Source organism: Alphaproteobacteria bacterium (assembly GCA_018063245.1).
Classification (GTDB): Bacteria; Pseudomonadota; Alphaproteobacteria; order JAGPBS01; family JAGPBS01; genus JAGPBS01.
Window position 1 is genome coordinate 1 of sequence record JAGPBS010000010.1, and the last position, 45550, is coordinate 45550.

General features: G+C 40.6%; 34 protein-coding genes. 5 read left to right on the forward strand and 29 right to left on the reverse strand.

Annotated elements, in window-relative coordinates; translation table 11 throughout:
* Nucleotides 1-105 precede the first annotated feature (105 nt).
* The 5 genes from KBF71_02195 to KBF71_02215 form a co-directional block, all read right to left on the reverse strand.
* Nucleotides 106-2751, reverse strand: coding sequence for a hypothetical protein (locus KBF71_02195; protein MBP9877128.1), 2646 nt, complete (start codon nucleotides 2749-2751; stop codon nucleotides 106-108).
* A 339-nt stretch (nucleotides 2752-3090) separates the two neighbouring features.
* Nucleotides 3091-4266 carry a ribonuclease D gene (locus KBF71_02200; protein MBP9877129.1) on the reverse strand — a complete coding sequence of 392 codons (1176 nt, stop codon included), beginning with the start codon at nucleotides 4264-4266 and terminating at the stop codon, nucleotides 3091-3093.
* Nucleotides 4259-6769 (reverse strand): hypothetical protein, encoded by a 2511-nt coding sequence (locus tag KBF71_02205; protein MBP9877130.1) that lies wholly within the window; start codon nucleotides 6767-6769, stop codon nucleotides 4259-4261. Before KBF71_02205 ends, KBF71_02200 begins: the two co-directional genes overlap by 8 nt.
* A 96-nt stretch (nucleotides 6770-6865) precedes the next feature.
* A complete protein-coding gene (locus KBF71_02210; protein ID MBP9877131.1) occupies nucleotides 6866-7099 on the reverse strand; it encodes a hypothetical protein in 234 nt (77 codons plus the stop codon).
* A gap of 11 nt (nucleotides 7100-7110) precedes the next feature.
* On the reverse strand, nucleotides 7111-7779 hold the full coding sequence (locus KBF71_02215; protein MBP9877132.1) for a hypothetical protein: 669 nt from the start codon (nucleotides 7777-7779) through the stop codon (nucleotides 7111-7113).
* A 169-nt stretch (nucleotides 7780-7948) separates the two neighbouring features.
* Here KBF71_02215 and aspS point away from each other — a divergent pair, with 169 nt between their 5' ends.
* Both aspS and ligA read left to right on the forward strand, forming a co-directional pair.
* Nucleotides 7949-9775, forward strand: coding sequence for an aspartate--tRNA ligase (aspS, locus tag KBF71_02220; protein MBP9877133.1), 1827 nt, complete (start codon nucleotides 7949-7951; stop codon nucleotides 9773-9775).
* A gap of 20 nt (nucleotides 9776-9795) precedes the next feature.
* Complete coding sequence (gene ligA / locus KBF71_02225; GenBank protein ID MBP9877134.1) at nucleotides 9796-11913, forward strand: NAD-dependent DNA ligase LigA; 2118 nt, start codon at nucleotides 9796-9798, stop codon at nucleotides 11911-11913.
* A 213-nt stretch (nucleotides 11914-12126) separates the two neighbouring features.
* Here ligA and KBF71_02230 read toward each other — a convergent pair whose 3' ends face one another.
* From KBF71_02230 to KBF71_02265, 8 genes are all read right to left on the reverse strand, one after another.
* On the reverse strand, nucleotides 12127-13692 hold the full coding sequence (locus KBF71_02230) for a hypothetical protein (GenBank protein MBP9877135.1): 1566 nt from the start codon (nucleotides 13690-13692) through the stop codon (nucleotides 12127-12129).
* An 87-nt stretch (nucleotides 13693-13779) separates the two neighbouring features.
* Entirely contained in the window at nucleotides 13780-14364 is a 585-nt protein-coding gene (locus KBF71_02235; GenBank protein MBP9877136.1) for a nicotinate-nicotinamide nucleotide adenylyltransferase, read from the reverse strand.
* Nucleotides 14364-15590 (reverse strand): glutamate 5-kinase, encoded by a 1227-nt coding sequence (proB, locus tag KBF71_02240; protein ID MBP9877137.1) that lies wholly within the window; start codon nucleotides 15588-15590, stop codon nucleotides 14364-14366. Before proB ends, KBF71_02235 begins: the two co-directional genes overlap by 1 nt.
* Nucleotides 15591-15850: 260 nt before the next feature.
* The gene (locus tag KBF71_02245) at nucleotides 15851-17098 is read right to left on the reverse strand and encodes a porin (GenBank protein ID MBP9877138.1); all 1248 of its coding nucleotides are present in this window, start codon (nucleotides 17096-17098) and stop codon (nucleotides 15851-15853) included.
* A 452-nt stretch (nucleotides 17099-17550) separates the two neighbouring features.
* A complete protein-coding gene (locus KBF71_02250; GenBank protein MBP9877139.1) occupies nucleotides 17551-18309 on the reverse strand; it encodes an ABC transporter ATP-binding protein in 759 nt (252 codons plus the stop codon).
* 4 nt (nucleotides 18310-18313) lie between these two features.
* The gene (locus KBF71_02255) at nucleotides 18314-19123 is read right to left on the reverse strand and encodes an ABC transporter permease (GenBank protein MBP9877140.1); all 810 of its coding nucleotides are present in this window, start codon (nucleotides 19121-19123) and stop codon (nucleotides 18314-18316) included.
* 23 nt (nucleotides 19124-19146) lie between these two features.
* A complete protein-coding gene (locus tag KBF71_02260; GenBank protein ID MBP9877141.1) occupies nucleotides 19147-20097 on the reverse strand; it encodes a rhodanese-related sulfurtransferase in 951 nt (316 codons plus the stop codon).
* A 25-nt stretch (nucleotides 20098-20122) separates the two neighbouring features.
* Nucleotides 20123-22372: an EAL domain-containing protein gene (locus KBF71_02265; protein MBP9877142.1), complete on the reverse strand. Its 2250-nt coding sequence runs from the start codon at nucleotides 22370-22372 to the stop codon at nucleotides 20123-20125.
* A 162-nt stretch (nucleotides 22373-22534) separates the two neighbouring features.
* Between KBF71_02265 and KBF71_02270 the strand changes: the two genes are divergently transcribed.
* Nucleotides 22535-23065, forward strand: coding sequence for a hypothetical protein (locus tag KBF71_02270; protein ID MBP9877143.1), 531 nt, complete (start codon nucleotides 22535-22537; stop codon nucleotides 23063-23065).
* A 46-nt stretch (nucleotides 23066-23111) separates the two neighbouring features.
* The gene (locus KBF71_02275) at nucleotides 23112-23951 is read left to right on the forward strand and encodes a mechanosensitive ion channel (GenBank protein MBP9877144.1); all 840 of its coding nucleotides are present in this window, start codon (nucleotides 23112-23114) and stop codon (nucleotides 23949-23951) included.
* Nucleotides 23952-24101: 150 nt separating this feature from the next.
* Here the strand turns inward: KBF71_02275 and mltG are convergent, their stop codons facing one another.
* The 16 genes from mltG to pepN all read right to left on the reverse strand — a co-directional run bounded on the left by mltG (nucleotide 24102) and on the right by pepN (nucleotide 44616).
* Nucleotides 24102-25112, reverse strand: a complete 1011-nt coding sequence (gene mltG / locus KBF71_02280; GenBank protein MBP9877145.1) for an endolytic transglycosylase MltG — start codon at nucleotides 25110-25112, stop codon at nucleotides 24102-24104.
* 411 nt (nucleotides 25113-25523) lie between these two features.
* Entirely contained in the window at nucleotides 25524-25739 is a 216-nt protein-coding gene (rpmE, locus tag KBF71_02285; protein ID MBP9877146.1) for a 50S ribosomal protein L31, read from the reverse strand.
* Between the two features lie 313 nt (nucleotides 25740-26052).
* The gene (locus KBF71_02290; protein ID MBP9877147.1) at nucleotides 26053-27180 is read right to left on the reverse strand and encodes a cell division protein FtsW; all 1128 of its coding nucleotides are present in this window, start codon (nucleotides 27178-27180) and stop codon (nucleotides 26053-26055) included.
* On the reverse strand, nucleotides 27173-28591 hold the full coding sequence (locus KBF71_02295; GenBank protein MBP9877148.1) for a UDP-N-acetylmuramoyl-L-alanine--D-glutamate ligase: 1419 nt from the start codon (nucleotides 28589-28591) through the stop codon (nucleotides 27173-27175). Before KBF71_02295 ends, KBF71_02290 begins: the two co-directional genes overlap by 8 nt.
* An 11-nt stretch (nucleotides 28592-28602) precedes the next feature.
* Complete coding sequence (locus tag KBF71_02300) at nucleotides 28603-29688, reverse strand: phospho-N-acetylmuramoyl-pentapeptide-transferase (protein ID MBP9877149.1); 1086 nt, start codon at nucleotides 29686-29688, stop codon at nucleotides 28603-28605.
* Complete coding sequence (locus KBF71_02305) at nucleotides 29678-31132, reverse strand: UDP-N-acetylmuramoyl-tripeptide--D-alanyl-D-alanine ligase (protein ID MBP9877150.1); 1455 nt, start codon at nucleotides 31130-31132, stop codon at nucleotides 29678-29680. The genes KBF71_02300 and KBF71_02305 overlap by 11 nt, the downstream gene beginning before the upstream one ends.
* A complete protein-coding gene (locus KBF71_02310; GenBank protein MBP9877151.1) occupies nucleotides 31129-32622 on the reverse strand; it encodes a UDP-N-acetylmuramoyl-L-alanyl-D-glutamate--2,6-diaminopimelate ligase in 1494 nt (497 codons plus the stop codon). Before KBF71_02310 ends, KBF71_02305 begins: the two co-directional genes overlap by 4 nt.
* A 56-nt stretch (nucleotides 32623-32678) precedes the next feature.
* Complete coding sequence (locus KBF71_02315; GenBank protein ID MBP9877152.1) at nucleotides 32679-34418, reverse strand: penicillin-binding protein 2; 1740 nt, start codon at nucleotides 34416-34418, stop codon at nucleotides 32679-32681.
* Nucleotides 34415-34744: a hypothetical protein gene (locus tag KBF71_02320; GenBank protein MBP9877153.1), complete on the reverse strand. Its 330-nt coding sequence runs from the start codon at nucleotides 34742-34744 to the stop codon at nucleotides 34415-34417. The genes KBF71_02315 and KBF71_02320 overlap by 4 nt, the downstream gene beginning before the upstream one ends.
* Nucleotides 34744-35769 (reverse strand): 16S rRNA (cytosine(1402)-N(4))-methyltransferase RsmH, encoded by a 1026-nt coding sequence (gene rsmH / locus KBF71_02325; GenBank protein ID MBP9877154.1) that lies wholly within the window; start codon nucleotides 35767-35769, stop codon nucleotides 34744-34746. The genes KBF71_02320 and rsmH overlap by 1 nt, the downstream gene beginning before the upstream one ends.
* Nucleotides 35766-36251: a division/cell wall cluster transcriptional repressor MraZ gene (locus KBF71_02330; GenBank protein MBP9877155.1), complete on the reverse strand. Its 486-nt coding sequence runs from the start codon at nucleotides 36249-36251 to the stop codon at nucleotides 35766-35768. Before KBF71_02330 ends, rsmH begins: the two co-directional genes overlap by 4 nt.
* Before the next feature lie 658 nt (nucleotides 36252-36909).
* The gene (locus KBF71_02335) at nucleotides 36910-37278 is read right to left on the reverse strand and encodes a global cell cycle regulator GcrA-like protein (protein ID MBP9877156.1); all 369 of its coding nucleotides are present in this window, start codon (nucleotides 37276-37278) and stop codon (nucleotides 36910-36912) included.
* Nucleotides 37279-37501: 223 nt separating this feature from the next.
* A complete protein-coding gene (locus KBF71_02340; GenBank protein ID MBP9877157.1) occupies nucleotides 37502-38935 on the reverse strand; it encodes an AAA family ATPase in 1434 nt (477 codons plus the stop codon).
* 286 nt (nucleotides 38936-39221) lie between these two features.
* Nucleotides 39222-40472: a 5-aminolevulinate synthase gene (gene hemA / locus KBF71_02345; GenBank protein MBP9877158.1), complete on the reverse strand. Its 1251-nt coding sequence runs from the start codon at nucleotides 40470-40472 to the stop codon at nucleotides 39222-39224.
* Nucleotides 40473-40540: 68 nt separating this feature from the next.
* Nucleotides 40541-41941 carry an aminotransferase class III-fold pyridoxal phosphate-dependent enzyme gene (locus tag KBF71_02350; protein ID MBP9877159.1) on the reverse strand — a complete coding sequence of 467 codons (1401 nt, stop codon included), beginning with the start codon at nucleotides 41939-41941 and terminating at the stop codon, nucleotides 40541-40543.
* A gap of 77 nt (nucleotides 41942-42018) precedes the next feature.
* Nucleotides 42019-44616: an aminopeptidase N gene (gene pepN / locus KBF71_02355; protein ID MBP9877160.1), complete on the reverse strand. Its 2598-nt coding sequence runs from the start codon at nucleotides 44614-44616 to the stop codon at nucleotides 42019-42021.
* Nucleotides 44617-44747: 131 nt separating this feature from the next.
* Between pepN and KBF71_02360 the strand changes: the two genes are divergently transcribed.
* Nucleotides 44748-45416 (forward strand): hypothetical protein, encoded by a 669-nt coding sequence (locus KBF71_02360; GenBank protein ID MBP9877161.1) that lies wholly within the window; start codon nucleotides 44748-44750, stop codon nucleotides 45414-45416.
* Nucleotides 45417-45550: the final 134 nt, after the last annotated feature.

The following is a 45550-nucleotide window of genomic DNA, read 5'->3' on the forward strand; positions in this document are numbered from 1 at the left end:
TTCCTGGGAGGCTATCCTTAATTGCTTCCCATTGGTCATCCCTTAAATCATACAACTTTCAACTCCTTTTCTTATTATTAGAAGTTCAGTATATCATAAAAAAAATTAAATGTCGACACTACCTAAATAATAAGAAGCCAGAAAACATAAGGCATATCGTCCACGCATTTCTACAGGAGACTCAAGATAGAGTTGAACCAGAGCCTCTCTGTCTTCCACACGATGCCCTGTCAAAACGAAAGCATCTTCAAGACACAATTTGGCCCGCTCAATATTTTGAGATTTTGATGTACGCGCATAAAAGAAGCCAAGCCTCAAATGCAGCTCATGATTCCCTTCTGCAAGCTCTATGGCAACATTATGCACATCTTCAAAACTCATCCCCTTTTCATCAAGCATTTGAATGATCGTTAATAGATCACCAAAATCTCGCTGTCCATTTTGAATATGAGGGACCAAATAGCTTATTAAGTTCGCAATAATTAAGTTCAACGATTTTTGAAAAGCAGAACATCTCTCTATACCAGGGCAATCATTTATAAGAGAGATAAAGTTAGATAAAGCTGCTAAATCACCTTCATGAGCTAATCTTCTATCAGGCAAAGAAACATTTTCAATTATCTCTTCGATATTCCCTCCTGGAGCATCAACATATCCTCGTTCCTCATAATAATGGTAATATTGAATAAATGCCTTGCGATCACCTGTCAGAGCGACGTCATATAAATTTTCGACTGCATAGAGAGCTTTCTTTATGTATTCAGGCTCGAGATTCTTCAGAGTAATGGGGGATAATTTTTCTTTGATCAAATACACTTGTACAAGCGCATAGGGCTCTCCCGCTTCTAGAGAGACAAGACTCGATGATAAAAGATCATTAATCAGTTTATAAAAATAACCCGAAAGCATTGCATCCTCTTCTATACTGCAAAGAGCAACCAGCATAACGTCGTTGAGCATCCTTAGATCACCTGCTTTCGCTCTTGCAACAGATTCCTCAATCAGACGAAAGGCAACTTTTTCATAAGAGCCTTTAAAGGTCAAGAGACGGCGAATAGATGGAACAAATAAATAGGCACTCACAGCAAACCTGAAATAACTCAAGGCCTTTTCGAAATTTTGCTCATCCTGCAAAGCAATGCAGCCAAGCGTAAAATGTACACCCCGTTCACCAGGGTTACATGTTTCTGCAAGAGCTTCGAGCTTTACGATTGCTGCAAGGCGCGCAGCTTCATCGAATGGCGAATTTTTATCTGATCTTAGAAAGTTCGGCGCAAAATCGTGAATTCTTTCACTTACAATTCCCCCCATTGCCTCAAAATACAATCCAAATGCCTTTTCGAGATTTCTTTCAACGACTCTGCCTTCTGCATAAATTTCAGCTAATGTAAAAGTTGCAGACTCATTAGATCCTGCAAAATTAACAGCCACTCTTGCAAACAAATAAGCATCTCTTTCAAACTGATCAGCTCTTTTTTTATCTTGCTCGTCAAGGACTTCTTTTTGATAAATCTCTTTTGCCTTGTGATGTTGATTATAAGCCTCTCTCGCTGCGAACTTGCAACCCTCGTCAGATAGAAGCTCAGGCGCCCAATTCCCAGAACAAATATCTTTCAACATCTCAAAACGAGCGATTGTAAAATCATCACCAAGCCAATTTTGAAATTTGCAAAGCATTTGATCATCCAATGAATCCAAGTTATAAAACAAATGAACAAGAGCCTCCAGCTCACCGCCATCAATCGCCGTACACAAATAAGCACGTTTAATTTCTTCAGTCTCTGAATCACCTGCAGCCTCAAAATAGGATTCAGCTGTATAAAGACAGGCTTTGGGATTTCCAGCATCCGCAAGTTTTTTCAATTTTTTCAAATCACCAATCAAGTGCAAATAATCTGGATTGTGATCCAGTGTTTCCACATCAGAAAAGCGAGGGTTATGGAATTGATTGTTTAATACTTGAAAGAAAGATTGGCGCTGTGGTGTCGTTTCTAGCTCTGCAATCTGTGCAATAACCTGCTTTGCTTGTTCATTCCCTCTTTTGGCAAGATCCATTATTTTTGTCAATAAGAGATCAAGAAAAAAGTCAGTTTCATTTTTTTCATCTTGAACCTCAGCGCTCTCTCTTAAATCAACAGCCCATAGTTCCTGAAAATACTGAAAAGCACGATCCAAATTTTGAGGAACAGCTCCACCCAATAAATAAAGAAGCGCAAGATGAAACTTTACATCCGAAAATCCTTTGTTTGCATAATCAGCTAGAATCGCCTCAACCTCATGAAGATAATTTCTTTCCTCTGGCGTTCTCGCATTTTTGAACATGCTTTCAACAACAGTGATTAAAATTGAATCAATGAGAGGATATTGATTCATATCCCATGTGTGATACTGCATTGCTATTTTGAAGAAATAGATTGCCTTTGGGAAATCTCGCTGCGGGCCCTTAACATAATACTCAACAAGTATATCCGATGCCCCTAAATCACCCTTAAAAGCCTTTAAAGCAAGGTGAACAAGAGCTCCCTTCAGCTCAGTTTCATCATCACTTTCCTCTAAAATTGTGAGCAGCAAATCATAATCTGTTTCTAGTGCCAATTCAGTTTCACGCTGATAAAGATAGATAATATCCTCTTGAATCTCAATACCAACAGATTCACACACCTTACGGATAAGGTGCACCTCTGGTGATTCAGCTTCTAAAGGAACTGGATTGACTTGATCGGTTGAATTGATTTGTGAAATATGCGACATGATAACCTCAATAATAGAATGGTATAAAAATAAAATTTACAATGAATGAAATATATAATAAAATTATTCATTTGTCAAGCAGAACCGCTGCTATTCCAAATTATTTGTACCATTCAGAAAACATACATAACTCCGTCATCAACTATGATTTTGATTCAAAGAATCGTCATTCAGAGTCGCCTCCTTAAGAGGCGACGTGGAATCTCAGCAATACTAAACACAAGACAATTCCTATTGATGCATCCCAGAGACTCCACGGGCTCTCCTTCGAGAGCCCTCTGAGTGACCGAACTATTTATCTTACAATCGCAAGAAGCGAAAAACCAGAGACTTAGCCCCTTAAACCCCTGCTTTTTTAATCTCAAGGGCAGCCTCTCCAAAAAGAGGACGGCGCCAGCCAGAGAGAAAAGCAATCTGCTCCTCTTTATCAGAGACGATAAATTTCTTCATATCATTCATTGTTGCAATCAATTGCTCATTTAAATTCAGTTGCTGCGCAACGTCTGAGCGCTTCTGCTTTAAAAGATCGATGAGCTTTTTGACATCATGATGCGACAGGTCTGAGCTTTTTGACTCATCAGCTTCCTCTGGCAACACAATATCAGCCTCAGCAATCAGCTCAACAATTGCAAGCCCTTCAAGCAAATCGCGCTTCATAATCGCTTCTAAATCTGAAACTGTCTTTGGCCTTTGGAGCAAAATTTTGACCATCTCATCATTTGAAATCAAATGGCCTCTTGGCACATTCTTTTGCGCTGCTGTTTTCTCACGCCAAATCAAAAGACAATAAATCAATGATTTTGGCACATCGACAAGCTTCTTCTGACTTGTTTTCATAAATTGTGTAAAGAGATAATGGGGATCTTTTTGGAAATTTTGCGCTGAGAGCAACAGTTGTGAGTCCTCATGAGCCTTATCCAAATGGCCGCAATCCTTAAGCTTCTGGATGAGCATGCCATAAAGATCGATCAAGTAAATTACATCGAGCGCTGCATAAACAAGCTGTTCTTTCGGCAAAGGCCTTACTTGCCAATTGGCATCCTGATATGTTTTATCAAGTACTTTCTCACACAAAAGAGCCACCAAATTCGCGTAAGAAATCTCGTACTGATCTGTGATATCGCAAAATCTGACAGCAATTTGCGTATCAAAAATTGGCTTTGGCAAGCATTTAAAAAAAGTGAGAAAAGCTTCAAGATCTTGGCTAGGCGCATGAAAAATCTTTAAGATATCATCTCGCTCTAAAATAGGAACCAGCCCCGAAAGATCAATTCTCTTTGCCAAAGGATCTATCAGAAAAACCTCATAATTAGGGAAAGCAACTTGAATCAAACAGAGATGAGGATAATAACTATGGCGCCTTTCAAATTCAGTATCAATTGCAAGATAGGTAGGCTTTTCATCAATGATCTTCTCAATGAAAGCATCAAATTGATCCTGATCTACAATCAACGAGATTACTGATCTTTCATCAAAGTCACATTCAAAAACTGCTGTCCTGTCGTCCTTACTCACCCATTTCACCTTCTGCCACCTCTGGAGGTTCATCCTCTCTCAATCTAAGGTCTGTTTCCATTTTATGGAAGCATTTTTCGTAATCAATGAGTTGATCCTTGAGAACATAGTCAAAGACTTTGGTCATCAATTGCACAAAAATACTATAGATATGAAGATTACAGTCAGAAATCCACATACGCCCTCTTGTGCGAGAAAGAATCGATAATCGCATCGAGGCAAAAAGAATTTGTAAATACTGCTCCCTTGTCATCAGCCCATGAGCCATCAAAACGGTTACTTTCAGCAACGAGCCATTCTTTATCAAATAATTCACGAGATCAGAGCTTGACCTTTCATCAAAGACAGACGTAAAAGCTCTAAGGGCATGACCAATAATATCTCTATAAAGATCAGCTGACTCTGGCTTTTGCAGAACCAAAGACAATTCTGCCTGTCGCTGCAAATGATCCATCCCAAAAAGAACAATATATGTAGGCCATTGCTTAATACCATATTTTAAAGAAGCCTCACAAAGAACTTTTCTAGAGTGGCTGAGAGCATTTACAGGGTTTAAAAATTCTTGGAATGTCTTCATCTCTTGCTTAAATGCAGGAGTTGATGCCCACAGCTCAAAGTTTGCAAACAACTGAGCAAGCTCAGCAAATCTTTTATCATCATAAATTGTTTCTATACTAAAAGAACTACTCTTGACACACCACATAAAATCAAAAAAGTTTCCCCTCAGTAGCATAGGCTTAAGGTGTAAAAGTTCTTCATTGAAAAGAAGAGAACAACCTTCATCAATTCTTTTAATGATGAGAGAGAACAGCTCGCCTAAAGATTCTATATTCGAAAAGTTGTCTTTCTCTTCAATAAGAAGCATGCCAGCGCAACATAAAGAGTGGAAATAGGTGCGATAATGCATAGATGTTTGATATAAATCATAAAGTTCAGCATCAACTACCCTTAATCGCTCAGAAACCGATTGAACGACAGCTACACACATCTCTTTATAGGCCACCAAAAGATTTTTCCCTGTCCACTCTTCTCTTTTAACCGAAGCAAAAAAAGGCCTTAGCTCTTCATCGAACTCTTCTCCTCGATCAAAACGACCATAAGCATCAAAACATGCTTGTGCATCTTCAAATTTATACTTATGAAGTATCCTTGAAAAAAGATTATCAAAAATATCATCATAGGCGTTCCTGTACTCTTCTAACAACCGCTGCTCTTTTAACAGGCGGCAAAAATCTAAATAAACATTCCCCAACTGCTGAAGATTCTTAGAGGATCTTTGTGAAGGCAAATCCTCTAACTGAAAAAAGAAAGGATACTTCTTAAAAAAATCTTCATCTGCATCGCTGAAATCAAGTAACTTTTCCCTCAAAGCCGTCAAAAGACCACTTGTACAATAGGATAAAAGGAAAGGCCTTCCCTGAACTATACAATAGCCCTGCCTTAAAATTTGAAAAGTAAGATACCCTTCTTTGATCATCGTGATAAAAAGCTGTAATTGTTTGATCAAAACCTCAGCATCTCGATGCTTAACATCTACCGAAACAGACTGATTAAAAGCTTTCAATGAAAAGTCAGGCAGGTTTAACAACTCAACCATAGATTGCTCGAGACGATTTTTCTGCTCATCGGTCACTTGACCTATTGGACCAAAATGAACATAACCATTAAACACAACATTTGTAGGAGCCATAAGACCAGACTCAAAGAGATGAAAAAATTTAACAGCTTCCAAAATACCATCAGCTAAATGGACAGATGTTAATCTTCCGTCCGGCATCCAATTCCAAACTTTATTCAGCAACTGTAATGTGTATGAAAAATTTATATTAAAACCAGATTCTAGCAAATAAAACAGGGATGGCAGTTCATCTATACCTAATGGCAGTTGCTTCAGAGCAATCACCATCGCTCGAATCAAGACCTCAAAAACTTGGTCCTCTCTTACCTTTTCCGATTTAAACCGCATGCTACCCCACAAGACTTCAAGCGCAAGATTAATCTGATATGGCCCGAATCTGTCATTTTCAAAATCTCTTTCATTCAAAAGTCTTTCATAAAGGCTATCCGGAAAATCTTTCCCATGTCTTTCTTCAAACAATAGAAAATCATCAAGACTGTTCATCCTCCCTTCTTCATAGCAAGCTATGAGACGATCATAAAAAGCTTTCACTTCTTGAGAAACCATAAGTGCTGGATTTCCTGATTCAATAGCTACTTTTCGTACAAATTGGCGATTATTTTCTGAGTGAACACGATAATAAGAAATAACACTCTTGTCTGCTGACGCCTGCGTATAAACGCGTACAATGCGATTAAACAAAAAAGCTGATGCATAAGGCAAAGCGTTCTGCCATAAAGACTGCGCACGAGCTGAATCTGTTATCACAGCGTGAAAGGTTTTCGAAGTTAGAACTAAAGAGTGAATATCTTCAGCCGATAAATTGCCATCAACAATAATTTGATTCGCAAAATGAGGCAATATAGAATTTTCAAAATGAGTCATTGGCTATTTCCACCTATTTATTAAATATAATAAAAATACAATCTAATAAATAGCAGATCAAGCCTTGGAAAGCAATTATTTTCTTTAGGTTAGACCCTATCGTAATTTTTTTTTGACTTCTTTTATTTCTTCAGCAAACGGTTTGAATTCAGTTGAAATCAGCTTTTTAAGCGTCTTTTTTTCGGGTTCAGTCAAATCGGAAACAAATCCATCTGCATTGGTATGTTGAAGCCGACTCACTTCTTCCATGGCTAGCTTCACCTTCTGAATCAACACATCCAATTCTTGATAAGATTTAAGCTTTTCAACATCTAACCCGTCATAAACCATTCTTTATCCCCCTATGCTGATTTCATACTATTTGTTTGATCGATTCTTTTCATCAGATGATGCAATCGTTGCTCAACTTCAAACACTTGCTGGGCTGTTTTTTTCACTTTAAAGTATTCAAGGTGAACGCGGTAATCGTTAAAACTATGCTGCTCTTTCATTTGCTTGTAATCGAATTCGGCCTTTCTTTCGAGTTCCATCGTGGCAACCAATTCACGCAAACACTCAAGCACCTGATACCACTGATGCTCTGTAATTCTAAGCTCTGGATAAGTTTCTGAGACAGTTTGCATCTCAAGATATATGGCCTGCTTTACCTTCTCATCATCTGTTTCAATAAAGTCAACCAAAGAGAGAATATCAAAATAGGGCGTGTTTTCTGAATGAACCTGACGCGCAACAAAAGAATCTTCACATCGCAATTTCAAATGCTCTAGCTCAAGCAAGGCATGACCTAATTTTTCATATAGACCGCGAATAACGACTTGATCCCATTGCTGAATCTTCTCTTCTCTAGCAGCTGGTGACATTTTTATTAGAATCTCCTTGAGATCTCCAGTTTTTTTCTGCAATTCAGTCACAAGGGAACGCGCGCAAATGAGGGTTTGAGTAAAATCTAAATCTCGATGATCTGCCGCCAAAAAAAGATTTTTCCCAATTGTTGGTCTATCAATAGCCATTGATTCCTCCTTTTCATTTTTAATTCATAAATTTATTATATATCATATTTGAATCATATTTGATTAAAAATGATATTCGTCGATTTTTTTATTTGTGATTGAAAAATTTTCTAAAATGGGGCAGATTATCTTATATTTAGAATATTGCTATGAATGAAAAGGAATGAAAATGCATCAATATAGAACACATTTTTGTGATGAATTAGGCCTTGCGCACGAAAATCAAACGATTCGCCTCTCTGGCTGGATCAACCGCAAGCGCGATCACGGTAATGTCCTTTTTATCGATATTAGAGATCATCGCGGCATGACACAGTGCGTTATTGAACAAAGCAACCCACACTTTTCTCTTTGCGAGAAAACAAGGATTGAAAGCGTGATCACCATTACAGGTAAGGTTGTTAAACGTGCACCAGAGACCATTAATGACAAGCTCTCAACTGGCCACATCGAAGTCATTATCGATGATTTCATTGTTCAAGGCGCTGCTGATATTGTGCCCATTCAGGTTGGCGTTGATGAAGAAGTTGGTGAAGAAACACGCCTGCGCTATCGTTTCCTTGACCTTCGTCGTAAACAAATGCAAGAAAATATGCGTCTGCGCAGCTCTGTCATTAGCTCACTGCGCCAAAGAATGATTGCACAAGGCTTTATGGAATTCCAAACACCAATTCTCACGGCTAGCAGCCCTGAAGGCGCACGCGACTTCTTGGTGCCAAGCCGTCTCCATCCAGGTAAATTCTATGCATTGCCACAGGCACCCCAGCAATTCAAACAAATGCTGATGGTCTCTGGCTTTGACCGCTATTTCCAAATTGCACCTTGTTTCCGAGATGAAGACGCAAGAGCTGACAGATCTCCTGGTGAATTCTATCAGCTAGACTTTGAAATGGCCTTTGTCACACAAGAAGATGTTTTTGCAGCAATCGAACCTGTTCTTGCTGGTGTTTTTGAAGAGTTTGCTGGTTTTCGCAGAGAGGTCCCTGCTCTTGTGACCAAAGCGCCTTTCCCACGCATTTCGTACGATGATTCAATGCTGAAATATGGTAACGATAAACCTGACCTCAGAAACCCACTCATCATTCAAGACATTACAGATCTTTTTGCCCGCGATGATGTGGAATTCAAAGCTTTTAAATCTGTGATTGAGAAAAAAGGCGTAGTCCGCGGTATTCCTGCTCCAAAAGCAGGACTTGAGCCACGCAGCTATTTTGATAAGCTCAATGATTGGGCACGTGAACTTGGTGCTCCTGGTCTTGGTTACATTACATTTGCAGAAGAAAATGGCGCTCTTGTCGGTAAAGGACCGATTGCTAAATTCTTACCTGCACCAGTCATTCAGATTCTTTCTGAGCGTTTTGCCCTTAAAGCTGATGATGCGCTCTTCTTTGTGTGCGATATGCCAAAACAAGCCTGTGAGCTTGCTGGCAAAGCGAGAACCAAAATTGGCGAATCCTTGAATCTGATCGCTCAAAATGAGTTCCGTTTCTGCTGGATTGTGGACTTCCCGATGTATGAACGCGATGATGAAACAGGCAAAATTGACTTTAGCCACAACCCATTCTCAATGCCACAAGGCGGTCTTGAAGCTCTTGAAACACAAGATCCACTCACCATCAAAGCCTATCAGTATGATATTGTTTGTAACGGTGTTGAGCTCTCATCAGGTGCTATCCGAAACCACAAGCCTGAAATAATGATCAAAGCCTTTGAAATTGCTGGCTATAGTCAAGATGTCCTTGAAGAGAAATTTGGCGGCATGCTCTCTGCTTTCCGTTATGGAGCACCACCTCATGGTGGATCAGCGCCAGGGATCGACCGTATTGTGATGCTTCTTGCTGATCAACCAAACATCCGCGAAGTGATTCTATTCCCATTCAACCAGCAGGCTGAAGACTTACTCATGTGCGCGCCTTCTGCTGTTGATGATGACAGACTCAAAGAATTGTCAATTCGCAAGCATCTGCCGATTAAGCTCGAAAAACAAATGGCGTGATACAAAGAGGATCAATTGAGATGACTGTTTCTCTGCCCAAAGCATCTCCATTTCGGCATCTTAATGTGAGCGAGCTCTCTGCCTATCAAGCTAAAATTGAAGCCGAGTCTCTCTCTGATGAAATTTCATATCATGATGAGCAATATCACGGCCTTGATCAGCCTGTTATCACAGATGCTAACTACGATAAGTTACGTCAACGCCTTGATACAATTCTCCATACTTTTCCTGATCTTGCTGAAGCTGGCATAAAAGCTGCTCATTCTGTTGGTGCAGCGCCGCTTGAGTCATTTGAAAAATATACTCATTCTGTTGCGATGCTTTCGCTCGCCAATGCCTTTTCGGATGAAGATGTTGAAGGCTTTTTAAGCCGCATCCGCCGTTTTTTGAACCTGCCTGATGATGCCCCCGTTGAAATCATGGCTGAGCCAAAGATTGATGGCCTTTCCATGAATCTTCTCTATGAAAAAGGCCATATTCAAGTTGGCGCAACACGCGGTGATGGCGAGGCTGGGGAGAACATCACGCCAAATATCAAAACCATCAAAGACATTCCTCATGATTTATCTGGCAAATCCGTCCCTGACCGCATTGAAATCAGGGGCGAAATCTATATGAATAAAGATGATTTTCTGTCCTTAAATGAACAGCGCAAAGCCTCAGGAGAGCCATCCTTTGCCAATCCCCGTAATGCCTCTGCAGGCTCAGTGAGACAGCTAGACTCAAGCATCACGGCCAAAAGACCTCTGAAATTCTTCGCCTATGCTTGGGGTGATGTGAATCCACCTTTCACAGGAACACTTGAGAATGCACGCGCCCAAATAGAGGCCATGGGCTTTGTCTTAAATAGCCCTGTCAAACTTTGCCGCTCTATAGCAGACATTAAGGCCTATTACAATTACATTCAAGAAAACCGCTCAAAGCTCTCCTATGACATCGATGGCATTGTTCTGAAGGTAAATGATTTAGCGCTGCAATCACGTCTTGGCTTTATCACGCGCTCTCCGCGCTGGGCAATTGCTTGGAAATTACCAGCAGAACAAGCGCAAACACATATTCGCGATATCACCATTCAAGTCGGCCGCACAGGAGCTCTCACCCCTGTTGCTGAATTAGAACCTGTCAATGTGGGCGGCGTTATTGTCTCAAGGGCTACACTCCATAATGAAGATGAAATTGCCCGGAAAGATATCCGCAAGGGAGATCTCGTCATCATTCAACGCGCTGGCGATGTGATTCCCCAAATCGTGAGCGTTCTTAACAAAGAAAATCCAGAGCGCCAGGCACCTTATCACTTTCCAGATCATTGTCCTGTTTGCGGCTCTTACGCCCATCGCCCTGTTGGTGAAGCTGTGCGCAGATGCACAGGCGGTCTTACTTGTGATGCACAAATCGTTGAGAGACTCAAGCACTTCGTCTCGCGCGATGCCTTTGACATTGAAGGCCTTGGCGCACGCACCATTGTTGAACTTCATGCTGAAGGCTATTTAAAAGACCCATCCGATATTTTTGCGCTACCGCAGCGAATTGCCTCTGGCGAGATAGAGCTACGCAACCGGGAAGGTTGGGGCGTTCGCTCTGAACAAAAACTCATTGAATCTATCGAGGCTCGGAGCAAGGTCAAGCTCGACCGCTTCATTTATGCACTTGGCATTCGTCAAATCGGCAAAACAACAGCTGAAATGCTCGCTGAGACTTATTTAAGTTTTGAACACTTCAAACAAGAGATGATCACAGCTCAAGATAAAACCTCTTCTTCTTTCCAAAAATTAGACGATATGGATGGGATTGGACCTTCAATGGCAGATGAGTTAATCGATTTCTTTAAAGAGTCTCATAACCTTTCCTTGATCGAAAAACTATGCTCTTATGTAACGATATTAGATGTTGAAATCAAAGCCAAAGAACAAACGGCCTATAGTGGTAAAACGATTGTTTTCACAGGCACACTCGAGAAAATGAGCCGCTCTGAGGCAAAAGAAAAGGCAAAAGAGCTTGGCTTTAAAGTTGGCTCATCCGTCTCAGCCAATACAGATATTGTTGTCTGCGGATCTGATGCAGGGAGCAAGGCAAAGAAAGCCCAAGAGCTGGGCATTCAAATCATTAGCGAGGCCGATTGGCTTAAGATGGTGGAGTGATAGACAAAAAGAGGCTATAAATTGATTATTGTAGCAAGAAATTTGAACAATCGTCATTCAGAGTCATCCCCTTAAGGGATGACGTGGAATCTTAGCAATCCAAAAATTTAACACAGTGGTTATTGTAATATCACAGAGACTCCACGGGCTCTCTCAAGAGAGCCCTCTGAGTGACGGCCCACATTAAGTCAATACTTAAACCATCAACTTTCTCTACGCTTTAGGCTTCTTAAACCGTGCGAGCGCAGCTTGCTTCATCTTCTGGTGCTCAGCTTGAGCTTTTGCTTGATCAACAACAGTTTCTTTATTGTCTTTAGCTTCAGGCATCTTCGATGTCTGATTCCTTTTTGCAAGCGCTGCTTTAATCGCATCCATTGGATCACCCCGATCAACAGGCTGTTGCTTAGCAACAGGGGCAACCTTGGCTCTTTCAGCTTTCTTTTCTTGCTTTACATCAAAATCATCATGTAACTTTTTAATGCCTTGGTCTTTAAACGGACCCATAAAGTTATACATCGCCTCTATAATGTCCCCGATTTCATCGCCTATCTCTTCAGTCAAGGGCTTTGCAGGGATACCTTCATAGAATTGCTTAAAGATTACATCAAAGAAGGCCTCAGCAAAAGCATCTTTCTCTATCGACATCTTGCCTTTCATCTCGTTCTCAGACATATTCCCTTGTGGCGGTGGAAGTAATTTGAGCTTTTCACCCATAACTTTTGAGACCACTTTAAAATCAGCACGAACACCTTTTGCTTTCAGTAATTCCGAAAGCTTTTCATCCATCGCCTTTTTAAAAGCCTCATTAAATTTGCTGATATCCATTGATCCATAACGCTTTTCATCTTCTTTTAAAATCACTTTTGGTTCAGGAGGCTTTACAGGCTCAGCTGCTTTTTCCACTTTATTCTTAGCACCCGGCATCGCTGGAGGTGGTGGTGCTTTTGGTGGTGCTGCCCCTGGCATTGGAGGCGGTGGAGGTGCATTGCCCATACCTGGCATTGGTGGTGGTGGTGGCGCATTTCCCATACCTGGCATCGGCGGTGGCGGAGGTGCAGAAGCTGACACAACAGGTTCTCCTTCTTGAGAGACCACAGCTTCTTTGGGCGCCTCAACAGGTTGGTCATTTAAAGCCTTCAATTCATCGAATGCTTTTTGAGCAGCTAAAAGCCGTTGCTTTAATGACTCTAACTCTGCACTTTTTTCATTAGATTCTTGACGCAAAGCCTCAAACTCTTCAGTTGAAGGACCTTCCTTTTTAAAATCTTCGAGTCTCGCAAACTCATCAAATACACCCTTAAATACGCCCTTATCTTCATTCAAAAAAGACATCAGCGTTTTTAAATCACTCTGTGATGGATTTTTTTCAATTTCCATAAACAAACTGCGAAAGAAATTAATAATAGATTTCAAAGCTCTGATCACGCCAATCGGCTGATCTTTCATTGTCTTATTCACTTTGTCTTCCAATATATCAATTTTACCCAAAGCTTCTTCTGCGAAAAGCTTCATCTCAGTTGGGGTGAATTCCTGACTCTTTTCTAATTTGTCAAACAATTCATCTCGCAAGTCTGAAATTTCTTTTAAAACCTGACCTAGCTCTTTTGTTTTTGTAAAGACCTTCACTTCGTGATCTTCAAGATCAGTTTCCTTAACTGAATCGGCATCCTGCATTCTTAATGTCACCTCATCTTCAATGACACTCACATTTTTTGTTGTTTTGACGTCATCAGTGCTAATAACGGATTCACGACCTGTTATCTTTTCAATTGGTGCCATGACTTTTCTCCTTCTTAAAATTCTTGATAATTAAATAATAGCATATTTAATTAAAAATTGAAATAAAAAAATATTAATATCAATTAATTACGAAAATCGGCGGAGTTGCGTTGACGAATCGGGCAAAAAAAGTTGATCTGTGAATCCCCAAAATTTTGGACCCAAATGAGGCAAGAACCGAAATTGAAATTCCTCAACTTGATAGGGTCTAAACTGCTCAGCTGCAGCGCAGGAAACTGCTCTTTTGGTATATGAGGGTCTTCCAAAAACAAAGAAAGGGATGAGCTTCATCAGATCTTTCCAGCGATACCACTTTGGCAACTGGATGAAATTATCCGCTCCCATCAGCCAAATAAAATGATCATGCGGATAAAGAGACCTGATATGACTCACAAGATCATAAGTATAAGGACTTGGACTCATAGCACTTTTTGGACAAAGCTTGATTTTACCCTTAGAGGCAAGAATCATTCTATCGATATGCTGATCTTTTTCAGCCCTTGTCATAAAAGATGATGTTTCTTTCAGTGGATTGATATCTGTTGGAATCCACCAAATTTCATCGAGATCCAAAATCCGAAGAGCCTTTAATGACAATTGTAGATGACCTTGATGTGGTGGGTTGAAAGATCCACCTAATAGGCCAATTTTTTTTGTCCCCGTTATTATCATTATACTGCAGCACCTGGGCTGTGAACGGTTGGAATATTTTGGACTGTGAATGAAATCAGATCATCCATATGAATAATTTCATCACGCCCACCAAAACCAAGCTGATTCAAAAGAGAAACACCATCAGCCCCTCTAATTCGCACAGCATCTTTCCAACAATAGGCTGAGAGACCGCGGCCAATCTCGTCTCCAAATTGATTCATGATACTCACAAGTTCTCCACGCTGAAATATGCCATTGATTGAGACAACATGCTTCGGCAAAAGTCCTTGGCCCTTTTCAATCATCTTCTGTCCTGCACTTGAAACCACAAGACTTCCAGACGACAGTAAATGGGCAGCAATCCAGTTCTGCCGGGCCTGCGTCGGAGAGATAGCAGCTTTAAAAATCGTTTTTAATTTCTTGTCACCAAATACAAGGGCGCCTAATGAGCCTGCATCTAAGGCTTTTGACAAGATAACAGAACAACCAGACTGCGTTGCGTGCGTTGCAGCCTCTATCTTGCTTGTAACACCTGTTTGCTTCCCCTTATAGGCCGATTTAAATTGCGATAGAACAGCCGTTGCATTGCCACCAATCTCAGGAATAATCATTGCATTCTCGTTTTCCTTTGGATCTTGATTATAAAGACCATCAATCTTTGAGGATAAAAGAAACAAGTGATCAGCGGACACAACCTGAGCAATCCGTGCAGAGAGCCTGTCATTATCTCCAGAGCGGATTTCAGTTGTTGCCACTGTATCATTTTCATTCACAATGGGAATCACACCATTACGCAATAAAGCCATGAATGTTGCTCGCGCATTTAAGTTTCGTCTGCGCACTTCGGTATCTTCAACCGTTAACAGAATTTGGGCGACTTTCATCTGATAAGATTCAAAAACATCGCGGAAAATAGAAATAAGCTCAACCTGGCCAATGGCTGCTGCTGCTTGCTTATCATCTAAATTTGTATCAACAGAGGCTCCCATAAGTGTATTTTTACCAAGGCGAATCGCGCCAGAGCAAACCAAAATAACCTCAACACCTTGTTGGCGCAAGGACAATACGTCTTTCGCAAGAGACTCTAACCATGACTTTTTGATGTGATTGCTTTTTCTTTCGAGAAAAAGGTTCGAGCCAATTTTAATAACAATGCGCTTTAAAGGATATGAGAGACTGTGTTTGATTTGCACTACGGCGTCAGTTTCAGAATCTGCTTTTGAATCGCATTGTTTTTTTGGCATCTATATTTTTCCTCTTACTCATCCCGGACGATCATCTTTTAAGAATGTGTTCAGTATAGCAAATTATCAGTCATCTGAAAAGTGAATTCGATTTTGGCTTCAGAGCCGCTTCATAAAAAGTTGAATGAGGTTCATAACTAAAGTTATATTCAAAATGTTGCCACGCTCCTCGCCATCGGTGTGTATATTCCTCATACACGCAAAAAAAACAAAAACGGCTAGGTTACCCTAGCCGTTTTCATTATAAGTCTTAACTCAGATTAAAAGTCAAGTTGTGTACCAATGATACCAACATAACCTTTGTCTTTGTTATTACCACCAGTTAGATTCAGAGTAGGCTCTGTATTACCTGTTGGAATATTATTTCGATTGAACTTACGCTCAAACATAACAAGATCAGCAGCTACTTTGATACCTGGTGCTAGGTAGTATTGACCACCAATACCATATGATGTGTATTTACCATCTTTAGAGCTTCCGCCTAAATCTTCAAACAAAGCGTTTGCAGATACAGCCCATGGTCCATTTTCATAAGCAAGACCAACGTTCCATGCATTACGATCAGCTTTTCTAAGATTTGCAGCTTTGTTTTGTGCTGATTTACCGTTATCAACGTAACCACCACCAAGTGTCCAACCCATCCATTCTAGTTGACCACCAACATGCCATGCTCTGATGTCACGACGTTCACCAGCTAAAGCTGCGCTAGCATTTTTGTCTTCACCCCAAACATAAGCACCGCTTAGTCTAACTTCAACATCATCAAATCTTGTGAGGTAGTTTGCACCGAGTTCGATAATATCTTTGAAGTTCCCTTTGAGGTAGTTTTCTTGTTTGTTGATATTACCAGCAAGACCATTCACAACTGAAGCATCATTTGGAGATACATAGTCTCTTGCACCAGCTGTTACAGCAGTTGCATGAGTTTTTGTTCTGATAACGCCTTCACCTTTGTTAAATTCAGGTGCATATGAAAGACCAGCTTGGAAACCATACATACGTGGCATGTAAACTGTGATTTTTGTGCTTTCTGCTGAATCCATAGCTTTTGGACCAACTGATGAACGACTGTTTACATTTAACCAATCTTCGTAGTCACCGTCAACTGCTTGACCGAAACCGATTCTTTTTGTGTAGTAAGCTGTTTTGTCAGCTGCACCGTCTCTATCACCGAGCTCTAGACGACCACATCTGTTTTCCATCCAAATGAATACAACATCTGAATTAAAAATGCCATCTTTACCATCATCTGTTGATGCATTCATGTAAACTTCTGCACCATATTCTAGACCATTTTGTGCAACACCTTTTGCTTTGAAAGCAATTTGTGATTCTGTTTGGAAGTCACGGTTATTTGTTTCAGCAAATTTATCGTTGAAGAAACCAGCTTGGAAGCGAACATAACCACCGATATCTAATTTAGGTTTTGCTTCAGCAACTGTAGCGATCAATGCTGATGCAAAGAGAGCTGTTGTTCCGAGCAAAATTTTTTTATTTAACTTTTTCATTTTGTCTCCTGTTTATTTTTGACGTCTTTTTTTGTTTTTCCATTTTTGGTATACAAAATTGCCAAATCTTTGTTTGACAGGATCAGTTTACAGAGGGTTTTAAGCATTCAACAATAGAAGTTTGATTTTTTATATGACTTTTTTTTCATTTGTTGTAATTTTATCACAGCCTATTTTTAAAAATGGCATCATATTAATCTTGCTTACTCTCCATCATCAACTACGATTTTTAATTTAGATAGTCGTCATTCAGAGCCACCTCATTAGGAGGTGGCGTGGAATCTCAATAAATCAACAGTTAACGCAATGCTTATTGAAAACTGCAGAGACTCCACGCCCTCCAAAAGGAGGGCTCTGAGTGATGGTACTAATTTATCTTACATTGAGTGAAGAGCACTTGGCTCTGGATGACCTCCTTGGCTTGCTAATCACCACCCTTTAACCCAAAAACATTAAATCGCCTCATAGGCTTCAGAGTAATAATAGCGATAAATTGCATCCACACTATCTATTGCAATGAGCTTTCCCCTTTTCAACAAAATGGCCTTATTACAAAATTCATGGATCAGTTGGTCAGCATGAGTGCTCATCACTAAAATTTTTGACTCATGCATAAAATCAGCCATGCGTTGCTTCGATTTATCCATAAATTTTTTATCACCCGCGCCAAAAACTTCATCAATCAACAAGATGTCAGGCGCTCTATCTGTTGCAACAGAAAAGCCAAGGCGCATCTTCATCCCCTCAGAATACGTCCTGACGGGCATATTTAAGTAATCACCCAGTTCTGTAAATTCTGCAATTGCATCCATCCTGCGACGCGTCTCTTGAATATTCTTTGTTCTAAACAAACTCATCTGAAAAAGATTCTCATAGCCGGTCATATCAACGCCCAAACCAACCGTCGTACTAAATAAGGTAGCCAAAGATCCCTTGCTTAAAAGACGACCCCTTGTTGGTTTATAAATGCCAGCTAAAACTTTCAGCAAAGTGCTCTTCCCTGCACCATTATGGCCAATGAGAGCAACGCGATCCCCCTCTTCAAATTTAAAAGACACATCATCCAATGCATTCACAATAAAACAAGATCCTGATTCTTGGCTAATGCGCCCCCCCGCAACCATGTGTAAGAATTTCTTTTTTAAACTCTGGGTCTGATGGTTATGAATTGGATAGTCAAGAAAGAGATTTTCGGCAATAATATGTGTCATTTATTTACACCCAATAAACCAGACGATGTCTATATTTCTTTAATAAATAAATAGAAACAACAGCTGTTACAATTAATAAAACAATAGAAACGGCATAATTCGTTACGGTTGGAACTTTACCTAACAAAGGAGCACGAATTAATTCAATAAAGTGAAAGAATGGGTTGAATTCAACCAGGATTGCTCTTTTCCCAACGATCGCTGAAGGTTGCCACAGAATAGGCGTCATCAGAAAAATCAGCATCGTCACTGAATTCACCATAGGGTGTAGATCGTGAAACCGAGAGGCTAGCATACCCAATATAACCACACAAAAATACCCAATAAGAATGAGCAACAGGAAGTTTGGAATAAAGAGAAATGTTTGAGGCAAGATCGGGACTTGAAAAACAATCATGACAAACATAATAATCACAAAATTATGCGCATAAACAATCAAATTTTTAATGAGAAATGACGAGACATAATAAAATATTGGTAACTTCACATTTCTCATCACCATTGCTTGCTCAAAGAAAAATAATGGCGCCTCTAAAATCAGAGAAGAAATCAAGCCCCAGGTAATGTATCCAACCGTAACATAAGGGAAAAAAGAATTCAGATCGGCACCAAAAACACTACCCCATATTAATCCAAGAATTAATATGGTTATACCCGCACTAATTGTGAGCCAAAAAGGACCTAACGTTGTTCGTCTATATCGTCCTTTAATATGAGCATAAGCACTATAAGCAGCGATCGGTAATAATTTAACGGCGTCAATAAACTCTTCCTTAAAAACGCCATCTTCGCTATTATTTTGATTATTTTCCATTCTCTTACTAACCCTAACCTCAACTATACCGTTTTCACTTGGTGATTTTTCACCTTTGAGCGCACCTGAGCCTTAGGACCTAAATGTTCAGCCTGTCTTTTATGAGCCAATTCAATTTGCTTTTGTCTTTCTTCAGCACTCATTTTCTTGTCAACCGTTGTCTTATTGTGACATTTCGGACAGCATACACCTTGTACATAATGTTCTGAAGTCATTTCCTCTTGTGTCAATGGATGGCGACACCCAAAACACATTTCATAATCACCAAGCTCTAGCCCATGCTTCACTGAAACACGGCCATCAAAGACAAAACAATCGCCTTCCCACAAGCTTTTCTCAGAATCTACGCATTCCAAATATTTCAGAATACCACCATTCAAGTGATAGACCTCCTCAAAACCATGCTGCAGCATATATGAGCTTGCTTTTTCACACCGAATACCGCCTGTGCAAAACATGGCAATCTTCTTATGCTTTTTTGGATCAAGATTCTTTTGAACATAGTCAGGGAACTCACGAAAAGTTGTGGTTTTTGGATCAACTGCTCCTTTAAAGGTCCCAATTTCAACTTCATAATCATTACGCGTATCCAGAATGAAAACATCATCCTGTTGAATCAAATCATTCCAATCTTCTGGATCAACATAAGTGCCAACTACTTTATCTGGCCGAACAGATGAATCTCCAATCGTGACAATTTCTTTCTTTAAACGAATTTTCATCCGATGAAAAGGCATTGTTTCTGCGTAAGACACTTTATAAGGTATCTCTCCGATACCACCTAACACTCCTAACGCCTCAAGAACAAAGCGTAGGTCCTTTGCATCGCCCGCGATTGTCCCATTCACACCTTCATCTGCAACAAGCACTGTCCCTGTAACAGCCAAATGCTGAACAGCTTCATCCATACGCGATTTTAAAGCAACCTTATCCTGAATTGCAGCAAATTTATAAAATGCAAAAACATCGACCATTTTTAATTCCATATCATCAAAAAGATTATCGTTTTGTATTTAACGATAAAAGTTTTGAAAAATCAAGTGCTGGCATCGCCTTATGATAAAAAAATCCTTGCCCATACAAGCAACCGGCATCAAGCATGAACTTTTCTTGCTCTGCAGTCTCAATGCCCTCAGCAATAATGGTCATATCAAGCTCATGGCCTAACTTAACCAGCCCCTTTACAAGCTGAGCTGTACTATGCTGATCTGACAAATGATGAATAAATTGCTTGTCAATCTTAATTGTATCAATGGGCAATTGATGCAAGAAGGATAAAGATGAATACCCCGTGCCAAAATCATCAAGACAAAGCTTAACGCCAATATCCCTCAACTGACCCAAAATCTCTTGAGCCCTATCTATATCTCTCAGCAAAATACCTTCCGTCAACTCAATGCTCAGCAATTCGGGTTTTATGCCATATTCTTCAATTGTTTCGCGAATAATCGTAATAAAATTCTGATCAACCAACCACCTCATCGACACATTTAACGAAACATTTAACTCGTAACCAGCCTTTTGCCATTCAACCATGTTATGACATGTGTCTTTCAATATTTTTTCACTGAGCTGAACAATCAATCCACTCTGCTCACAAATGGATAAAAACTCTTCAGGCAAGGCAATCGAGTCGTCTTTTTTGTGCCAACGTGACAGAACCTCTGCCCCAACAACTCTTTTTGTTTTCAAATCCAAAATTGGCTGAAAATAAGTCAAGATTCCTTCATTTTTAACAGCAAACTTAATCTCACTCTCAATCTTCTCATAAACTTCAGATAAAAAAGGCCTTCTAGGTTCTGCAAAAACATAAGATGTTCCCGCTATATCAGATGCACGATACATTGCCTCTTCAGCAATTTCTACCAATTCAATCGGTGTTTTTCCTTGATCTGGATAGATGGAAACGCCAATACTTGCTGCAACATGGTAGCTTTTAGCCATCACATCAACCGGAATCTCTAAAACATCCACAAGCCGGTTTGCGATGATTCTGGCATCGTTCTTATGAGAAAGTCCTGTCAACGCCAACACAAATTCATCTTCATGAAAGTGACCAAGAATATCACCCTTCCGATCCAACTCTTGAAACCGATCAGCAACAGCTTTAATAATATTATTCTGAATCAACTTGCCATAATGACCGTAGTTTCTTTTAAAATAATCAAGATGGATAAAGAGAACAGCTGCCTTTTTACGAGACCTTGCTGTTGTGTTCAAGGCGGTCTTCAAAAGACTCAAAAAGAAATTCCGGTTTGGCAGACCTGTGATTTTATCAACAGGGCGTATTTTTTCGAGCTCAATATCTTTCTGGATCCGCTCAATTTCACGCTCTAAAATAGCATGCAACATCTTTAAAAGAGATAACCTGGCATTATCCCACTTCCCATGCATCTTTGAAGTCGCCAGACAAAGAACTGAAGACAACTCATCCTGATGAGCAAGGGGCAGAAAAAGACAAGAAGTTACATTCGCTTTATCTAGTTCATTCTTATCTTGGCTTTCAGCCTTTAAATCCTTACGACTATCCGAAATAATCACGTCATTAATATGTAAAAGGCGATTGAAAAAATATGGAGTTGCCTCCATTGACAAGGTCATGACCTCAGTAAGAGGCTCTTTATCATCTGAATCCACCCAAACATACTGCGGGATTAATTTTTCTGTTTCACGTTCAAACTGATAGAGAACAATATGCTCGACATCCACAAATGTTCCCAACAACGTCAGTGCCGTTCTCATTTGCTGATCCAAAAGCTCAGCTGTCTGGTGATGCGTGATAAAATTATTGATAAAGAGCTGAATCAATTCTTGCAGAGGATCAATCTTCTGCTCTGGTGTTGGATGTTGAATGGTTAAAACTGGCAACTCCTTGTTTGAGAATTGGCAGAACAAATCCATTGAGGTCTGAAAGCTATAAAAAGAAAGGCGACGAATCTCATCACTTTTTGATAAAAGAGCCTCATCGAGCTCTTGCTTCGTTAGGACAACAAAGTGACAATGATCCTCAGTTGTAATGGTGTAGGTATTCGGCTCATCAAAAAAACAAGACTCCCATCCAAAGAGGCTAAGTGGTTTTGAATATTCAATTTTACGCCCTGTTGAATCAACAATCGAGACAACACCTTTTTTCAGCAAATAAATACGATGTGATACCTTACCAGATTCGAGAATTACGGTGCCTTTTAAATATTGCGCAGGCGTCCCTTTAGCAAATATTTTATGATCTCCAAGACGGATAATACTCATACGTTAATCCTATTTATTTTTTATTTATGATATTTTACTCAATATTCACATAGAAACACCAGAGAAAAATGCAGAATTATTTTATCAGATTGACAGTTTCATAGCGCTCAATCTAATCTAATAATGAATAAAGCGATTAAATCACATAAAGGACAATTTTTCATGAAAAAAATCTTTTTGAATTTCAAAGCGAATAAAACATCCCCTTTCTTTTGGATTAAAGTTGTTGCGCTGATTGACTTTCTTGCTGCTTTGAGTATTGTGACATCTGTTCTCGTGAACGTTTATATGAATCATCAAACGAACGTCTTTCTTAATCAGTACTTAAGTGAAATTCTCATCACCCTCGGGCTGCCCCTCCTCTATTTCGTCCTTTTCCATTTTCTGCCTGAAAAACGGATCAATCTTCAAATTGTCAAATACTTCTGCCTTATCCAAATCCCCGCTTTTAATCTTGGATTTGTGGGTTATAAGCTTGGCCTGATGCTGCCTCTTTTTGTCACTTACGAAAAGCAAATCATTGATGCCGTCAAAACAAATTTAGCATTTAACGTTTCATGGAATGTCGGGCTTGACTCCTGGATCGCCTACGATGCCTCAATCCCTTTCACAGTCGACGGATTAGGCATCAATCTTTTTGCACTTGCAATTTTCCTCTTAACAACCTATAAATTAAAGAAAACAAGACGATAGAATATTCTTCAATCAACAGGCCTTAAAATTGCCTTAGGAGCAAGTCATGAATTTAGCTGAAATTAAGGATAACGTTGTTCCTCCTTATGTCTCAGACTTTTTATATAATGAAGGCTTTGATTACGCCAACCGCATTTTCTATGCAATTCTGATCCTTGTTATTGGTTATTATTGCGTGCGCTTTGTCAATATGTTCACCCAAAAGGTCTTAAAGAAAGCAAAAATTGAAAGCAGTATCCGGTCTTTTTTAACCAACATTATCAAAGCTCTTTGCTACACTTTTATTGTCATTGCTGCTTTAAGCAAGATAGGAATCGATACAACGTCCATGGCTGCTGCCATCGCCGCTGCTGGTCTTGCTATCGGTCTCTCCTTACAAAATTCACTTTCTAACTTTGCCGCTGGTGTTATGATTGTAATCTTTAAATTCTTCCGGGTTGATGACTTTATTCAAGTCGCAGATATAGAAGGAACAGTTGAAGAAATCAGTATTCTCACCACAACCCTCATCGCAAAGGATAATCGAGAAATTATCATCCCTAACAGCCAAATGATTTCGGGCCATCTTATCAACTATAGCAAAAAGCCAACCCGTCGTGTGGATATTGAAATCGCTGTTAGCTACGAAGAAAACATCAAAACGGTTCAAAATATTTTGCTGGATATCTTAGCGCAAGATCCTCGCATCTTAGCCGATCCTAAACCAGATGTTGTCGTTGGACGTCTTGATGAAAATGCAGTTCATTTTTACGTCAGACCTTGGGTTCTCAATGCTGATTATTGGCCTGTCAAATTTGACCTGCTTGCCAATATCAAAACGGCAATGGATCGGGAATCTATCCTCACGCCATGGCTTACCTACGAGCGCGGCACAAAACATCCTTAAAAGGTAATAGCCCGATGATATCCGATATAGAATATAAGCGACTTCTTGACATTGAAACAGCTTTATTAATCCTACAAGCCAGAACCACAAAAGAAAAAGGATTTATTGGAGAAGATAAAAGCGTAGCATTACTAAAAGATATGCTCAATACTAAGGAGCCAGAGGAGTACTCGCCGCCTCTTGAGCCTGAGTCTTTTTAATCACACGCCACTTTGCAACATTTTTGAGATGCTCATCATAGGTCACAGCAAAGACATGACCGCCCTCACCGTTTGCAACGAAATAGAGATAAGCACTCTTTTCTGGATTCAACACAGCCTCAATTGATTTTTTACCCGGGCTACAAATCGGCTTTGGCGGCAAGCCCGCATGTACATAAGTGTTGTAAGGAGACAGATCTTTCAAATCTATCAAAGTCAAATCTCTACCCAGATCAAACTTACCTTCCGTTAGACCATAAACAACGGTTGGATCAGCCTGCAAAGGCATTTTAATCGCCAGTCGATTTAAATAAAGACCCGCAACCAATGGCCGTTCAATCGGTAAAGCTGTTTCCTTTTCAACAATCGAGGCAAGTGTTAAAACTTCCTCCTTTGTCGTTAACATCATACTCTGATCACGCATGGCCCAGGCCTTATCAAAAAATGTTACCATCTCCTTCTTCATACGCAATACCATATCAGATCTTGTATCACCATAGGTGTAATTGTAAGTCTCAGGCATCAGCTCACCCTCATCAGGTAAAGGTGTCGGCAAAACGCCTGAAAGCCTTTCCGCAGCCTCAACAAGATTGAAAATTTCGCGCATTGTAAGCCCTTCTGGAATAGTCAATTGATGCACAATAGACTCGCCCTTCACCAAAATATCAACCACCTCTTGATAGCTTGCTTTTAATGGAAAAAGATATTCACCTGCCCGTAATGATTTATGTTTTTGAGACAGCGCAACATAGGCTTTGAATAAAAAAGCATCCCGAATAACACCAGCAGATTCGAGCTGATCTGCCATTTCATGGATCGATTCACCCTTTTCAATCAGAGTGATCCGATCTTCTGGCAATGGACCCGAACGCATAAAGTCATAAAAAGAACCCAAAGCAATGAAAGAAATGAGTAAAATAAGACTCAAAAAGAGGATTATCCATTTATTGGCTGATGTCATGTAAAGTATTTTCCCCCGGGTTGATCGTTCTTATTTTAAGTGAGTCAGGAAAATAACTCAAGATTAGATTCAAACGACTCAGAATAACACATTAGAAGGATATGATGGAAGAACGACATAAATGCGTTTCTAACCCTCACCATTGTCAGGTATGAAAGAGTCAAAAATCTTGATGAAAGTTCTTCGTCATTGCGAGCCGGTCGGAGACCGGCGTGGCAATCTTATGGATTTGAAAGAGAAGATCGCCACGTCGCTAACGCTCCTCGCGATGACGATAGTACATATCATCTATTCTGGATATAACAAAGAAATAAGGCTATAAAAAAATCTTCATATAGCCCCTCATAACAAAAATCACTCAGCAGATTAATCCACTGAGTGATTTAAACTTTACAAAACAAACGTAAACTCTTAGAACTTCAAGCCACCAAAACGATTTTCGAAGGCGTTACCTTGGTTTGATGAAATCACACGATGCTGACCTGTGTAAGCAGGATGTGACAAAGAATCAATCTCTAATGTCATTGTATCGCCTGGTTTACCCCAAGTTGTTCTCATTTTTACTTTTGTACCATCTGTTAAAATCACATTGATTTCATGGTAGGCTGGATGCGTATTCTCTTTCATAACGTTCCTCATTTTTAAAGGCTTAATTGAATTTGACTCCCATTTATAATATATGAAACACCAAATTGCAAGGGATAATTTCAAAATAATACAAGCCACTGAAAAATAGAAATCTTGAGAACCGTCATTCAGAGCCACCTCCCTTAAGAGGTGGCGCCTGTCCCGCCGAAGCACGCAGTGCGTAGAAGGATGGAATCTCGTCATTATACCAATGATAACATTCTTTATTGATAAATCGTAGAGACTCCACGGGCTCTCTTCAGAGAGCCCTCTGAGTGACGATTTTCGAGCATTCTTAAACCTTAAACTGGCCTCACACCAAATGATCGGGCATATTCAGATTACGCTTCGTCAAACAAAGCATTGCTCCTGCACCAAAGCCTAGGGCTAGCATGGAAGATCCTCCGTATGAAATAAAGGGAAGCGTCATCCCTTTGGTCGGAATCATGTTCAAGGCTGATGCCATATTCACAAAAGCTTGCGTTCCGAACTGAATCAAAAGACCGCCCATGGCAAGGGTGATAAAATCATTCCTCTCTTTCATCACCTTCATAAACCCACGCAATAGCAAGGCCAGAAACAAGAAAACCAAGACAAGACACCAAATCAAACCAAACTCTTCTCCTGCAACTGAGAAGATAAAGTCAGCATGAGCATCTGGTAAATACATCTTAACCGTTCCCTGCCCTGGACCTGTGCCAAAAATATGGCCATTGATAAAGGCATCAAGCGATTGATCAATCTGATAATTATCACCAGCCGCCGGATCCAAAAAGCGATTGATACGACTCGAGAAGTGAGGAAAGAAAAAATAGGCCAACAGCGCCGAGACAGCTGCAATCGCGGCCAAAACAACCAGATAAATAATCGGAAGACCATTTAAAAAAATCTGCCCCATCCAGCTGGTGATTAAAAGAAAGCTCATCCCCATGTCAGGCTGCAGAATTAACAAAGCCAGGCAAACAAGAAAAAGCCCCGTTGCCAGATATTTCCCTGGAAAGAGCTTCTTTTTATTCTGATGCGCCAAAAGTGAAGCTGTCACAATAATGAAAAAAGGTTTCAAGAATTCTGATGGCTGAATTGAAAAACCACTAAAATGGAGCCATCTTTTCGCCCCTTTAATCTCAACGCCAAAAAATAAAGTCAGAACAAGCAGCACTAAAAAGACAAACAAAATCGGATAGCTTACTTTTTCTAGCTGAGAGGGCGATAATAAAGATGTGCCTAAAATCAACAAGAGCGTCGGAACCAGCATAAAAAAATGACGCTGCACAAAGTAGTACTGAGGCAATCCAATCCGAACAGCCACAGACGGACTCGCTGCCACAATCATAACAATTCCGTACAAGATCAAAGCCAGCAAAATGTAAAAAATGGTCCGATCAATTGTCCACCACCATCTTGCCAAAAAAGAGGTGTTGGTTCTTGAAAAACTAATCATAGATCACACCAACCTGTTTTTGACCAGCAAAGTGCTGCTGGACAAGATCCATAAAGTAATCACCCCGATGCTCAAAATTTTTGAATTGGTCAAAGGATGCACAGGCTGGTGATAACAGAATCGTTCCCCCTTCAAGACCTGCTTCTATCGCATCTTGTGAGGCTTGTAAAAAAGCTTCATCCAATGTGTTAAATCTTTCCACTGCAAGTTTTTTGGTCAGCCATGGCTCAAAAAGACCCGCTGACTCGCCATAAAGATAGGCTTTTTTGATCTTTGTGTAGAAGGGATCAAAGCAATCAAATGAGCTACTCTGATCGGATTTTGGAACACCGCCAATGAGCCAAAAGATAGAATCATAACAAGACAAAGCCTTAGAGGCTGCGTCCGGATTGGTTGCCTTGCTATCATTGATGATCTCAATGCGATTAATCTTTGTCACCAATTGCTGGCGATGTTTCAAGCCCGGAAATGACCGAATATGACTAATCACCTCAAAGGCTGGCAAGCCAAGCGCACGACAAGCAATATAGGCGGCTAGAGCATTTTGATGGTTATGTGCGCCTCTTAAAGCACTCATCTCATTAAAATCAGAACTAAATGGCTCTTGATTAGGTAACTCATCACAAAGCCATCCATCCCTCATCCTCGGCAAACCGTCATAGACCTGATTCACACACAAAGCATATACATTCTTTATTTTGCCAGATTGCGTAAATTGATCATAAATTGCTTTGGTTTCAGGCTCTTCAATGCCAATAATCGCGGCTCCATCCTTTTTGGTCATCTCAAATAGTTTCGCTTTAGCCTTGACATACTCTGCCATCGTTCCATGATGCGACAAATGATCTTCAGTGATATTCAAAAGAATTGAGACATCGGACTTCAAAAAACCACTCATCTCAAGCTGGTAGGATGAAAGTTCAAGCACATAAACACCATCAGCACCAAGTGGATCAAGCGTTAAGGCTGCTGTTCCCAAATTACCACCGCACGATGTCTTCAAACCACTTTGCTCCAAAATATGATGAATCAAAGCCGTTGTTGTTGATTTACCATTTGTCCCTGTAATGCATACATAGCGCGCCTGAGGTTGAGAGAGTGCCAGGATATCAATATCTGTTGCAATTACTGTTTGATGCGCATTCGCCTTTGTAATGAGCGGATGGATTTCTGGAAAATAAGCAGGTATGCCCGGGGACCAGAGTAAATAATCAATATCTGCAAAATCCGCCTCATACAAATTCACAAGCGGAATTTGAGCCTCAGCTGCTCTCAAGCGTGCTTCTTCCTGATCATCCCAAGCGCACAGCTGCGCATCAGCCTCACGCAAGGCTTTACAAATAGAAAGCCCCGTTACGCCTAGCCCCATCACGGCAACTTTTTTTGCTTTTAAAAATTGTGGAACGATCATCTGAGACTCTCTTACCTTAGCTTTAATGTTGAAAGACCAATAAGAGCGAGAATAACAGAAACAATCCAAAAACGAATCACAATTGTTGGCTCAGACCATCCTTTTTTCTCAAAATGGTGATGGAGAGGTGCCATTTTAAAAACACGTCTTCCCGTTAATTGAAAGGAAGCAACCTGAACCATCACTGAAACCGTCTCTAGAACAAAGAGTCCTCCGATAATCGCAAGAACAATCTCATGCTTTGTAATCACACTCATTGTTCCCAAAGCACCACCCAATGCCAAAGATCCCGTATCTCCCATAAATATAGATGCAGGAGGTGCATTAAACCATAAGAAACCAAGACCAGCTCCAATCAAAGCGCCACAAAAGACGGCAAGTTCACCTGTTCCAGGCACATGATGCAAATGCAAATAATCAGCAAAGATCAGGTTCCCGACTAAATATGAAATCAATCCAAAACAAGCAACCGATATAATCACAGGCACAACAGCCAACCCATCAAGGCCATCTGTTAAATTCACCGCATTGCTACTGCCTATAATGACCAAAACCGCAAAAGGGAAGTAGAAATAGCCCAAATTCAGTAATAGATCTTTGACAAACGGAAAGGCTAACTCCATCGACAAAGGCTCTTCCGTTGCAAAAACTGTTAAAGAAACAGCTACGGCTGAAATCAAGATTTGGTAAAAGAGCTTCTTTTTCCCAGAAAGACCTTTTGCATTTTTCTTTGTCAGCTTCAAATAGTCATCCATAAACCCAATAAACCCAAAGCCCATCGTGACCAAAGCAACCACCCAGAAATATAGGTTTGTCAAATCAATCCACAAAAGGCTCGAGACCATTGTTGAAAAAAGAATCATAAGCCCGCCCATTGTTGGCGTGCCCTTTTTCTGGAAATGACTCTCTGGTCCATCATCGCGAATCGGCTGACCATCCGTTTGCTTATAACGGAGATATCGAATCAACTTTGGACCGACATAAAAGCATAAAAGCAGTGACGTGACAATCGCACCACCCGTCCGAAAAGTAAGATATTTAAATAGCTGAAACAATGAAAATTCATTTGCAAGTGGAAAGAGAAAATTATAAAACATGGTTGGCCGTTACTTTCAAAGAAGAGGTTGAAGATTGAGTGCGATCATCTTGATTGTATGTCATTTTTATGAATTGTATAAGCTTTTCACGCAGCAATTTTAATTTCATCCCGGCTGAAGCTTTAAGTAAGAAAACATCACCTTCATGAATATCATTTTTAACTTGATCCCATAATTCATCAGCTGTTTTAGCATATGCCCCCTTCTGAGACACCGGTAATTCTTCATATAAGCCCTGCATCAATGGACCACAACAATAAATCCGATCAACTTTTGATGTGATTACTTCTCGCAAATCTCGATGCAAATTAGGCCCTTGATCACCCAATTCAAGCATGTCACCCAAAATGGCAATGCGTCTTTTCCCTGGCAAATGAGAAAAATGCGCCAATGATCCACGCATTGAAACGGGACCTGCATTATAACAATCGTCAATGACAGCGATATTCCCTGGCAAATTGATTTCCAACCCTCTGCCTTCAGCTGGCGCAACATGCTCGAGAGCCTTGATTCCTAGTAAAACATCCAAACTCAATACATCAAGAACAAGAAGAGCGGCAAGACTATTCAGCACCAAATGAGCGCCAGGCATCAAAAAATCATAAACATATTCTTTGCCCGCCATGCGTACAATCATCTCTGTTTTATCTGGTAGAATATTCGCCTTTTCAAGATAGGCATCTGCAAGATGTGTTGTCCCAAATGTCTTGACTTGTAAACCCTTTTCCATCGCCCTTTGGTGCAAAAGAGCAAAATACGAATTGTCGATGTTAAGAATCGCAAAACCGCCCTCTTTCATCCCATGAAAAATTTCAGCCTTTGCTTCCGCAATACCTGTGACTGACTCAAAAAATTCGAGATGCACTGCCTCAACATTTGTAATAATAGCAACATCAGGCCGCGCTAGGCGAGAGAGAAAATCAATCTCACCCTTATGATTCATACCCATTTCAAAAATAGCAATCTCTGCATTGCGAGGTAAGCGTGATAAGTTTAACGGAAGACCAATATCATTGTTAAAATTACCAATCGACCCATAGGTGAGCGCTTGATCTTTTAAAACTGTCGTGACCAAATTCTTTGTACTTGTTTTACCAACAGATCCTGTGATTGCAACAACTCTTGCCTTTGTTCTTGCACGCGCAGCTTCTGCCAATTTTTGCAAAGCCTTTAGCGAATCAGCAACCAGAATCGTTCGCTCCTTCAAATGAGCTGGAATCTTTGAGGCTTCATCAGCAATAAAATATATCGCCCCTTTTTGATTTGCCTCTTCCAGAAAATCATTGGCATTAAAGTTCGGCCCTTTAAGAGCAATGAATAAATCACCCGCCTTCAAGGCCCTTGTGTCAATCGACACACCCGTGACAACACCTGCATCGATAAGATTTGATGCAAAAACATCATTTAATTCTGAACAGGTCCATAGACTTGTATTTACACTCATTTTCTTACACCTATTGCCTCAAGGGTTTCATGAAGAGATGACACAATGTCTTTGGCAACAATCTTATCATCAAAAGGTAAAATTTCACCCTTGATAAGCTGACCTTGCTCATGACCTTTGCCTGCTATAATTAAAGTATCGCCAAGATGCAATTGCTTAATCCCATATTCAATTGCTGACCTGCGATCCCCGATCTCAATGCCTTTCGGACAATAATCCAGAATCATGCGCCTGATCATAGCCGGATCTTCTGACCTGGGATTGTCATCCGTTACAATCGCTATGTCTGCATATCGCTCAGCAGCCTTGCCCATCTCGATACGCCTATTTGGATCGCGATCGCCACCTGATCCAAAAACAACATAGAGTTTTCCAGTCGTAAAACTTTTTGCCTCTTTTAAAATTTCTACCAAAGCATCACCTGCATGAGCGTAATCTACAATAATGCGCGCACCATTGTGAGACTGAATCGGCTCCATCCGCCCTGGCACAGCCTCAATTTGCGGTACAACAGCGAGCACCTCGTCCAGCGAATAGGCCGAGGCCATACAGATCCCAATTGCTGCCATCAGGTTATAGGCCTGAAAATCACCAAAGCAAGGCAACAAAACAGACTTTGTTTCACCCTTAAAACGAAAGTCAACCAATAGACCCATTTGGTCTGGAGTGAGCTTCATGATTTGCAAATCAGCTCCGTGTCCACCATAGGTTTGGACCTGAACAGCTTGCTCTTCACACAGCTGAACAAGCGATGCCGCTCTTGCATCATCTTGATTGATCAGGCTCATTTTTAAAGTCTCTCTAAAATCAGTAAAGAGCCTTTGTTTTGCTGCAAAATAATCATCCATATCCCGGTGATAATCAAGATGATCTGGCGTCAAATTCGTGTAAGCAGCATAAGATACACGAGCGCCATGTAATCGATACTGATCAAGGCCATGCGATGATGCCTCAATCGCCATGTGATCAACACCCGCCTCTTTTGCCTGTCGCAGCACATCATGCAGCGTAATGGCATCAGGCGTTGTTAATTTCCCTGGAATAACCAGAGCCTTTGAATAAAAGCCAAGCGTACCCAAAAAGGCAGAAGGCAGACCCAGCTTTTCCCATATTTGATAGCAAAACCAAGCTGTTGACGTTTTGCCATTGGTTCCTGTCACTGCAGCAATATGCAGTGGTTGCAGCTCATAAAATCGCGCGGCCATTTGCGATAAATCATAGCGCGGATTCTTTGAGCGAATCACAATCTTTTCAATCTCAGCATTGGGTGCTTCATAGCCGTCATGAACCAAAATGATAGATGCACCAGCTTTCAATGCTGACTCACAAAATTGTGTCCCATCTTGCTCTGAGCCCTTCAGAGCAAAAAAGAGACTCCCGGGCGCTACTTTACGAGAATCAAGACAAAGGGACTTTATGTCAAGCGCTAAGAGGTTTTTAGCCGCTGCTTGATCTGTCAAGTCCAATAGTAATAAGTCTTTTAATTTCATCCTCTCGCCCCAATACCTTCATTATATCGAAAAAATACCACCTTTGGTGAAAAAATTTATTTTTTTGTTGGCATATTTTGCTGATACAGGACTTTGATCACTTTATTATCGTCAATTTGAGGCACAGTTTGCGGCGTTAAATCAAGGATTGGGCCAATTTTTTCAATGATCTTTTTAGCTGTTGGCGCAGCTACCCAACCACCGGTCGCAAAGCCATAAGTTTCCTTTTTCCCTTTTGGCGCATCAACCATGACCATAATCACATATTTTGGATCTTGAATCGGGAAAGCACCAATAAAGGAGGATACACGCTCGTCTTGCTTATATGATTTGCCGCCTGCTTTCAAAGCCGTCCCCGTTTTTCCGCCAACTGGGTAGCCCTTAACAGCAGCTGCTTTTGATGTTCCAAGATCAACAGATAGGCGCATAATATGGCGCATCATGTGCGATGTCTTTGTTGACATAACTTGTTCTCTATCCTCAGCTGCCAATTCATCATCTGATTTTTTTAAAATCGTTGGCTTGACTTTATAACCGCCATTCACAACTGTACTCACAGCTGTAATATGCTGCATTGGGGTTACTGCAATACCATATCCATAAGCAATGGTTGCACCATTGATTTCACGCCATGAGGATGGAATGAGCGGATGCGCATTTTCGAGCAATTCAATTGGAGATTGTTCAAGATAACCGAGCTTTTTAAAGTAGGATTTCTGTGTTTCAACACCCATTTTTTGACTAATCAAAACTGATCCGATGTTTGATGAGTACATATAAATCTCAGGCACATTCATCACGCGCGCTTTTGGGTAAAAGTCCTTAATGGTAAAACGGCCCATTTTAAGTGGCGCTCTTGCATCAAACTGATCTTCGATCTTCACTTTTCCTGATTCTAAAGCAATGGCCGTATTGATGATTTTGAAAGTTGATCCATGCTCATAGTCACCTTGCGTAATACGGTTAAAGAGTCGATCTTCTTCACCTTTTCTCGCAGGCGTATGTGGATTGAAATCTGGTAGAGAAACCATAGAAAGCACTTCACCCGTATCTGAATCCATAATGGCTGCCATGCCGCCAATCGCATCGAACTGCGCAATAGTATCTTCCAATTCTTGATGAACAATATTTTGCAATCTCACATCAACGGATAACTGTATCGGCTTATCACCCTCATCGATCAAAGGCTCAAAAGCGCGCTCTGCACCCAAAAGTCCATGCCCATCCACATCCGTAAATCCAACAAGATGCGCCAATGTTTTACCGAATGGATAGAGCCTTTTTTGTTCAAGCTTAAAGTCGAGTCCCGGAAGGCCAAGCTTATGGAGCCTATAGTGCTCTTCAGGTGTAATATTACGCTTTAACCAGAAGAATCTCTTTTCGCTCTTCAAATTTTGAGTCAATGATTCCTTTGGCACATCAGGCAAAATATAATGAATTTTTTCAGCAGCTTGATCAGCATCTAAGATGAATTTTGGATCAATATAAGCAGAGGCTGTTTCAATACTCGTTGCCAGAATATGTCCATTTCTGTCGAGAATATTGCTCTTCATTGTCAATTGTTCGGCCTGTTCAGGCTCATGGTAATCCAAAAACTTAGGACTTGTGAAGGCCATTGTTTGGAAAAGCCGAATGGTGATGAACATAAAAAAGAGCGTAAAGCAAGTGCCGAGAAACATAAGACGGCCCTTGTATTTTTTATTCTCACGATAGAATGATGGCGCCTCTTGTGGGACCTTTTGAGCTGGCCCTGAACGCACTGTCATCCGATTGATCTTGATCTGATTTCTTTTCATTGAGATGCCCCTTCTGATGCAGAAGCCAAAGGAATCTCAATGCTTGAAGAAGCCGACTTCAACGGGATATCATTCAAAGACTTAATCTGTGTATTCATTGTTGGTTTCATTTGTAAAAATTTTTCTGTCAAAGCTTTCAGACGCTCAGGATCATTCAGATGCATCCACTCAGCTTGCAATAAGCGATAGGTTTCTTTTTCTGCCTTAATGGCCTTTTGTAACTGAACTTTTGTTTGCTCAAGCTCATGAACCTTATAACTTGTCTGGAACAAAAAGCTCGCAAGACCAACCCCTAGAATGACAAATAAAAAGAAAAGCCGTACCATTATGCAGCCTCCCTCATATGAACCATCTCAGCTGCCCGCAATTTGGCTGAGCGAGCGCGTGGATTCACTAACAATTCACCCTCACTGGCTTTGATAGCCTTTTTAGTGATCGTGACCAAAGGAAAGGATTTTTGATCATGATGCGCAAAAGGAACATGCCGTGACGGATTGGGCATATCGCCACTCTGAACTCTCATAAAATTCTTCACAATGCGATCTTCAAGTGAATGGAACGTCACCACAACAAGACGCCCTGCCTTTGAGAGCACATTTAAGGATTCATCTAAAACTGTCTCTAATTCATCCAATTCATGATTGACTGCAATTCTAAGCGCTTGAAATGAGCGTGTTGCAGGGTGAATCTGATCAGGACGCGGCGCACGCCCACGGATGAGAACGGAACAAATCAAATCTGATAATTCAGTTGTCGTCTCAAAAGGCTTGATCATGCGACGCTCAACCATGCGCTTTGCTAAAATGCGAGACTTTTTCTCTTCGCCATATTGATACAAAACATTCGCAAGCTCTTCTTCAGGCAATGAATTCACCAAATCTGCAGCACTCGGCCCAGATTTTTCCATCCGCATATCAAGGGGCGCTTCTGCCGTAAAGGAAAAACCACGACTCTTATCATCAAGCTGCGGCGATGAAACGCCAATATCAAGGACAACACCATCTACTTTTGTTTGATCTGCTTGTTTTAAATTACGTAAGCCTTGAGCAATATTTTGCGCCAAGTCTGAAAAACGACCTTCAATCATGGTAAAGCGACCTGCATAGGTCGGATCATTTTCCATATCTTGACCACATTTGACAGCATCAGGATCGCGATCAATCGCAATCACTCTGGTACCTTTCACATCAAGGATAGCTCTGGAATAGCCTCCACGACCAAAGGTCGCATCAACATAAACGCCATCTTGACGCGGGTTTAGATACAATAGCATCTCTTGAAGGAGGACAGGGATGTGCTCCTGATTCTTATTCTTATTATTGGTCTTATTATTCTTATTTATGTTACTCATCCCTGACCACCTTTCCCCGATCCATTCGAGAAAGATGGAATTTGGCTAAGTCGCAAGCCACGTTTTTTCGCCTGCTCTCTTGCCATATCTTGGTATTCTTTCAGACGCGCCGGTTCCCAAATTTGGAAAGTGTTCGAGCGCCCTACAAAGGCAACCTGTTCTGCAATTCCTGCAAATTCAATCATTTCAGCTGGCAGAATAATCCGACCCTCTGTATCAAAAGACAATTGAACGGATCCACCAAAAATTGTTGTTGCAATCAGGTCTTTTTCTTCTGGATCAATATCAAGCTTATCCAGATTCTCACTCAAAGTTTGCATATGAGATAAAGTGCAAGCTTCTAGCGCTTCATGATGAAGAGACCGAAAAACAATAACCCCTTGGAAATCGTTTGCTGGCAAGGCTGATCGAAAGGAGGCCGGTACAGAGACACGCCCCTTCTTATCAATCTTATTGTTATATGTTGAGAGAAATAAAGTCATTTCCCTGCCTTCCCATCTATTTGTCCTTTTTAGCGCCACGAAATTGATCAATTTGGAATTTTATGGTTATTTATGGGATATCATGGTTTCTTATGGACTGTCAATGGAATTTTATGATCATTTTGAGTTTTTTCACTCAAGCGACTCTAAATGCAACAGGTGTCATTATTTTCATCCCTGCGACCTGTCCATCCGAAGCCACAATCGCCTCGAAGCGTAGCGAAGACGGATGGTGTAGGGGGAAGGCAGGGATCCATGGACACCTCCGCGGGTGTGACAAAGTGGAGTGCAGTCTTGCAGAATTCAACATCAGTCATCCCGAACTGACCGTATGCTACCCTGAACTGACCGTATGCTACCCTGAACTGACCGTATGTCACCCTGAACTTGTTTCAGGGTCTCATCATCATTGCAGTAGATGCTGAAATAAATTCAGAATAACAAGAAAAGGCTGAGCGCCAACAAACAAAAAAGACGCTCAAAAGAGCGTCTTTTTTAAATTCAGAAATAGACTTTGGCATTACACCAAACACCAGATAAAATTATACTATGAACGAGGAGTGCAGTGTAGTTCACCTACATAAACGACGAGTGACCTGTCCACCGAAGCACACAGTGCGTAGGAGGAAGCAGTAGAATTTTAAAATGGTGTTTGGTATTAAGCATTGACCAATCTTAGATCGTCCACCATACGGCGTTTTGAGATTGGTTGATAGGCCTTTGCTGCATGTTCTGGGCAGTAGGGCAATTTCTCATGCGCCGGATGACCACAGAAATGAAACTCACAATCGCGCGGATCGCCAATCGGCCATTTACATTTTTTATCAGCAATACTAATGATGGTTGAAACCGGAGATGAAATACGTCTGACTTCTTTTTTCGCCCTGATGGAAAGACCAAGACGATGCGCCTTACCTATCACTGCATTTCGTGAGACCTCTCCGATTGCTTCTGCAATCTCACTTGCGCTCATGCCCTTGCCCCAAAGTTCTTTTAGTTTTTCAACACGTTCATCAGTCCAGCTCATTGAGTCCCCCTTTTTTGTTTTAATTGTAAAGATTTAGACTTAAAAAAAAGTAAACGTATTAACCGAAATCCAACTCATTCACACAAGATTTGGTCAAGAATAAAAAAACAATACAACATCTAGATATAAAATAAAAGCATAAAATAAAAAAATTAATAAATACAGTTAACTAGTATTAATAGAATTTTGACACTGAAAAAGTATTTGAGCTTCTTTTTATCCCTTAGGGCGCTAGAAATTCTCCAAAATCAATTATTTTGGCAAAATACCCACTATCTTCAACCCGGTCACTAACGCCATTGACGTGAATCAAAACGGGCCAGTAGGAGAATCCACGAGGTAGCTTTAATCTAGAAAGCCGCTCTTCCATTTCTTGAATAATATCAAGACCAACCTCATTCTTAGAAAATTTAATTTCGCAAACAAACAGATTATTAAATTTCGTTTGAATCATATAGTCAACCTGACACCCTCTCTTAGTCGATGTTTTTCTTTGAAAATACGGATTATCGATCACAATATCCTCAGGCCGAATATGCATTTTTTTTTGAATTAAGGACCGATTGTGTAGCACTAAATTTTGAAACTGCAAACCCATCATTGCATTCCACCCCGGCATATTATACAGGGATTGCTCTGTCATTCTGCCTGCCTCAATCAAGGGCAAATTTGGCTCGATAGATTTAAGATAAAAGCGCACATAATTATCGCTCAAACGGAATCGACTCAGGAAAGAGGGCTTTCCTGTCTTTGCGCTCCAAGTATAATCCCTTGATAAAAAGCTTGCCTTGACTAAATCTTCCAAATATGAACTGATCAACCCAGTCCTGCCAACTTCTAAGACATCGCAGATTGTTTGTATATCAGCAGGTCCATCAACTAAACAATTGATAATGTCCTTATATATTTTACTCCGACTTGAAAATAAATCTGAAAATACTTTTTCAAATTCATTTGTTAGAAGGCCGCCTTTTTTGAAGCAAAGCTGTTTTATATTAAATTCAGCAGGTTGACTTGGGTCAATCTCCTCGAGATATCTCGGAACACCGCCTGTCACAGAAAGAATCTTCAGCTTCTCATAGGCAGAAATTCTCGCACCCGATTTATTCCAGAACTTATTACAATCTTGCAAACTCAGCTCCTCCAAACCAAGAGTAAAAGATATTCTGCCCAAGAAAGCCGTACTTGATAAAATATTCTCATCAATCCATGAAGAAACTGATCCACACAGGATTAAAATAAGTTGGTTGTTTTTCTTGAAGGACTGATCCCATGCACTCTTAAGTTTCCCAAGAAAATTAGGATCCTTTGAACCCATCCATGATATTTCATCAAGCGAAATCACAACTTTCCCTTTTTGAGTTTGCTGGGCAAGAAAGTAAAATAAATCACTCCAATCATCCCCTTTGAGAGGCGGGGTCTTGAATATACGACTCAACTGCAAACTAAAATCATCACGCTGATCCTGAGCTGTCGTATCTGAAGTGGGGGGAAGACCAATAAAACTGAGCATTTTCAGATTCTTCCCAAACTCCTCAATAAGGCGACTTTTTCCAATGCGTCGCCGACCTTTAATAACAATCAGGCTTGCCGTTTTCTTATGCAGAAATCGCTTCATCTCCTCGAGTTCCGTCTCACGCCCTATGAAATTTGTCATTTACCACCCTCACATGATTCTACTAAGAATTAAGTATATGCGATTCTTAGTAGAAAAATCTAGTCAAAATTTCTACTAAGAATTCACTTTGTGCAATTTTTAGTATTTTGACTACCATCATCAATCATTTTAACCCTGCTAAAATGATTGACTAGTAAGATTAACCCTGCTCATCTTACTGAACAGTAAAATAAGCAGGGTTAAAATGATTAGCTCACGTTTACGTCAAGAACTTAAACGACAAATCCATTTGTCTGATTTAACCTGATATTGGGTTTTAAGCGAATCACGCTGCCTTCAGCAGGCCATGAATATCCAGCTCAGCCCAGACTTTTTGGAGTGAGGCCACCAGATGATCCATCATCGCATCATCATGAAAGGGCGTTGGGGTGAAACGCAAACGCTCTGTTCCGCGCGGAACAGTTGGGTAATTAATCGGCTGCACATAAATATGATGCTCACGAATCAAGAGATCGCTCGCTCTTTTACACAAAACCGGATCGCCAACCAATAAAGGAATGATGTGCGAGTCTGATGGCATCATCGGCAGGCCAGCTTTTTCAAACATGCCTTTTAACTTTGTAACACGCTCTTGGTGTCTTGTTCGTTCTTCTTGGCTATTCTTTAAGTGCTGAATACTGGCTTTTGCACCAGCTGTAATGGCTGGCGGCAAGGCTGTGGTAAAAATAAACTCTGGCGCAAACGACCGGATACAATCGATTAATGTTCTGCTGCCTGCGATATAACCGCCCATAACGCCAAAGGCTTTACCGAGCGTTCCTTCAATGATATCAATACGATCAAGACAGCTATCTCTTTCTGCAACACCAGCCCCTCTGTCACCGTACATACCAACGGCATGAACCTCATCAAGATATGTCATGGCATTGTATTTTTGAGCCAAATCGCAAATGGCAGCAATAGGCGCAATATCACCATCCATGGAATAGACAGATTCAAAAGCAATGATTTTAGGCTGATTGATATCGACCATTTTCAAAAGCTGCTCTAAGTGGTCAAGATCATTGTGCTTGAATATATGCTTTTCAGCGTTCGAATAGCGAATCCCAAAGATCATGGAGGCATGATTCAGCTCATCCGAAAAAATCACACAATTCGATAAAAGCCGTGGCAGTGTTGAAAGAGCTGCTTGATTGGCAATATAGCCTGATGTAAAAACAAGAGCTGCTTCTTTCTGATGAAGATCAGCCAATTCAGCTTCAAGCTCAACATGAGAATTATTTGTTCCTGAGATATTACGCGTACCGCCTGCTCCTGCTCCTGATCGATTGATTGCATTGATCATAGCTTCGAGTACCATTGGATGACGGCCCATTCCCAGATAATCATTCCCACACCAAATGACGATTTCTTGGTTTGTTGGGAGCGTTAGCTGGTTTTCGAAATCAAAATTGCCGCCATGACAGAGAGCTGCAGGGAAATTCTGTGCATTTCTCTCCAGATTTGTAAAGACGCGATAACGTCCTTCATTCCGGATTTCTTTGATTTTTTCTTCGAGAAGCGTCTGGTAATTCATATAACCCTGCCTTATTCTTTATTTTTCTTTCTATATTCTAAGAATTAAAACACAAATAACAAGCGAAATTATAGTGAACCTTCTTTTTTTAAGTCAGCATAAACTTCATCTAAAGCAGCGCTTAGCGCAGCTGTTAGGATATTCAGCTCATCTGGCGTTATAATCAATGGCGGAGAAATGCCAATGACATCTCCCATAGCACGTAAAATGACACCTCTTTTATGACATGCCTCAAAGACTCTACGTCCAACATATTGGCTTGGTGCAAACTCTTCTTTAGTCTTTTTATTTTTAACAAGCTCAACGCCAGCAATCAGGCCTACGCCTCTTACATTGCCGACAAGAGGATGCTCTGCAAGCTTATGAACAGCAGTCATCAAAACAGGTGATACTTTTTTGACATGATCCACAATGTTCAATTCATGGTAAATATTCAAATTCTCAAGAGCCAGAGCCGCGCAAACAGGATGGCCAGAATAGGTATACCCATGCGCTAAAGTGCCATGTTTTTGAGAAAGATCAGCCACAGCCTGATAGATTGAATCAGAAATGACAGTTGCTGACAAAGGCAAGTATCCTGAGGTTATGCCCTTGGCAAGCGTCATGATGTCGGGCTCAATATTGAATGTGTTCGATCCAAACCATTCACCCGTCCGACCAAAAGCACACACAACTTCATCAGCCACCATCAAAACATCATATTTTTTAAGAACCTTCTGGACCTTTTCAAAATAACCTTTAGGCGGATAAAAAACACCCCCTGCTCCAATGATAGGCTCAGCAAAAAAGGCAGCCACTGTTTCAGGACCTTCTTTTAAGATGAGATCTTCAATTTCTTTCGCAAGACGTGAGGCAAATTCTTCTTCACTTTCACCATCAAGACCGTAGCGATAGTAATGTGGACAAGTCACATGATTAATTTGCGGCAATGGCAAATCAAAATCCATATGCAAATGAGGCAGGCCCGTAAGGCTTGCAGCGCCGATTGTAACACCATGATAAGACTTAAGACGTGCGATGATTTTCTTTTTCTTTGGGCGACCCATGGCATTATTATAATACCAGATCATTTTGATGGCTGTATCATTTGCCTCTGAGCCTGAATTGGCATAGAAGATTTTAGGATTTTTAATGGGCAAAATTGCTCTCAACGCATGAGTCAGCTCAATAACTGGCATTGTTGACTTATGTGTAAAGTTATGGAAATACGACAATTTTCTGAGCTGATCAGCCGCTACTTGTGCAAGACGCTCATTTCCAAAGCCAAGATTGGTGCACCAGAGGCCTGCCATCCCTTCAAGATATTTATTCCCATCCACATCCCAAACATAACAGCCTTGACCGCGCTCAATAATTATTGCCCCTTTTTGTTCCTGAGCTCTTAAATTCGTAAAAGGATGAATGAAATCTCTATCAGCAGAGAGAATCTCTTCTTTATCCAGTTCGAATACATTGAGCGGGTATGACATTAAGACACCTTTCTTATTTTGATATTATTATTGTCCCTCTTTTTCATCCAAAAGTCAAATCGGAGCGGTATTTTACTCTATACAACATCTCGCTCTAGACTTTTGCTGACAATCTCATAGAGCTCTTTTGAAAGGTTTTGACTGGTCAAAATTCTTTCAAGCGCACGACACATATGAGCTGAGCGCACGTCATCATATTGACGCCAGCGAATGAGTGGACTCACAAGACGCACCGCTGGATGAGGATTAAACTGATTGATCGCGATAATTTGATCCGCCACGAAATTATACCCTTCGCCTGACACATGATGAAAGTGGGCATGATTATTCGCAGCAAACATGAGTAAAAGTGCATAGACTTTGTTCGGATTTTTTGCATCAAACCCTTGGTGTTCCGTCAATTTTTTAACAGTGGCAAAGGCATCGGAACGATTAGACAAAGCCTGCAATGAGAGCCATTTATTCACAACCAATGGATTGCTTTGCCATTTTGTATAAAACTCATCAAAAATCTCATCTCTCAATGCCGTATCACTGACATCAGCGATTGGGGCAAGGCCTCCGATAATATCCGTCATGAGCGGATGGGTACGAACTTGTTTCACACAAAGATCAATAGCCTCTGACTTTTCAGTCATGGCCATAAATGAAAGGCACATGTTCTTAAGAGCTCTTCTGCTTCTTTCAATACCCTCAAGCTGATCGAGATGACGATTCAAGCCTTGATAGATCTCCATGAAAGTATCATAGAAATGATGCGCAATTGAGCGTCTTAAAGCTTGACGCGCCTCGTGATTTTCATCCACCTTGATCGGTTGTTGATCAAGACCAAGCACTGTTTCTGATGGCAAAGACAGTAACTCTTTCTTCATCGCAGGATCAATCTTCGTATCCATTAAAATAGAGTCGATCGTCTCAGCCAGCAAGGGCTGCAATGGACCTTTCATTGACTCCATCATCACATGGGTCATGAGTCTTTGACCATTTTCCCAGCGATTGAAATCATCCTGATCATGCGCTGCCAGAAAAGCAACATCCTCAAGTGACTGATCAAATCGCAATTTAATTGGCGCTGAAAATCCTCTGAACAGAGACGCTTTTGGCTTTTCGGATATATTCTCAAACTTCAACTGAGCTTGTTCTGTCTCAAAAAGGAAAACTGAAGGTTGCCCTGATAAGGACATCTCTTTTCCCTTTTTGTCTAAAAGCGCAAATGACATCGGCAGCGTCAAAGGCTCTTTCTGCGGCTGGGTTTGCGACGGTTTTGTATATTGCCTTAGGTGCAATTGATATGTTCTTGCAGAAGGATCATATGATTCAGTCACAGTCACTTCTGGCGTTCCAGATTGTGAATACCATTTTCTGAAATGATCAAGGTTGATACCGCTTGCATCTTGCATCGCTGATACAAAATCATCACATGTCACGGCCTGTCCGTCATGACGGCGGAAATAAAGATCTGTTCCCATCCGGTACTTTTCAGGACCCAGAATTGTATTCATCATCCGGATGACTTCCGATCCCTTTTCATAAACGGTCGGGGTGTAGAAATTATCGATCTGAATATAATGATCTGGTCGAATGGGATGAGACATCGGCCCTGCATCTTCTGGAAATTGCGCTTGTCTCAAGGTTTTAACTTGCTGAATGCGCTCAACGCCATGACTATTCATATCAGCCGTAAAACAATGATCTCTGTAAACAGTGAGTCCTTCTTTCAAACTCAACTGGAACCAATCGCGGCATGTGATTCGATTTCCTGTCCAATTGTGAAAATATTCATGTGATACAACAATTTCAACACCCTTGTAATCATCGTCAGTTGCTGTTGCTGGATCCACAAGAATATATTTGCTATTGAAAATATTAAGACTCTTGTTTTCCATTGCGCCCATATTGAAATCAGACACAGCGACAATGTTGAAGATGCTTAAATCATATTCACAACCATATTGCTCTTCATCCCACTTCATGGATCTTTTCAAACAATCCATTGCATAGACGCATTTGCTTGCCTGCCCGCGTTCTGCATAAATATGCAGATCCACATGACGACCTGACATGGTTTTGAAGGAATCAGAATGACAATCAAGATCACCTGCAACCAGGGCAAAAAGATAACAAGGCTTTGGGAATGGATCATTCCATACGGCTTCATGTCTGTTATTCTCAAGCGATTTTGCCTCAATCAAATTTCCATTTGAAAGCAATACAGGATATTTTTTATGATCCGCCTCAATACGCACCGTGTAAGTCGAGAGAATATCAGGCCTATCAATAAAATAAGTGATATTCCTAAAGCCTTCAGCTTCACATTGCGTACAAAAAATCTCATTCGATTGATATAGGCCCTTGAGTTCAAGATTCTTGCGCGGATAAATTTTGGTCGCAATATACAAATCAAACGCATCTGGCGTCTTTTGAATCATCAAAGAGTCTTCATTTTGGATATGCTCAACCTTTTCACCATTGAGAGAAATAGATAAAAGAGTAAGCCCTTCGCCATCTAAAATGAGAGGTTCCGCATGAGCACCATTGCGAACAATAGACAAATGACTATGAACAATGGCATGTTCTTCATAGAGCTCGATATTCAAATCAATTTTCGGAATCAGGAAACGAGGTACGCTATAATCCTTTAAATATTTTGTTTTTGGTTTTTCTGCTGAATACACGATGATTTTCCTTATAAAATGTGATATTTCATCCTACCTGATGAGAGGCAAAGAAAAAATTAAAAATTGAAAAAACATTTTAACTTTCCAATTAAATCGCTTAACCTTATAGCCTTAAAGGGGAGAAATCAATGCCAAAAAATATCACGCGATCTGAACAGCCTACCTTTACTTTATCAGACAACCCTCTCTTACAGTTGCTCGTGGCACCGCATGGCTTTTCACGTATGGTCAAACGTCTTGATCTTAAAAGCTATTTTCATCTATCTCTTACCTGCAGGCAGGCACGAGAGACTTGTTCTGTTTTCAAAACATCCTTCGGTCAAATATGGGCAGACATCCTCGCTCTCAATACAGACGTGATTCCGCCCTTATCTTTCATCACATCCTTAACAATAAATGCCAAAAACTTTCATGGTCAGAACTTGAATATGGGAAAGTACATCCTGCCTTTTGGGCAAATCACCTCCTTAAAAATTGTGGGTTTTTATGTTGCTGGAGGGCATTTGCTGGAATATGTACATGCATGTTTTTCTAAGCTTGAAAACCTCCATTTCAAAAGCTGCACTCATTTTAAACAAGAGGAACTCATATGTCTTACATACCTAGAGCATCTCAAGAAATTAACCTTTATCGACGATGAAGATGTCAGCACGCTGAGAGTGAGCCAATTTCTAGCTCTTTTTGAAGAGAGTGAAATACCAAGTGAAGAGATCTATGTAAAGCTATTAACGACAAGCCCCAAAAGTGGCCGCAAGGCGACGCAGTGCTATCAAAAGAAAGTCAAAGATTGTGAGTGAGAGATAGCTAGGAAATCCCTGTATAATAAAATTTAAGTAGGATTTGAGAAACCGTCATATATGGACGCCTATGATAAAGCAAGGAGAAACGTCATTGCGAGCTCTCATGTCTGAGCCAAGGGCGATGACATGAC

Coding starts and splice junctions, on each gene's coding strand:
- KBF71_02195 (MBP9877128.1), bottom strand. CDS start 2,751: ATGTCGCATATTTCACAAATCAATTCAACCGATCAAGTCAATCCAGTT.
- KBF71_02205 (MBP9877130.1), bottom strand. CDS start 6,769: ATGACTCATTTTGAAAATTCTATATTGCCTCATTTTGCGAATCAAATT.
- KBF71_02210 (MBP9877131.1), bottom strand. CDS start 7,099: ATGGTTTATGACGGGTTAGATGTTGAAAAGCTTAAATCTTATCAAGAA.
- KBF71_02215 (MBP9877132.1), bottom strand. CDS start 7,779: ATGGCTATTGATAGACCAACAATTGGGAAAAATCTTTTTTTGGCGGCA.
- aspS (MBP9877133.1), top strand. CDS start 7,949: ATGCATCAATATAGAACACATTTTTGTGATGAATTAGGCCTTGCGCAC.
- ligA (MBP9877134.1), top strand. CDS start 9,796: ATGACTGTTTCTCTGCCCAAAGCATCTCCATTTCGGCATCTTAATGTG.
- KBF71_02230 (MBP9877135.1), bottom strand. CDS start 13,692: ATGGCACCAATTGAAAAGATAACAGGTCGTGAATCCGTTATTAGCACT.
- KBF71_02235 (MBP9877136.1), bottom strand. CDS start 14,364: ATGATAATAACGGGGACAAAAAAAATTGGCCTATTAGGTGGATCTTTC.
- proB (MBP9877137.1), bottom strand. CDS start 15,590: ATGCCAAAAAAACAATGCGATTCAAAAGCAGATTCTGAAACTGACGCC.
- KBF71_02245 (MBP9877138.1), bottom strand. CDS start 17,098: ATGAAAAAGTTAAATAAAAAAATTTTGCTCGGAACAACAGCTCTCTTT.
- KBF71_02250 (MBP9877139.1), bottom strand. CDS start 18,309: ATGACACATATTATTGCCGAAAATCTCTTTCTTGACTATCCAATTCAT.
- KBF71_02255 (MBP9877140.1), bottom strand. CDS start 19,123: ATGGAAAATAATCAAAATAATAGCGAAGATGGCGTTTTTAAGGAAGAG.
- KBF71_02260 (MBP9877141.1), bottom strand. CDS start 20,097: ATGGTCGATGTTTTTGCATTTTATAAATTTGCTGCAATTCAGGATAAG.
- KBF71_02265 (MBP9877142.1), bottom strand. CDS start 22,372: ATGAGTATTATCCGTCTTGGAGATCATAAAATATTTGCTAAAGGGACG.
- KBF71_02270 (MBP9877143.1), top strand. CDS start 22,535: ATGAAAAAAATCTTTTTGAATTTCAAAGCGAATAAAACATCCCCTTTC.
- KBF71_02275 (MBP9877144.1), top strand. CDS start 23,112: ATGAATTTAGCTGAAATTAAGGATAACGTTGTTCCTCCTTATGTCTCA.
- mltG (MBP9877145.1), bottom strand. CDS start 25,112: ATGACATCAGCCAATAAATGGATAATCCTCTTTTTGAGTCTTATTTTA.
- rpmE (MBP9877146.1), bottom strand. CDS start 25,739: ATGAAAGAGAATACGCATCCAGCCTACCATGAAATCAATGTGATTTTA.
- KBF71_02290 (MBP9877147.1), bottom strand. CDS start 27,180: ATGATTAGTTTTTCAAGAACCAACACCTCTTTTTTGGCAAGATGGTGG.
- KBF71_02295 (MBP9877148.1), bottom strand. CDS start 28,591: ATGATCGTTCCACAATTTTTAAAAGCAAAAAAAGTTGCCGTGATGGGG.
- KBF71_02300 (MBP9877149.1), bottom strand. CDS start 29,688: ATGTTTTATAATTTTCTCTTTCCACTTGCAAATGAATTTTCATTGTTT.
- KBF71_02305 (MBP9877150.1), bottom strand. CDS start 31,132: ATGAGTGTAAATACAAGTCTATGGACCTGTTCAGAATTAAATGATGTT.
- KBF71_02310 (MBP9877151.1), bottom strand. CDS start 32,622: ATGAAATTAAAAGACTTATTACTATTGGACTTGACAGATCAAGCAGCG.
- KBF71_02315 (MBP9877152.1), bottom strand. CDS start 34,418: ATGAAAAGAAATCAGATCAAGATCAATCGGATGACAGTGCGTTCAGGG.
- KBF71_02320 (MBP9877153.1), bottom strand. CDS start 34,744: ATGGTACGGCTTTTCTTTTTATTTGTCATTCTAGGGGTTGGTCTTGCG.
- rsmH (MBP9877154.1), bottom strand. CDS start 35,769: ATGAGTAACATAAATAAGAATAATAAGACCAATAATAAGAATAAGAAT.
- KBF71_02330 (MBP9877155.1), bottom strand. CDS start 36,251: ATGACTTTATTTCTCTCAACATATAACAATAAGATTGATAAGAAGGGG.
- KBF71_02335 (MBP9877156.1), bottom strand. CDS start 37,278: ATGAGCTGGACTGATGAACGTGTTGAAAAACTAAAAGAACTTTGGGGC.
- KBF71_02340 (MBP9877157.1), bottom strand. CDS start 38,935: ATGACAAATTTCATAGGGCGTGAGACGGAACTCGAGGAGATGAAGCGA.
- hemA (MBP9877158.1), bottom strand. CDS start 40,472: ATGAATTACCAGACGCTTCTCGAAGAAAAAATCAAAGAAATCCGGAAT.
- KBF71_02350 (MBP9877159.1), bottom strand. CDS start 41,941: ATGTCATACCCGCTCAATGTATTCGAACTGGATAAAGAAGAGATTCTC.
- KBF71_02360 (MBP9877161.1), top strand. CDS start 44,748: ATGCCAAAAAATATCACGCGATCTGAACAGCCTACCTTTACTTTATCA.